The sequence below is a fragment of the Geothrix limicola genome (assembly GCF_030268085.1).
GTDB classification, from domain to species: Bacteria; Acidobacteriota; Holophagae; order Holophagales; family Holophagaceae; genus Geothrix; species Geothrix limicola.
Genome location: NZ_BSDE01000005.1, coordinates 168028 through 225698 on the forward strand (window position 1 = coordinate 168028; position 57671 = coordinate 225698).

Genomic DNA, 57671 nt, shown 5'->3' on the forward strand with positions numbered 1-57671 from the left:
GGATGACGAGAACGGCATGTTGAATCCCCTGGGGATCAACTGTCTGCGTTCCTTCCCGGCCGCGGGTCGCGTGGTCTGGGGCGCCCGCACGCTGCGTGGCGACGACCAGCTGGCGGACGAATACAAGTACATCCCCGTGCGCCGCCTGGCCCTCTACATCGAGGAAAGCCTCTACCGCGGCACCAAGTGGGTGGTCTTCGAACCCAACGATGAGCCGCTGTGGGCCCAGATCCGGCTGAACGTCGGCAGCTTCATGAACAACCTCTTCCGCCAGGGCGCCTTCCAGGGCCAGTCCCCGCGTGATGCCTACTTCGTGAAGTGCGACAAGGAGAGCACCACCCAGAACGACATCGACCTGGGAATCGTGAACATCATCGTCGGCTTCGCCCCCCTGAAACCCGCGGAATTCGTCGTGATCCAGCTCCAGCAGATCGCTGGCCAGATCACGGTTTAGGAGATCCCCATGGCTCAATTCAGTGTCAACGCGCAACGCTTCGATCCCTACAAGAACTTCAAGTTCCGGGTGAAGTGGGACGGACGCTACGTGGCCGGCATCAGCAAGGTGGGCGGCCTCAAGCGCACCACCGAGGTGGTGAAGCACCGCGAAGGCGGCGACCCCAGCACCACGCGGAAATCACCGGGCCGCACCGAATTCGACGCCGTCACGCTGGACCGCGGCGTGACCCACGACGTCGAGTTCGAGCGCTGGGCCAACAAGGTGTGGCACCTTGGCGGCGGACTCGGGGCCGAAGTGTCCCTGAAGGATTTCCGCAAGGACATCATCATCGAGGTCTACAACGAGGCCGGCCAGCTGGTCATCGCCTACAAGCTGTACCGCTGCTGGGTCTCGGAATACCAGGCCCTGCCCGACCTCGACGCCAACGCCAACGCCGTCGCCATCCAGCACATCAAGCTGGAAAACGAAGGCTGGGAGCGCGATGTGGACGTGACCGAACCCACCGAGCCCAGCTTCGCCGAACCGCCCGTCGGGTAGATCCCATGTCGATGCTCACCGCTTCGGAACTGCTCCACGCCTGGGAGCGGGGCCAACACGCGACCCATCCGGAACGGGCGATCCTGCTGCTCGAAGTCGCCTCGGCCGCACCCGCCCCGGGAGACCTGCCCGTCGGCCAGCGGGATGGCCTTCTGCTGGCCCTGCGGGAGCGGCTCTTCGGCCGAAGCATGCTGTGCGTGGCCTCCTGTCCGAACTGCGGTGAAAGGTTGGAATGGTCCATGGACACCCGCCAATTCAAGCCGTTCGAACCCTCCCCGGCCGAGCTGCTGCTCGAACGGGAGGGGTATCGCATCCGCTTCCGGGTTCCAGCCGGATCCGACCTCGTGGCCTGCGCCGCTGATTCCGATCTCGGCACCGCAGAGCGCCGGCTGCTGGAGCACTGTGTCCTGGAGGCCCAACACAACGGCGAAGCCGTCAGCGTCCACGGGCTTCCCGAAGACCTGATCCTGGCATTGACCACGACGATGGCCGAGGTCGATCCCTGCGCGGATCTGCAGGTGCAGGCGAGTTGCCCCGTGTGCCTGCAGGAGTGCCCGTCCACTTTCGACATCGTGTCGTTCCTGTGGACCGAACTGCAGGATTGGGCCATCCGCGCCCTGCAGGAAGTCCATATCCTCGCCACCGCCTATGGCTGGTCCGAACGGGAGATCCTCGACCTGAGCCCCTGGCGCCGGGGCCTCTATCTCCAGATGGTGGGACGATGACGCCATTCCTCGAGCGCCTCGCCGCCCGAAGCCTCGGGGCCATGCCGGTGCTGCAGCCGCGACGCGCCTCGCGCTTCGAGGCGACGGATACCTCCGGGGCCCCGGAAGTGGTCGCGGAAACCGAATCCAGTTCCCCCGTCCGGGCCGCGGAAGCGCCGGCGCCTTCCCAGGTGTTCGTCCCGGCCACCGCGACCTCCCGCGCGCCCGAAGCCGCGGGGCCCCCACCGCCCCGGCGCGAACCGTCACAGGACTTGGGGACACCCGCCAAGCCCGCGTTGACGCATGAGGTCTTCACTCCGGAGATCGAACGCCCTCGCGAGAAGGCGCCGCTGCTGGCGGCACCTGAACCCGTTTTCCGGCTCCATGAGGTGCAGGTGCCCGCCTCGCCCGCCAGCCTCCCCCCGAGCCCACTCCTGCCCTTCAGTCAGGCCCGCGAAGCACAACCGCTCCTCGCCGCGTCGCCGCACCACCCGGCCTTTGCGGAACCGCTTCCCGCCCAGAGGCGCGAACCCAAGGCAGCCCTGCCGCCGCCGAGCCCCGAGCGCCGCGAGGACATCCACATCAGCATCGGTCGCATCGAGATCCGGGCCCTGCCCACCAAGGCCCCGCAGGCGCCCAGGCGGACGGCGGAAAGCCCTGCCTCCACCCTCGACGCCTACCTCCAGCAGCGCAGCCACCGGAGAACGCCGTGAGCAATTCGCTGGCCATCGCCGCAGTCACCGCCACGTTGCGGAACCTGCTGGACACCAAGATCAACGCCAGCGTGGCGGACGATCCGTCGACGGATCCCGGACTCGCGGGAACCGGTGTCACCACCAAGGCCCTCGACAAGGCGCGGACCGGCAGCGGCAACCAGGTGAACCTCTTCCTGTACCAGACGGCAGTCAACGCGGCCTGGCAGAACATGGATCTGCCGCAGCAGACGCGGCCCAACGAACAGGGAAGGCCCCCTCTGGCCCTGGTTCTGCATTACCTCGTCACCGCCTACGGGGCGGGCGAGGACGATCAGATGGGCCACCGCCTGCTGGGGCGCTCCATGAGCGTCCTCTACGATCACGCCCTGCTCGGGCCCTCGGAAATCCAGGCCGCCCTCGCGGGCAACGACCTGGCCCACCAGGTGGAGCGCGTCCGCATCAGCCCCCTGGCCCTTTCGGTGGAGGAGATCTCCAAACTCTGGACGGTCTTCCAGACCCCCTACCGCATTTCCGCCGCCTACCAGGTCTCGGCGGTGCTCATCGATAGCAACGCGCCCACCAAGGCGGCGCTGCCGGTGCTGAAGCGGGGGCAGGACAACCGGGGCGTGGCCAGCCAGACGAGCCTCGATTCGCCCTATCCGAACCTCACCAGCCTCGGCCTTCCCGCCAACCAGCCCAGCGTCCGGTTGGGCCAGACCGTGCAGCTGCTGGGGGCCAAGCTCGGCGGCACGGCCCAGGGCATCCTGCTCCAGCACTCCCGATGGGAGGCCCCCATCGAGGTGCCGGCCGCCGGAACCCCGACGGACACCGAGATCGACGTCGTGATCCCGCCCACACCGGCGGCCTGGCCAGCGGGACTGTACCTCGCGTCCGCCCTGGTCCAGCGCCCCTCGGAAACCACCCGGCGCACCACCAACCAACTGCCGCTGATGGTGGCCCCCGTCATCACGTCGGCCCTGCCTCTCAGCACCGCCGTGGGCGCCACGCTCTCCCTCAGTTGCAGTCCCGACGTGCTGCCCGCCCAGCGGGTCTCCCTCTTCGTTGGTGACCGGGAGGTTCCGGCCCAGCCCCATCCCGCGCAGACCTCCAGCCTCGACTTCGCGCTGCCCGCGGACCTCTCCGGCACCTACTTCCTCCGCCTTCGCGTGGATGGCATCGACAGCCAGCTGGTGCAGGACTACACGGCGGCGAATCCGGCCTTCGATCCGCTGCAGAAGGTGACCCTCTCATGAGCGATCTTGAGCACAACCTTGAGCAATGGCTCACGGGCAACGAAGCCCACCTGAGCGCCTCCCTGAGCTGGCTGCGCCTGCGTTTCACCCGCCTGGTCCAGCACGCCGAAAACGGCGGGAACGCTCCCCTGGGGTCCGCGACGTCGGAACCCGCCAAGGCACCCTGGTGGAAGTTCGAAAGTGGGAAGCCAGCTCGCGAAGCGATCCTCCCGGCGCTCCTGAAGGAGGATCCCGACCAGCTTCAGAAACGGGTCTCGCAGGCGGCCCAGGCCGCCGTCGCCGCCGCCGAGACCATGGACCCGCCGCCGGCCCTGTCCATGCTGGCCCAGCGCTTCGGCCTTTCCCACTTCGAGCAGCAGGTGCTGCTGCTCTGCTCGGCCATGGAGCTGGATCCGCACACGGCCTCCCTTTGCGCCTACGTCCACGGGGACCCCGCCAAGACCTTCCCCACCTTCGCCCTCGCCCTGTCGCTCTTCGAGAACCCCAGCTGGGATGCCCTCTCGCCCCAGCGCCCCCTGCGCTACTGGAAGTTCCTGGAGATCCACCAGCCGGGCGCCCTTCCCCTCACCGCCAGCGCCCTCCGCCTGGATGAGCGGATGCTCAACCTCGTGAAGGGTCTGAATCATCTGGACGACCGCCTGGCGTTGTATCTCCAGCCTCTGGAGGGATCCGAGGCTGAGCTCCCACCTTCCCAGCAGGCCAGCGTCGACCGGATCCTGAACCATGTGGGGCCGTCCGGGTCCGCCTCATCTTCCAAATCCTCGCCCAGCCTGGTGCAGCTCCCCGGCCCCCACGGGCCCAGCAAACAGCAGGTCGCCGCCCGCGTGGCCGCGACCCTCGGCCTGCACCTGCACCGGCTGCCCGTGGAGGCGATCCCGGCCCAGCCCGGCGACCTCGACACCTTCCTCCGATTGTGGCAACGCGAGCTTCGCCTGCTGCCCGTGGGCCTCTACGTAGATGCCAACGGCACTGGAGGTACAGGCGGCGCGAACCTCGCGGCCTTCCTCCAGCAGGACCTCGGCCTCTGTTTCGTGGACACGCGGGAGTCCCTGCAGGTTCCCGGAAGCGCCGTCGTCGAAGTCGCCAAGCCCTCGCACGCCGAGCAGCGGGCCGCCTGGTCCCAGGCCCTCGGAGATCGGGCCGGTGAAAGCCCCACCCTGCTCGGGGGCCAGTTCAACCTAGGCTTGCAGGACATCCGCAACATCGTCTCCGGTGTGACGGCGGATGCCTCCGGAACCCTGCACGAGAAGCTCTGGGATGCCTGCATCCAGGCCAACCGGCCCCAGCTCGACGCCCTGGCCCAGCGGCTCCACCCCATCGCCACCTGGGAGGATCTCATCCTTCCCGCCAACGAGCTGGGCCTGCTGCGCCAGATCGCGGGCCAGGTCTCCCAGCGCATGGCCGTCTTCGAAGAGGGTGGCTTCGGCGAGCGCATGAACCGCGGCTTCGGCATCTCGGCGCTCTTCGCGGGCGAAAGCGGCACGGGCAAGACCATGGCCGCCGAGGTCATCGCCAACGCGCTGCGCCTGAACCTCTACCGCATCGATCTCTCCGCCGTGGTGAGCAAGTACATCGGCGAAACCGAAAAGAACCTGCGGAAGCTCTTCGATGCGGCGGAGGACGGTGGCGCCATCCTCTTCTTCGACGAGGCCGATGCCCTCTTCGGCAAGCGCAGCGAGGTCAAGGATAGCCACGACCGCTACGCCAACATCGAGATCAACTACCTGCTGCAAAGGATGGAGTCCTTCCAGGGCCTGGCCATCCTCGCCACCAACATGAAGGGCTCCCTCGACACGGCCTTCATGCGCCGCCTGCGCTTCGTCGTGAACTTCCCCCACCCCGGCGCCGCCGAGCGGCGGCAGATCTGGGAGAAGGTCTTCCCGTCCAAGACGCCGACCCAGGCCCTCGATTTCCAGCGCCTGGCGCGGCTCAACATCTCCGGCGGGAACATCCACACCATCGCCTTGAACGCCGCCTTCCTGGCCGCTTCCGCCCGGAAACCCGTGGGCATGGAGCACGTGCTGGAGGCGGCTCGCGCCGAATTCCAGAAACTGGAAAGGCCCATGAACGAGGCGGATTTCCGCGTGTCCGTGCCCGTACTCGCACCGGTCAAGGGAGGCGCATGAGCCTCCACCTCCACATCGACCGCCTGGTGCTGGAAGGCACCGAACTCACACCGAGGGATGGCGCGCGCCTTCAGGCCGCTCTCGGGATGGAGCTCAAGGCGCTCCTGGAGACGCGAGCGCTTCACCCCGTACTCGCTCAGGGGGCCGCGCTGCCGAGCCTCCAAACCTCGCCGATGGCTCTGCCCGCGGCCGCGAATCCCGGACACTTCGGCAAACTCATCGCCCGCAACCTGGCGGGAACCCTCACCCGACAGGGGCGCCCATGAGAGGCGCCCTCCCTCAGGCCCGGTTCGCCCCTCGCCGCTTCGCCACGAGGGCGGGGAGGGCGGAGCCATGAACGGGAAAACCGTGCTGGGCGCGCCGCCCGGGAAGGTCCTGTCGAAACGCCCGCCGATGGGATCCCTGCTTCAACGGCAGTGTGCCTGTGGCACTCACCAGCCAGGGGGCGGCGAATGCATGGAATGCGCGAGGAAGAAGCGGGTCCAGCGTAAGGGGAACGACGCGCTTCGCGGCGCCCCGGCCTGGCCGCTCGTGCAGCGCGCCCTCGCGGGACCCAGCCAGCCCCTGGATTCCGCCACGCGGGCGTTCATGGGACCGCGCTTCGGGCACGACTTCAGCAAGGTCCGGGTGCACACGGATGCCCCCGCGGCGGAATCCGCCCAGGCCCTTCGGGCGAAGGCCTACACCGTGGGTCCGCAGATCGTCTTCGGCCCGGGCCAGTACCAGCCCACCACACCTGCGGGGCGCCAGCTGCTCGCCCATGAACTGGCGCACACGATCCAGCAAGGCGATCAAGCCGCCGCGCCCAGCATGGCCACGGAAGTCAGCCAGCCCGACGATCCCCTGGAGGTCGAAGCCGACCGTGCGGCCGCGCGGGCCCTGGCCTCGCCCCAGGGGGCCCCTTCAGGTGTTCAACCCCCGGTGATCCAGCGGCCAGGGGCCGTCGCCCTCAAGGTGCAGCGCTCAGTCACGGATGAAGCCCTCGGGGCCCACGCCGATCAACGCGAATCCGCGGCCCGGGGTGATGCAGCCGTGGAAGGCAGAAGCGGCGCGGCGATCCCGCAGAATGCCGATCCGGCCGCAGCTCCCGGAAGCGCCCAGGCCCCGGGCACCACGCCCGGAGCATCCTCCGTCACCACCTTTCCCATCTGCTTCGCGCCCAGTGTGTTCTTCAACCCCGTGGTCGCGGCGGGCTTCGGACTGCTCGCCGAGAAGCTCATCGAAAAGGACTACTGCTCGAAGATGGGCTGCAAGGCCGGTGAGAATTATTTCGATCCTTCGCTGGGCGGCCCCGATCCGCGGTACGCGGCCTTCATCATCCGCAACAATCCCGGCCTCAGCCGCACCCATCGCGCGATCCTGCGCGCCTCGCCCATGCGCCGCCCCGATATCCTCACCCATACGCCGTCCCGCCAGGACTATTACGAGATCAAGCCCGACTCGATCTACGGAACCATCTCGGGGCTCGAGAAGCTGATCGAAATCGGCGCGATCATGAGCGTATTCTCCCTGCCCTACGTCGCCGGAACCACGTACACCCCCTCGCCCAAGATCCCGCTCGTCGGATTTTCCGTGGGGGGCGTGCCGGTGGAGGCGTTCCTGAGCGTGAAGCGGGGCCGCGCGGGACTGGTGCAGTACGAGGTGTGCCTGCGGACCAACTGGGCCCTGGTCGCTTTGGCCGCGGCCATCGCCGCGCTGATCATTATCCTGATCATCCTCATCGGCGAAGAAGGCGGCATCCCCCTTCCCATTCCCGACCCCGGTGATCCGGATCGCGTGCCCGCGCCCCTGCCATCGCCCAATCCGGTACCCTCCCCCATCCCACCCCGCACACCCTCGCCCGTGCCCGCGGTGGTGGGGGGAGCCGGCGGATCGGCCGGAAAGGAAAACCCCGCCCCCGGTGCATCCTCAGGGGGTCCCTCGGCCACGCCCGGAACGGCAAGTTCGGGACCGAGTGCCACCCAGGTCACGCCCCGGCCCTACACGGGAACCATCGATGGATCCTTCCATTTCAACTACGTCTCCGGACTGCCGCCCACGCCGGCGCCGGGGACCACCTATCCCGTCACGATCTCCTTCCAGAGCCATGGCAAGTCCTGCGTCGCCGTGGTGCCCTTCATGGTGGACGCCGTCGCCGCCGGCATGGTGGATCTCCACAGCACCAACGCGTCGCCCTTGGATGTGGCGCCTGAAGGAGATCAGCCGCCCCTGATCATCCGCCCCAACAATCCTGCGCGCCTTCCGTTGGCGCGGTTGGGAGGGACGAGACCATGAATGGGACCACGCTCCAGTCCTCAGCCCAGCCTGCGAAGAAGGTGTCCCAGACCTTCCTTCCGGGCCGGCTGCTTCAGCGCCAGTGTGACTGCGGCACCCACTCGCCGGGTGGGGGCGCCTGCGAAGCCTGCCAAAAGAAGAAGCTCCAGCGGAGTCCCGAACGCGGGTCCAGCGGCACGACCGCCGCGCCGGGTCTCGTCCACGACGTGCTCAGCCGCCCGGGACAGCCCCTGGATCCCGCGACTCGCGCCTTCATGGAACCCCGGTTCGGCCAGGACTTCAGCCGCGTGCGCGTCCACGCCGACGCCGGGGCCGCCGCCTCGGCCCGCGAGGTGGGCGCCCGGGCGTATACGGTCGGGCGGCACATCGTGTTCGGCCCGGGCGGTTTTTCTCCCGCGAGTCCCGGCGGGCGCGAACTCCTCGCCCACGAACTCACCCATGTCGTCCAGCAGGGTCCGGGGCGCGACCTCGAGGCCGGCGCGGAACTGAGCGTGGATCCATCCCCTGCGGCGGAACAGGAGGCGCAGGCGGTTTCGGCGCGGATCATGAGCCCGGAGGCGGCCTCGCCTGCGGCGGTACGGCCTTCGCCGGCCGGCATCCAGCGGATGCCCCTCGCCCTGCAGCGCAGCCTGGGCGATGGCGAATGCACCAGCAAGGGCGTGCCCTGCGCCACCGGGGATGCCTGCGCCAAGCCCGACAAAGAACCCGCCGCGGCCCTGGGGCAGAGCACCGCGTGGACCCTCACGGTCAACATCGACACGGAGGCGAGCTCCTGGGAGAACGCCCTGAGGACCACCTCGTTCGGCCACGCCTTCGTGCACTTTTCTGAGAATTCCGGCCGCGAGTTCAGCTACGGTTTCTACCCCGCCGGCGCGGTGCCCAACGAGAACGTCCGGAGCGTGCCCGGCTGTGTCCACCACCCGGACACGACCCACGACCGCTGCACCGATCGGAAGGTGACCTATTCACTGACCCAGCCCCAGTACACCGCCGCCCTGACCGTGGCTCAGAATCAGTGTCGCAGCCCGCGAAACTACGGCCAGACCTTCACCTGCGCCACCTTCGCCACCGAGGTCGCCCAGGCCGCGGGCCAATCCATCCCTTCGGCCCGCAGCGAGCCGACCACCGTGTTCTACCAGGAGGTTCCGGGCGTCGACAACCCGAACACCCTGCAGGACAACGTGGACGCCGAAGTGGAGAAGGATCCGAAGAAGAAGGGCTTCTGGAACAGCGCCACGCCTCCACCCCTGCGCCTGCAGCCCGTGGAGCCGATCGCCCTCGACGGGGATCCCAACGCGCCCGTGTTCAAGCTCGACTGGCTGCCGGTGGATGGCGCCACCCTGCGCTGGCGCCTCTACGACAGCCAGGACAGGCACTACCTGATGCGCGGCGCAGAGGGCGATCAGGACGCGCTGGACTTCCTGGATTTCACCGCCAACAAGAGCGCCATCATCGGCCGCAAGACGCGCGACCTGCTCAAGCAGCGAGGGGTCAGCGCGGGAAGGGTCCAATGCTCGGTGCGCTTCCCCGTGAAGGGCTGGACCGACCAGGTCCTCACCCTGCCCGTGAGCTTCGTATGACCCCCCGTTTCCTTCTCCGATCCGAGTTCTCCGAGGCCACGCCATGACCGCATCCCCGATCTCTCCCCGACTCGTGAAGGGCGGCCTCGTGCTGGTGGATCCCACCACCGGCTCGGTGCTGCGCATCATCTCGCTGCAGTACAACCCCGACTCCCTGTCGCGCACCCTGCAGGTGCAGGGCATGAGCGAGGGCTCGGACCGCAGTGAAGCCCTGCGCCTCAAGGGGCCGCCGGTGGAGACCCTCAAGGTCGAAGCCGAAATCGACGCCACGGACCAGCTGGAGTTCCCCGATCAGAACGGCAGCACCGTCCAGACGGGCATCTTCCCGCAACTGGCCGCGCTGGAAACGCTCATCTATCCCACGAGCCAGAGCCTGCTCAGCAACTACGCCCTGTCCCAGGCCGGCACCCTGGAGATCGCGCCCATGGAGATGCCCCTCACGCTCTTCGTGTGGAGCGCCCAGCGCATCCTGCCCGTGCGGATCACCGAATTCAGCATCACCGAGGAGGCCTTCGATCCGGCCCTGAACCCCATCCGCGCCAAGGTGAGCCTGGGCATGCGCGTGCTGAGCGTCACCGATCTGGGCTTCGAGCACAAGGGCGGCAGCCTCTACATGGTCTACCAGCAGCAGAAGGAACAACTCGCCTCCACGAGCCCGGGCGGCGCGCTCGGCGGGCTCGGCATCTCGGGGATCCCCGCATGAACGCCTTCCTCTTCACGCCCTCCAGCCGCTACAACGGCCTGCCCACCACCACCCTGGAGACCGCGGACCATCGGATGGTCCCCTACCTGGTGCGGCGCTTCCTGCCCGCGCCGGAACGCTTCGCGCTGCTGGGTGAGCACGTCGTCACGCAGGGCGAGCGCCTCGACAACGTCACGGAGCAGTATTTCGGCGATTCCCTGGCCTTCTGGCGCATCTGCGATGCGAACCGCGCCATGCGGCCCGAGGAGCTGCTGGAGCGCCTCGGCCGCCGCCTCCGGATCACGCTGCCCGAAGGCATTCCCGGGACACCCCATGCTTAAGGGCGTCCACCTCACGCTGATGATCGGTCCCGTGGTGCCGGTGCCGGTGCCCGAAGCCGTCTTGAACGCGCTCCAGAGCGTGCAGGTGAACATCGGTGGAGACAGCAAGACGCCCAGCGGTTTCGAACTGAAGTTCAGCCTCAGCAACAAGGGCCCGCTGCAGACGCTCTTCCTGCTAACCGGGGGTTCGCTTCCCCCGATCATGCGCGTGATCCTCGTCGTCACGTTGAACGGCCTGCCCGAGGTGCTGATCGATGGCGTCATCACCCAGCAGAAGACCCAGCCGGGTCAGGATCCGGGCCAGTCGGTGCTCACCCTCACGGGTGTGGATCTTACGGCGGTCATGGGTCTCATCGACCTGGATGGCGTGCCCTACCCCGCCATGCCTCCGGAGGCCCGCGTGGCCCTGATTCTGGCCAAGTACGCCTGGCTGGGCATCGTGCCCATGGTCATCCCCAGCCTGCTCAGCGACGTGCCCATCCCCACCCAGGAGATCCCCCGGCAGCAGGGGCATGACCTCGATTACATCAATGATCTGGCAGACAAGGCGGGCTACGTCTTCTACCTGAATCCGGGCCCCGTGCCCGGCATGAGCACCGCGTACTGGGGTCCCGAGATCCGGGTGGGCGTGCCCCAGCCGGCCCTGAACCTGGACATGGATGCCGCGCGGAACGTGGAGACCCTCAGCTTCACCTTCGACGCGGACCACAAGGCCATGCCCATCGTCTACGTCCAGAATCCCGAGACCAAGATCCCCATCCCCATTCCCATTCCCGACATCTCGCCCCTCAGCCCGCCGCTGGGCCTCTTCCCGCCCATTCCCAAGCAGTTCCCCCAGCTCAAGGACACGGCGAAACTCTCGCCCGTGCAGGCCATCCTCACGGGCCTCGTGGTGGCCGCGCGCTCCTCGGACGCCGTCACCGGCACGGGCACCCTGGACGTGCTGCGTTACGGGCGCCTGCTGAAGGCCCGGCAACTGGTGGGCGTGCGCGGCGTGGGGCCCGCCTATGACGGCCTCTACTACGTGAAGAGCGTCACCCACACCATCAAGGTCGGCGAATACAAGCAGAACTTCACCCTCGTCCGGAATGGCCTGGTCTCGACCTTCCAGCAGGTGCCCGCATGATCCAGAAATACTTCGGAAAGTACCGGGGCACGGTCCTCCAGAACATCGACCCGATGCAGATCGGCCGCATCCAGGTGGTGGTGCCCGACGTCTCGGGCCTGCTGCCCAGCAGCTGGGCCATGCCCTGCTTCCCCATCACGGGCAAGCAGATGGGCGCCTATTGGGTGCCCCAGATCGGATCGGGCGTGTGGGTGGAATTCGAGCAGGGCAATCCCGACTATCCCATCTGGGTGGGCGGCTTCTACGGGATCGCCGCGGAGGTGCCGGCCCTGGCCCTGGCGGGCAATCCCGCCAGCCCGAGCATCGTGCTGCAGACCAGCCTGCAGAACTGCCTCGTCATCAGCGACCTGCCCGGCCCCACGGGCGGAATCATGCTCAAGAGCACCACCGGCGCCACGCTGATCGTGAACGACACGGGGATCTACATCCAGAACGGCAAGGGCGCCAGCCTCACCCTGGTGGGCCCCACCACGGATATCAACACCAGCGCCTTGACCGTCATCTAGGGGATCTCACGATGCCTGGAACCCTTCTCCATGTCGGTGCCACGGTGCTCTGCTCCCACGGAGGGCAGGCCCAGCCCACGGTGCCCAATCCGCGCGTGACGGTGAGCGGCATGCCCACGGTCACCCTGCCCAATCCCTTCGTGGTGGCGGGCTGCGCCCTGCCGCCGCCCACCGCGGGCAACGGGCCCTGCGTCACGGCCCAGTGGCTCACGGGCGCCACGCGCATCACCTCCGGCGGCATGCCCCTGCTGCTCCTGGACAGCCAGGCCATCTGCGCCCCCACGGGCACACCCCTCCTGATCACCTCCACCCAGACCCGCGCCACGGGCATGTGAGGCCGCCATGGACATCGACTTCCCCTTCCATTTCGACGTCCGCGGCCGCACGGCCAGCACGGGCCCCGACGATCACATCCGCGACATGATCGAAGAGCTGCTCTTCACGAATCCTGGCGAGCGGGTGAACCGCCCCGACTTCGGCAGCGGTCTGATGCAGATGGTCTTCGCGCCCAACAGCCCCGAACTGGCGGCCACCCTCCAGTTCACGGTGAAGGCTGCCCTCAGCCGCTGGCTGGGCGATCTCATCGACATCCAATCCCTGGATGTCCTCGCCCAGGATTCCACGCTGCAGGTCACCTTGTCCTACCGCGTGAAACGAACGGGGGACCTGCGCTCCGAGACCTTCATCCAAGGAGGCGCCGTATGAACCAGACCCTGGTCTGCCTGGACGAGGACCGCCGCCGCACCCTTCACGAGCAGGGCTGGAACGGCCTCGACTACGTGGAGGTCACGGACGATCCGCCCTCCCTGTGTGTGCACTTCTTCGGCCCGATCCCCGATGGCCTCACGGCCGCGAACCTGCGCATCACCGGCGGCCGCCGCGTGCGCGACCTGAAGATCCTGTCGGTGCAGGTGAATCACGCGGATGATCCCGAACTGGATGACTGCCTGAACCTGACCTTGGATCAGAAGGGCGACTTCTCGACGTACACGCTCTGCCTCGTGAGCCTGCCTCCCGTTCTCACCCTGGAGGCCAGCGCGGCGGCGGCCACGGCCTTTCCCGGCTTCGATCCCCGCTACCTCTGCGTGGACTTCCGCTTCCGCCAGGACTGCCCCTCGGACCTGGACTGCAAGGATGAGCGCGTCTGCCCGCCGGACCTGCCCCCCGAACCGGATCTGAACTACCTGGCCAAGGATTACGAAAGCTTCCGCCAACTGATCCTCGATCGCCTGAACCTGCTCATGCCCGACTGGCAGGAGCGGCACGTGCCGGACCTGGGCATCACCCTCGTGGAGTTGCTCGCCTACACCGGCGACTACCTGAGCTACTACCAGGACGCCGTGGGCACCGAGGCCTACCTGGGCACGGCCCGGCAGCGGATCTCCGTGCGCCGCCACGGGCGGCTGGTGGACTACCGCCTGCACGAAGGCTGCAACGCCCGCGCCTGGGTCTGTGTGAGCACCAACACCGACGTGACCGTGGACCCCGCGCAGCTTTTTTTCATCACCAAGGTGGAGGGCCTCGTCCTTTCTGAAGGCAAGCTCCTCGCGCCCACAGATCTGCAGGATGCGGCCCTGAGCGCCTATGAGGCCTTCGAACCCCTGGTGGATCCTTCCGTCACGTCGCTTGCCTTCTGGGCGACCCATGACGAGATCCCCTTCTACACCTGGGGCGACGAGCTCTGCTGCCTGCCCAAGGGGAGCACCGAAGCGACCCTTCTCGATGAGATCTCCATCACCAGCACCGATGGCGCCGTGAGCACCTCGCGTGCCTTGCACCTGCAGGTGGGCGACGACCTCCTCCTGGAAGAAGTGCTGGGCCCCGACACCGGCAACCCCGCGGATGCCGATCCCACCCACCGCTGCGTGGTGCGCCTCACCCGAGTCGTCCAGGACGTGGATCCCGTCTACGGGCGCATGGTGCTGAACATCGCCTGGTCGCCGCAGGATGCCCTGCCCTTCCCGCTCTGCCTGTCCTCCCGGCTCCCGGCCCCGGACTGCGGCCCCCTCGCGAATGTCAGCGTGGCCCGCGGCAACGTGGTGCTCGTGGATCACGGCCTCAGCCTGCCCACCGAAACCCTGGGCGTCGTGCCCACGGACGAGGTGGTGGGCGCCTGCGCCTGCGAAGGCGCCGTGGTGGACGTCACCGAACGGGCAGGCGCTTTCGAGCCCACCCTGCAGCGTTCGCCCCTCACCTATGCGGAGCCGCTCCCACCTTCAGTCTGCGCCAGTCCCCTGCTGCTGCAGGATCCCCGCGAGGCCCTGCCCCAGGTGCGCCTGTTCAGCGTGCCCTCCATGAAGCCCGAGGAGGCCGCCCTGCTGGGCCCCGAGGTGCTGGACGACCCCACGACCCTCGTGCGCCAGATGCAGAACAGCCACGATCTCACCGCTCAGGCCGTGAAGGCCATGCTGTCGCTGCAGACCCGCCAGCTCATCGAGGCCCTGGCTCCGGACGCACCTCTGGACGCCGATCTGCTGGCCTCGCTGCAGACGGACCTCCATCGCCTCATCCGCCCCTGGTGGCCCCGCTACGATCTCATCGAAAGCGAGGGAGACGACGCGGCCTTCGTCGTGGAGGAGGACGATCAGGGCATTGCCCACCTGCGTTTCGGTGACGGCGAGCTGGGCCTGCAGCCCGTGGCCGGTGCCACCTTCAAGGCCCGCTATCGCCTGGGCAACGGGCCCGATGGCAACGTGGGCGCCGAAGCCATCCGGTTCGCCGGGCTGCGCCAGGGCCTGCTCGACGGCGTGACGCTGAAGCCGCGCAATCCCCTGCCCGCCCAGGGCGGAACCCCGCAGGAAACCACGGCCCAGGCCAAGCTGCTGGCCCCCACGGCCTTCCTCGAACAGATCATGCGCGCCATCACGGCCGCCGACTACGCCACCCTCGCCGAGCGCCAACCCGCGCTCCAGGGCGCCGATGCGAAGCTGGCCTGGATGGGCAGCTGGTACGAGGCCCGGGTGGCCGTGGATCCCCTCGGCACCGAAACGCCGGATCCCGCCTTCCTCGAAGACGTCGAAGGCGCCCTGCACCCCTACCGGCGGATGGGCCACGACCTCGAAGTCGTCGCCGCGGAATACGTGCCCTTGGACATCGAACTCACGGTGTGCGTCCGGCCCGACTACCTTCGCGGCCATGTGGAGGCCGCCCTGCTGCAGATCTTCAGCGACCGGGCCCTGCCCGACGGCAGCCTGGGCTTCTTCCACCCGGATCGGCTCGGCTTCGGAGACGGCGTCTACCTCAGCCAGCTCGTGGCCGCGGCCCAGGCGGCGCCGGGCGTGCAGCACGTGGAGGTGACGCGGCTGGAGCGCCTCTACGAAGGCCCCAACGGCGAGATCGAAAAGGGCCTGCTTCCCCTGGGCACGGGCCAGATCGCCCAGGTGGACAACGATCCGGACTTCCCCGAGCACGGGCAGTTCCATCTGGTGATGCGAGGTGGACGATGAGCAACTGCGGATGCGCGCCCGGTCAGCCCTGTGGCTGCTGCCAGGGCACCCAGGTCCTCACGCCGAGGACGATCTCCAACCGCCCAGGCCTGCCAGCCCTCACCTACCGCGTGGGCACGCAGGGCACCTTCCTGGAAACCATGAAGGCCCGCCTCAGTTCGGCGGACTATCCCGCCCTGGCTGGCCTTCGCACCCGCGAGGCCTCGGATCCCGCCATCGCCCTGCTGGACGCCTGGGCCTGCGTGGGCGATGTGCTGACCTTCTACCAGGAACGGATCGCCAACGAAGGCTACGTGCGCACCGCCACGGAGCGCCGCTCGGTGCTCGAACTGGCGAACCTGGTGGGCTATCGGCTCCGGCCCGGCGTCGCGGCGTCGGTCTACTTCGCCTACACCCTGGAGAACAAATCCCTGCCTGTGGTGGTTCCCGCGGGGTCGAAGGCCCAGAGCATTCCCGATCCCGGCGAGACCGCCCAGACCTTCGAAACCTCTGAAGATCTCGAAGCCCGCGTGGAATGGAACCTCCTGAAGCCCCGTCCCACCCGGCCCCAGCGCATCGACTACAACTATTCGGAAAAGGCCCTGACGACGGACACGGTCTACTTCGACGGCACGGCCACCAAGCTGAATCCGGGCGACGGCCTGCTCTTCGATTTCAACGGCACGCGGCTGCTCCGGCACGTGAAGACGGTGAAGGCCGACTACACGGCCCAGCGCACCCAGGTGATCCTCCAGGAAACCGCCCAGCCCTTGGCCGCCGCGGCCCACGCTGCCACTGCGTTCGGCACCGCGTTCAGCACCACCCACATGATGAGCAGCACCAAGGGAGACGGTGATGGCCAAGGCGTCATCCCCCTCGACGCCCTGTCCTTCCTCGCCCCCAGCCTGTCCGTGCCCGCCACACCTCAGCTGGCCAGCGCCGCCAACCTGGCGCGATCCGTGTCCCAGGTGTTCAATGCCAGCGCGGACGTCCACCCCCAGCTCCTGTCCCAGTTCTACCCCCTGGCGGCCGCCTACTTCTACCAGGCCTGGGCCGTGTCGTTCCTGGACTACGCCTACTCGCCGCTCACGGCCGTCTACGCCATGCGCGTCATCGCGAATCCCTTCGGCTACACCGCCAACAAGACGCCCAATTTCGGTTCTGACAACAAGGTCACCAGCCAGTCCGATTGGTCCCCCTCCGGCGAGGGCGCCGACCTGCTCTTCCTCGACACCTTCTACGGCAGCATCAGCAACGGAAGCCCCGTGGCCATCCAGGCTCCCGATGGCACGTACACCTATTCCGACGTGGGCACCCATACGGAGGTGGCGAGGTCGGCCTACGGTCTCAACGGCAAGAGCTCTAGGCTCGATCTGACGCCCTCCTCCTGGCCGGGCTACACCGGAACCACCATCGACAACCTCCGGAAGACCCTGGTCTACGCGGGCGCCGAACGGCTCGGCCTCGCCCAGGAACCCATTCCCGACGATGTCAAAGGCTCCCAGATCACGCTCGACGACCTGTACTCGGATTTCAAGGCGGGCCGCTGGATCATCGTGACCGGCGAGCGCACGGACGTGCGGATCAACGCCAGCCAGACCCTTCCAGGCCTCGTGGGGACGGAGCTCGCCATGATCGCGGGCGTCCTGCAGGACGTGGATCTCACCCTGGCTGGCGACACGGTGCATACCACCCTGACGCTGGCCAAGCCCCTCGCCTACACCTACAAGCGCAGCACCGTGGGCCTCTACGGCAACGTCGTGAAGGCCACCCACGGTGAAACCCGCAACGAGGTGCTCGGCGGCGGCAACGCGGGCCCCCTGCAGACCTTCGTGCTCAAGCAGCCCCCGCTCACTTACGTTTCGGCGCCCAGCGTGGACGGCATCGCCAGCACCCTGCAGGTGCGCGTGAACGAGGTGCTCTGGCACGAGGCCAGGGGCCTGGCGGGCCTCGGCCCCAGGGACCGCGCCTACCTCACCCGCACGGACAACGAAGGCAAGACCTCGGTCGTCTTCGGCACGGGCGATCAGGGCCTGCGCCCACCCACGGGCCTCGAAAACATCGCAGCCGTCTACCGCAACGGCATCGGCAAATCCGGGAACGTCAAGGCCGGGCAGATCTCGCTGCTGGCCTCCAAACCCCTCGGCGTGAAGGCCGTCGTGAATCCGCTGCGCGCCTCCGGCGGCGCGGACAAGGACACCCGCGATCAGGCCCGGTGGCGGGCGCCCCTGGCCACCCTTTCGCTGGACCGCCTCGTGTCCGTCCAGGACTACGCCGACTTCGCCATGACCTTCGGCGGCATCGGTAAAGCCAGCGCCACGAGGCTCACGGACGGCGTCCGCCAGCTCGTGGAGATCACCATCGCGGGCGTGGACGACATCCCCATCGACCAGAGCTCGGATCTCTACGCCAACATCCAGAAGGCCTTCCGGACCTACGGCGATCCCTATCAGCCCATCCGCGTGGATGTCCGCGAGCTGCGCCTGCTGGTGATCAATGCGGGCGTGAAGGTGCTTCCGGACTACCTCTGGGTGAACGTGAAGCCCAAGATCCAGGCCGCCCTCCTGGACGCCTTCGGCTTCGAACGCCGGGATCTGGCCCAGCCCGTCTACCTCAGCGAGGTCATCCAGACCATCCAGGGCGTGGTGGGTGTGGCCTACGTGGACGTGGACGCGCTGGACAGCGTGCCCGAAGGCGTGACCGCCGACGACCTCGCCCAGCTCAGCACCCAGCTCCAGGCCGCGGACCAGCCCCACGCGAGGATCCCCGCCCGCGAGGCCTGGGTCGATCCCACCCAGACCGATCCGGCCAAGCGCATCCGGGCGGCCCAGCTCACGATCCTGAGCCCCGCCGTGCCCGACACCCTGAACCTGAAGGAGCTGACATGAGCCCCCTGTACGAGCTGCTGCCGGTCATCCATCAGCGGCGGGACGCCGAGCAGGGCTACCCTCTGAAGCAGCTGATGGCGGTCCTCGACGAGCAGGTGGGCGTGGTCCGGCAGGACATCGCCCAGCTGTACGCCAACTGGTTCATCGAGACCTGCCAGGACTGGGCCGTGCCCTACCTGGGCGATCTGGTGGGCTACGAGCCCGTGCACGAGGCGGGCGAGCCCGGCCCCGTGGATACGCGCGAGGGCCGGCTCCGGAACCGCTTCCTCATTCCGCGCCGGGCCGTGGCCAACGCCGTCCGCGACCGGCGGCGGAAGGGCACCCTCGCCATCCTGGAGGATCTCTCCCGAGACGTGGCGGACTGGCCGGCCCGGGCCGTGGAGTTCTACAAGCTGCTGGCCTGGAACCAGCACCTGAACCATCAGCGGCTTTGGCGCGGCGGCACCGCCGACCTGCGCCGGGGCGAAGTCCTGGATCTCGTGGATGGCCCCTTCGACCGGCTGGCCCACACCGTGGACGTGCGGCGCATCGATTCCGGACATGGGATCGGACGGTTCAACATCCCCAGCGTGGGGCTCTACGTCTGGCGGCTGGGCTCGTACCCGGTCACGGAAACGCCCGCCTACTGCCTGGAGGAGGTGGGCTCTCAGTGCTACCTCTTCAGCGTGCTGGGCAACGACACCCCGCTGTTCAACAAGCCCCAGCCCGAACCGAGTCCCACCCACATCGCGGACGAGCTGAACCTGCCCGTGCCCATCCGGAGGCGGGCCTTCGAAAGCCCCGTGCTCGTCGATGGCAAGCTCGACCACGTCGAAGCCTCCACGGCCTACTACGCGCCTTCCGCCGAGGATACGAAGAGCCTCGCCATCTGGGCGCCGGACTGGCCCAAGAAGGGCGCGCCCCAACCCCTGCCCGCCCCTCTGATCGTGCCGGCGGACCTCACGGACTGGACCTATCGCACCGTCAAAGGCACGGTGGCCGTGGATCCTGTGCTCGGCCGCATCGTCTTCCCCACGGGGCAGCTGCCCAAGCGGGGCGTGCGCGTCTCGTACCGCTACGGGTTCAGCGCCGACATGGGCGGCGGCGAGTACCGACGCACCCTTCGGAACCCGCTGGGACACAAGCTCTACCGGGTGGGCGCCAACGAGGACTACACCACCCTGCTGGCGGCCCTCGGCGCCTGGATGGCCGAGCGGGCGGACCAGCCCACCGCCGTGGTGGAGGTCCAGGAAAGTGGCGTCTACACCGAAAGCCTCAACCTCGACCTGCGGGCGGGCGAAAGCCTCCAGATCCGCGGGGCTTCCGGCACCAGGCCCGTGCTGCGCCTGCTGGACCTCCAGGCGGACATGCCCGATGCCTTCAGCGTCACCGGGGCCCGGGGCAGCCGCTTCAGCCTGGACGGCTTCATCGTCACGGGACGCGGGCTGAGGATCTACGGACCCGATCCCTCGACGCCCATTCCCGCGGCAGACGCCGCCAAGCCAACGGATCCGGGTGATCTCTGCGAAGTGGCCCTCCGCCACTGCACCCTGGTGCCCGGGTGGGGCCTGCAGTGCGACTGCGACCCCAAACACCCCAACGAGGCCAGCCTCGAGCTGGACAACACCCAGGCCTGCATCCGCATCGAGCACTGCATCCTCGGCAGCATCTACGTGGTGGCCGACGAGGTGAAGCTGGATCCCGTCTCCATCCACATCCGCGACAGCATCGTCGACGCCACCAGCGACGACCGCGTGGCGCTGGGATCCGCCACCCTTCCGGCGGCCTACGCGCGGGTGAGCTTCATCCGCAGCACGGTCTTCGGCCAGGTCCAGACCCACGCCATCGAACTCGCCGAGAACAGCCTCTTCACGTCCACCGTGAGGGTGGCGCGGCGCCAGGTGGGATGCATGCGCTTCTGCCACGTGCCCAGCGGTTCGCGCACGCCCCGCCGCTACCATTGCCAGCCCGACCTCGCCATCCAGGCCCTGGGGAAGAACCCGCCGCCTGCGGATGTGGCCCTGGCCCGGGAACAGATGGCACCGCGCTTCATGAGCCGCCGCTACGGGCAGCCGGCCTACGGGCAGCTCGCCGAGGGCTGCGCGCAGGAGCTCCGCCGCGGCGCCGACGACGAATCCGAAATGGGCGCCTTCCATGACCTCTTCCAGCCTCAGCGGGCCGCCAACCTGCGTGTGCGTCTCGACGAATTCACTCCCGCCGGCATGGAAGCCGGAATCCTCTTCGCCAACTGACCCCCTTTGCCAACCGATAAGGAGCATCCATGAAAGGCGATTTTTCGCGCGTGACCTTCGACCCCACCGAGCACTACACCCGTGTGCTGCTTCAGCAGGGGCGGGTGAGCCTGGATGCGGATTTCAACGAGCAGGCCGCCATCCTCCTACACCGGCTCCAGGTGATGACCGCGGACCTGGTGGGGGAAGGCGCCGGGCCGACCAACAACCTCGGCTTCACCATCAGCGCCTCCGCCACCTCCGGGGACTTCGGCATCGGCAAGGGGCGGTACTACGTGAACGGCATCCTCGTGGAAAACGACGCCGACTGCTCCTTCCTCGCCCAGCCGGATTATCCCGTGCCCACGGCCAAGCTCCTGACCGGCGTGACGGGCAACTTCCTCGCCTACCTCGATGTCTGGGAGCGCCACGTCACCGCGCTGGAAGAGCCCGAGATCCGCGAAGTGGCCCTGGGCGGCCCGGACACGGCCACCCGCGCGGAAGTGGTCTGGCAGGTGAAGCTGTATCCCCTGCCGGGAGTGGCCACGAACACGGGGAAGAACGCGGCCAGCACGGCGCTCCCGAGCCTTCAACCCGATGCGATGAAGGTGCTGTTCACGAAGGCGGCCTCCCAGGACACGACGGCGAAGGCGGGCAGCCCGGCGGCCTTCGCGCTGTCCCAGGACCTTCCCATCCCGCTGAGTTACGCGACGCTGCGTGCCCGCGCGAAGCAGAACCCGCCGGACACGGATCCCTGCGCCATCCCGCCCGCCAGCAGCTACCGCGGGCTTGAGAACCAGCTCTACCGTGTGGAGGTCCACAACGGCGGCCAGCTCAGCGACAAGCCCACCTTCAAGTGGTCCCGCGAAAACGGCTCGGTGACCTTCCCCATCCTGAAGATCACCGCCGACACCACCAACGCCACCACCACCCTCAGCCTCGCCAACCTGGGCCGGGACCAGAAGCTGGGCCTCGCCGTGGGCGACTGGGTGGAGATCGTGGATGACACCTACGTCCTGCAGAATCTTGCGGAACCTCTGCTCCAGGTGACCAGTATCTCCCTCGACGATCTGTCGGTGACCGTCAGCGGGTTGCGCGCCACGGCCAACCGCGGGGATGATCCCACCCAGCATCCCCTGCTGCGGCGCTGGGACCAGCCGGGCAGCGCCACGGACCTCACCAACGGCGCGGTGCCCATCACCCTGGGTTCGGCCACGGTGGACACGGATTGGATCGGCCTCGAGGATGGCGTGCAGATCCTCTTCGAAGCCCTGGCCCAGACCAACGGCCTCGCCTTCTTCCGCACGGGCGACTACTGGCTGATCCCCGCCCGGGTCGCCACCGGCGACGTGGAATGGCCCCAGTCCGCCGGAACCGCGAGCGCCCTGCCCCCGCGAGGCGTCGAGCACCAGTACGCCGCCCTGGCCCGGATTTCTGTCGCATCAGGCACCGTCAGCGTCACCAAGGACCTGCGACGCTCCTTCGACGTCATTTCCAAGCCCATGCCCTGAGCAGCGCCGATCTTATGGCCTAACCTTCGCCCAACCTTCCATTGATCCCGCCGATGGAATCGAAGTACCTTGTATCCGTTTCAGCAGGCTGGAATCCGGTACAGGAGATCCACCGATGGACCTTGAGCACGCGCAGAGTGAGGCTGACGTTCCCGCGCCCAGCACGCGGAAGCGGATGATCCTGATGATCCTCGCCGTTGGCCTGTTCCTGGGGCTGCTGGTCGGGTTCAACGTCTTCAAGGGCATCATGATCGGCCGGTCCATGGCCGGCGGGGGCGAGCCGCCCCAGGTGGTGAGCGCGGCGCCGGCCAAGGAGGAGGCCTGGCAGCCCGCACTCCGGGCCGTGGGCACGATCCGGGCGCGGCAGGGCGCGGACCTGGCCTTCGAGGTCGCGGGCGTGGTGGTGAGCATCGATGCGAAGGCCGGCTCCGAGGTGCGCGCCGGCCAGCCCCTGGTGAGCCTGAACGATGACACCGAAGCGGGCCAGCTGCGCCAGCTCCAGGCCGCGGCCGCCCTGGCCAAGGCCACCCTGCGCCGCGCGAAGGAGCAGTTCGAGGCCAAGACCATCAGCCCCGCGGATTTCGAATCGGCCGAGGCGGATTTCAAGGCCAAGGAGGCCGCCGTCCAGGCCCAGACCGCCGTGGTGGCCAAGAAGCACCTGGTGGCACCCTTCGCGGGCCGCGTGGGTATCGTGAACACGAGCCCCGGCGCCTACCTCAATCCCGGCACGCCGGTCCTCACCTTGCAGCAGCTGGATCAGGTCTACCTGGACTTCTTCCTGCCCCAGCGCGACGTGGTGAACGTGCGCCTGGGGCAGCGGGTGGATGCGAGCCTGGATGCCTTTCCGGGCCGCACCTTCAGCGGCAAGGTAAGCGCGGTGAACCCCAAGGTGGAGGGGAACACGCGCAACGTCCAGGTGGAGGCCACCTTCGCCAACCCGGGGCGGCTGCTCGTTCCCGGCATGTTCGTCAACGCAACCCTCGACGTCGGCACGCGACAGATGCACCTCACCCTGCCCCAGGCCGCCGTGACCTACAACCCGTACGGCGCCATCGTCTTCGTCGTGAAGGGCGACAAGGCCTCGGGATCCAAGGCCCAGCAAGTCTTCGTCACCACGGGCGAGAGCCGCGGCGACCAGGTGGCCATCCTGAAGGGCCTGAAGGCGGGCGACCTCGTCGTCACCAGCGGCTCCCTGAAACTGCGGAATGGTACGCCCGTCGTGGTGGACAACAAGGTGCAGCCCGCCAACGACCCAGCCCCCACACCCCAGGAACAATGAGGCTTCGCCCATGACCTTCACGGACGTCTTCATCCGGAAGCCTGTGGTGGCCACGGTGGTGAGCCTGTTCCTCCTCGTGCTGGGCCTGCGCTCCATCTTCAACCTGCCCGTGAACCAGTACCCCCGCACCGAGCACGCGGTGGTCACCATCACGACCGCCTACTACGGCGCGGATGCGGATACGGTGGGCGGCTTCATCACCCAGCCCCTGGAATCCTCCATCGCCCAGGCCCAGGGCATCGACTACCTCTCGTCCTCCAGCCAGAACAGCCAATCCACCATCACCGCCACGTTGCGCCTGAACTACAGCGCGAACAAGGCCCTCACCGAGATCACCACGCGCGTGAATGCCGTGAAGAACCAGCTGCCGCCCCAGGCCCAGCAGCCGGTGATCACCGTGCAGATGAGCGACAACACCGACGCCATGTACATGGGCTTCTACAGCGACGTGCTGCCCACCAACAACATCACGGACTACCTCGAACGGGTGGTGAAGCCGCGGCTGGATTCCGTGCCCGGCGTGCAGACCGCCGAGATCCTCGGGGCCCGGCAGTTCGCCCTGCGAGCCTGGCTGGATCCCCGCCGCATGGCCGCCCACGGCATCACAGCCTCCGATGTCACCCAGGCCCTGCAGAACAACAATTTCCTTTCGGCCGTGGGTTCCACCAAGGGCCAGATGGTGACCGTGGACCTCACGGCCTCCACGGGCCTGCACACCGTCGAGGAATTCAAGCGGTTGGCCATCCGCCAGAGCGGAGGCGCCATCGTTCGACTGGAGGACGTGGCCACGGTGGAACTGGGCGCCGACGACTACTCCTTCAACGTCTCCTTCAACGGCCGCCAGTCCGTGTTCATCGGCATCAAGGTGGCCCCCGAGGCCAACATCCTCGAGGTGGCCAAGCGGGTGCGTGAGAGCTTCCCCGAGATCGAAAAGCAGCTGCCCACGGGGCTCACGGGCGAGATCGTCTACGACGCCACCAACTTCATCAATACCTCCATCAGCGAGGTGGTGAAGACGCTGCTGGAAGCCCTCGTCATCGTCACCGTGGTGATCTTCCTCTTCCTCGGCACCTTCCGCGCCGTGGCCGTGCCCGTTATCGCCATGCCGCTATCCCTGGTGGGTACCTTCTTCGTGATGCTGGCCCTGGGCTACTCCATCAACCTGCTCACCCTGTTGGCGCTGGTGCTGGCCATCGGCCTGGTGGTGGACGACGCCATCATCGTCGTGGAGAACGCGGACCGGCACATGCGCGAAGGCAAGTCGCCCATCCAGGCCTCCATCCAGGCGGCCCGCGAGCTGGGCGGGCCCATCCTCGCCATGACCGTGGTGCTCGTCGCCGTCTACGTGCCCATCGGCTTCCAGGGCGGCCTCACGGGCAGCCTCTTCACGGAATTCGCCTTCACGCTGGCGGGTGCCGTGGCCGTGTCCGGCGTGGTGGCGCTCACCCTCTCGCCCATGATGTGCGGACGCTTCTTCAAGAAGGAACAGGACAGCGGGGCCTTCGTGAAGTTCATCGACGGCCAGTTCGAGTGGTTCCACGCGCACTACCAGCGGATCCTCGCGAGCACCCTCCGCACCCACTGGGTGACCGTCGTCCTCGGCCTGCTGCTGCTGGGCGGGACGGTCTTCCTCTTCCGCACGTCCAAATCCGAACTGGCGCCCCAGGAGGACCAGGGCTTCATCATGTGCCAGATCCAGGGCCCGCCCACCGCCACCGTGCAGCAGATGCAGACCTACGCCGACCAGATCTTCCAGGGGGCCAGCAAGCTTCCGGAATTCGAGCACATGTTCCAGTTCACCAGCGCCGGATCCGCCTTCGCCGGCCTCATCCTCGTGCCCTGGGACCGCCGCCACCGCAGCGCGGAAGAGGTGATGGCCGAACTCCAGAAGACCTGGGGTTCCGTGGCCGGGGCCCGCGTCGCCATCTTCCAGCCGCCCTCCCTGCCCGGCGCCTTCGGCCTGCCCGTGGAATTCGTCATCAAGACCACGGAACCATTTCCCCGCCTCGATCTGGTAGCCCAGTCCGTGGTGGACAAGGCCCGGACCAGCGGCATGTTCTTCTTCGTCGATTCGGATCTGAAGATCGACAAGCCCCAGAGCACCGTCGTACTGGACCGCGACATGGTCACCACCCTCGGCCTCACCCAGCAGGACGTGGGCGATGCCCTCGGCGGGGCCCTCGGCGGCGGCTACGTGAACTACTTCTCCATCGCGGGCCGCTCCTACCGCGTGATCCCCCAGGTGCTGCAGGTGGACCGCCTGAATCCCGACCAGGTGCTGAACTACTACTTCAAGGCCCCGGACGGCACCGTCCTGCCCGCCTCCACCGTGGCCACGCTCAAGCACGAGGTGGTGCCCCAGTCCATCAAGCGCTTCCAGCAGCTGAACGCCGCCACCGTATCGGGCGTCTTCGGCCCCTCCTTCTCCCAGGCCGAGGTGCTGGACTTCTTCCGGAAGACCCTGCGGGAGGTCGCCCCCGCGGGCTATGAGTTCGACTTTTCCGGCGTGTCGCGCCAGTTCGTGCAGGAATCCGGCGGCTTCTTCGTGACTCTGGGATTCGCCATCCTCATCGTGTTCCTGGCCCTGGCGGCCCAGTTCAACAGCATGCGCGACCCGCTCATCATCCTCGTGTCCGTGCCCATGGCCCTCTTCGGCGCCATGATCTTCATCAACCTCGGCCTGGCCACCCTGAACATCTACACGCAGGTGGGGCTGGTGACCCTCATGGGCCTCATCAGCAAGCACGGCATCCTCATTGTGCAGTTCGCCAACGAGCTGCAGCTCAGCGGCAAATCCAAGCTAGAGGCCGTCACCGAAGCCGCCGCCATCCGCCTGCGGCCCATCCTCATGACGACGGCCGCCATGGTGCTCGGCGTCTTCCCGCTGGTGATCGCCGGCGGGGCCGGCGCCGCCGGGCGGCGGGCCATGGGCCTCGTCATCTTCTCCGGGCTGTCCATCGGCACCCTGTTCACCCTCTTCGTCGTGCCCGCCTTCTACCTCGTGCTGGCCTCGGATCGCCGCCTTCACTCTGATGCCCGCCCTGATGCCCATCAGGACGCCCCCTCCGAGGCCTGAACGGAAAACGAGCCTGTCTGAACAGCCGTCCCCGTGCAAAATGGGACAGGTTCAGAGGTGAGCATGTTCGAAGTCGAGGTTGAATGACGCCCATCGCGAGGATTCCCGTCCAGATGGTCAGCGGGGAGGAGCGCCGGGAGGCTTCGGATGCGCTCGCCATCGAAGAACCCCTTGAGATCCGCCTGAATCACGTGGGCCCCGAAGGGTCTGAGCAGCGCGTCCTGTCCATCACCATGCGCACGCCGGGCCACGACGACGAGCTGGCGGCGGGCTTCCTCTTCACCGAAGGCATCCTCCGCGGGGCCGAGGATCTGCGCGAGGTCCGCCCGCACCGCCCGGACGCGCCCGCGCCAGGCCGGACCAACGTCGTGCAGGTCTCCCTTCACGATCACGTGACCGTCGACCTGCAACGCCTGGAACGGAATTTCTACACCACCTCCAGCTGCGGCATCTGCGGCAAGGCCTCCATCGAGGCCCTGCGGGCCCAGAGCCCCTTTCCGCCCGCCCTGCCGGGCCATCCGCCCTACCTGTCCTCGAGCCTCCTCCACCGGCTGCCCCAGCGCCTGCGCGCAGCGCAGGACGGCTTCGAAGCCACGGGCGGGCTGCACGCCGCAGCCCTCTTCGACGCCTCCGGGGAACGGCTGCTGCTGCGCGAAGACGTCGGCCGCCACAACGCCGTGGACAAGGTTCTCGGCCGGGCCCTGCTGGACGGCCTGCTGCCCCTGCGCGCCCACGTGCTCCTCGTCAGCGGGCGGGCCAGCTTCGAACTCGTCCAGAAGGCCTCCATGGCCGGCCTGCCCTGCCTCGCCGCCGTGGGCGCGCCCTCCAGCCTCGCCGTGGAGCTTGCCCAGGAGGCGGGCATGACCCTCGTGGGCTTCCTGAGGGAAGGCCGGTTCAACGTCTACAGCGGAGACTGGCGTGTCGTCTAGCTCGGGCAATCCGAAATCCAGCCACCCCGAGCTGACGCCCTTGGAGACGGCCCCTCCCCGAGTCGAGGCGCCGCCTTCCGTCTCCGGCGGGCTTCCGTCCGTGCTCTCGGCCACCAGGCACGCCCTGGCCGAGATGGGGCCCCTGCGCGGCACGAAGGAGCTGCTGAAGGTGAACCAGCGCGACGGCTTCGACTGTCCGGGCTGCGCCTGGCCCGATCCCGACGACCGCCGCGACCTGGTGGAATTCTGCGAGAACGGCGCCAAGGCCGTCGCCGAGGAGGCCACGACGAAGCGTGTAACGCCCGACTTCTTCGCGCGCCATGCCGTCGCGGAACTGGCCCAGTGGTCCGATTTCGAGATCGGGAAGGCGGGCCGCCTGACCCACCCCATGCTGCTGCGCGAAGGCGCCACCCACTACGCGCCGGTCACATGGGAAGAGGCCTTCGACATCCTCGCCGAGGAGCTTCGCGCCCTGCCCTCGCCGGATGAGGCCGTGTTCTACACCTCGGGCCGCGCGAGCAACGAGGCCGCCTTCGCCTACCAGCTCTTCGTCCGGATGTTCGGAACGAACAACCTGCCGGACTGCTCGAACATGTGCCACGAATCCAGCGGCGTGGCGCTGAAGGAGACCCTGGGCGTCGGCAAGGGCTCCGTGAGCCTGGAGGATTTCCAGCACGCCGACTGCATCCTCATCCTCGGCCAGAACCCCGGCACCAACCACCCCCGCATGCTCGCCACCCTCCAGGCCGCGGCCCAGCGAGGCGCCCGGATCATCAGCCTCAACCCGCTGCTGGAGACTGGCCTCAAGTCCTTCGCCCACCCCCAAAAATTCTGGACCTGGATGGGCCGCGGCACGCCCATCGCCACCCTCCATCTGCCGGTGAAAGTGAACGGCGACATCGCCGCCCTGAAGGGGCTCATGAAGCTGATGCTCGAAGCGGAAGACCGCGCCCCCGGCACCGTCTTCGACTTGGCCTTCATCGCCGAACACACCCGCGGCTTCGAAGCCTTCGTCGAGGCGCTCCGGGCAACTCGCTGGGAAGAGATCCTCGAAGCCTCGGGCCTCGAGCGGGAGCGCCTCGCGGCGGCGGCGGACCTCCTCATCGGATCCAAGGCCACCATCGCCTGCTGGGCCATGGGACTCACCCAGCAGACCAGCGCCGTGGGCTGCATCCAGGAGGTGGTGAATCTGCTAATGCTCGGGGGGCACCTGGGCCGCAAGGGCGCGGGCGTCTGCCCCGTGCGCGGCCACAGCAACGTGCAGGGCGACCGCACCATGGGCATCCACGAGAAGCCGGGCGAGGCCTTCCTCGACGCGCTCCAACGCACCTTCCGCTTCGACCCGCCGCGCCACCATGGCCACGACACCGTTCAGGCCATCCGCGCCATGCACGAGGGCCGTGTCGGCGTCTTCTTCGCGCTGGGCGGCAACTTCCTGTCCGCGGCGCCGGACACGGCCTACACCGCCGAGGCCCTCCGCCGCACGCGGCTCACGGCCCACGTCTCCACCAAGCTCAACCGCTCCCACCTCGTCACGGGAAGGCGGGCCCTCATCCTGCCCTGCCTGGGGCGCACCGAGGCGGATCACCAGGCCAGCGGCCCCCAGATCGTCAGCGTAGAGAATTCCATGGGCGTGATCTCGCCCTCCAGGGGCAACCTCGCGCCGGGTTCCGAGCATCTGCGCAGCGAGGTGGCCATCGTCGCGGGGCTGGCGGAAGCCGTGCTGGTGCGGGATCCAGCAGCCCCGACCGTCGACTGGAAGGCCTGGACGGCGAACTATGACCTGATCCGCGATCACATCGCGCAGGTGGTCCCGGGGTTCGAGGGCTACAACCGGCGCCTGCGCGAGGGTGGCTTCCACCTGCCCCATGCCGTGCGGGATCAACGCCATTTCGATACGCCCAGCGGCAAGGCCGAGTTCACCTGCCACGCCATCCCGCACCTGACGCTGCCCGAAGGCGGGTTGATCCTGATGACCCTGCGCAGCCACGACCAGTTCAACACGACGATCTACGGCCTGGAGGACCGCTACCGCGGCGTCACCAAGGGGCGGCGCGTCATCTTCCTCAACGAGGCCGATCTGGCGCGCCGCGACCTCCTGCCGGGCCAGCGCGTGGACATCACCAGCCATTTCCAGGGCGAGACGCGCCGGGCCGAAGGCTTTTTCACCGTGCCCTACGAGATCCCCCAGGGCTGCGCCGCCGCCTACTTCCCCGAGGCCAACGTGCTGGTGCCCATCGGCCACGTCACGGGCCGGAGCCACACCCCGGCCTACAAGAGCATACTCATCACACTCTCGCCCCACTGAGGGCCCATGCCCACGTTCATCACCCTCGGCCGCCTGCCCGACTCGCCCGGTTCCATCCCCCGCGCCGCCCAGCTCGCGGGCTTGGCGCCTTCGGACGCGGCGCGCCTGCTCACGGGCACCTTCCCGCGCATCCTCCTGCGTGCCGCCGCGGAGCCCGAGGCCCTCGTTTCGGCCTTCACGGCGGAGGGCTTCGTGGCCTGGGCCTCGGATCTCGCCGAGGTGCCCACGGACGCCCAGCGCATCCTCGTGCGCAGCCTCGCCTGGACCGAGGATGGATTCGTCGCACAGGATGCCCAGGGAGCCGAGCATGCCTGCCCCTTCGACGCTGTATGTCTGCTCCAGCGCGGGGCCCGCGTCCAGAGCACCCTGGAGGTCGAGAAGACGACGACGCGCAAGTTCGCCCTGGGCCGCGCGGTCATGAGCGGCGGCCTGATGCTGACCAAGCAGGTGACGCAGACGACGGAGCGCGCCACCCAGGCCAAGGAGCCCTTCCTGCTCATCCAGCGCGGGGATGGCGGCCCGGACCTGATGATCTACGAGCACCGCATGAGCTACCAGTGCCTGGGCGCGCAGATGGCCCAGGCCACCCTGGCCAACCTCGGCCTGCTGGCGGCGCGCTTCCAGAGCCTCGGCCCCCAGGCCCCCCTGGATGATCGCGTGGGCCGCCCGGGTTTCGTGGCGGGCCTGCCGCTCATGGCGGTGGATCCCGTGGATCTGGGCCTGCACCTCGTCTCCGAGGCCCGGCGCCGGGGCTGCTGAGGCGCTACCTGGGCTTCAGCACCAGCACGCCGAGGGGCGGCAACGTGAGTGCCAGGGACCAGGAATGCCCCATCCAGGGAAGATCCTCGGCCCTCAGGTCCCGGTCTCCGTTGCCGACGTTGCCACCGCCGTAGCATTCCGCATCCGAATTGAAGAGCTCCTCGAAACCACTCCGCCAGGGCACGCCGATGCGGTAGCCATGGCGGGGCACCGGCGTGAGGTTGGCCACCACGATGAGGGCTTCCCCATCGCCGTGGCGGAGGAAGGACAGCACCGACTGCTGCGCGTCGTGGCAGTCGATCCACTCGAAGCCCTGCCACTCGAACTCGTGCTGATGAAGGGCCGAATGGCCGTGGTAGAGGGCGTTCAGATCCCGCACCATCCGCTGCAGGCCCCGGTGGAAGGGATAGTCCAGCACGTACCAGTCCAGGACGCCATTGCTGTTCCATTCCAGCCCCTGGCCGAATTCCATGCCCATGAAGAGCAGCTTCTTGCCCGGGTGGGTGAACTGGTAGGCGTAGAGGGCGCGCAGGTTCGCGAAGCGCTGCCACTCGTCGCCGGGCATCTTGTTCAGCATGGAGCCCTTGCCGTGCACCACCTCGTCGTGGCTGAAGGGCAGGATGAAGTTCTCGGTGAAGGCGTAGAGCATGCTGAAGGTCAGCAGGTCCTGGTGGTAGCTGCGGTGCACGGGTTCGTGCCCCATGTAGCGCAGCGTGTCGTTCATCCAGCCCATGTTCCATTTGAGGTCGAAGCCGAGGCCGCCCACATAGGTGGGCCGGCTCACCTGGGGCCACGAGGTGGATTCCTCGGCGACCATGAGGATGCCCGGACACTGTTCGTGGAGGATCCGGTTCATGTCCTGCAGGAACGCGATGGCCTGCAGGTTCTCCCGCCCGCCGTACTGGTTCGGAAGCCACGCGCCCTCCTGGCGGGAATAGTCGAGGTAGAGCATGGAGGCCACGGCATCCACGCGCAGGCCATCCACATGGAATTCCTCCAGCCAGAAGAGCGCGCTGGAAAGCAGGAAGTTCTTCACCTCGTTGCGCCCGAAGTTGAAGATCAGGGTGGACCAGTCCTGATGCTCTCCTAAGCGCGGATCCTCGTGCTCGTAGAGGGCCGTACCGTCGAAGCGCGCGAGGCCGTGGCCGTCCTTGGGGAAGTGGGCCGGCACCCAGTCCATGAGGACGCCGATGCCGTGGCGGTGGCAGTGGTCCACGAAGTAGCGGAAATCGTCGGGCGAGCCGAAGCGGCGCGTCGGCGCGTAGTAGCCGGTGGCCTGGTAGCCCCAGGAGGGGTCGTAGGGATACTCCGTGATGGGCATCAGTTCGATGTGGCTGAACCCCATGTCGCGGACATAGTCCACCAGGCGGTGGGCCAATTCACGGTAGTTGAGGAAGCCACCATCGGCTTCCCGCTGCCAGGAACCCGGGTGCACTTCGTAGATGGACATGGGCGCGTGCTGCCAGTCCCGGTGGGCGCGCTGGCGCATCCATTCCCCGTCTCCCCAGGCATGCCTGGACCGCTCCGGCACGATGGCCGCCGTGCTCGGGCGCAGCTCGAAGCATTGCCCGTAGGGGTCCGTCTTGAGGAAGACCTGGCCCGTCTCGCGGTTGCGGATCTCGAACTTGTAGAGCAGCCCGGGCAGCAGGTCCGGAATGAAGAGCTCCCACACGCCGTGGCCGGGGTGGACGCGCATGGGGTGGCAGCGGCCGTCCCAGCGGTTGAAATCCCCCACCACGCTCACCCGCTCGGCATTGGGGGCCCACACCGCGAACAGCACGCCCGCCACGCCTTCGACCTCATGCTCGCGCGCCCCCAGCATCCGGTGGGCGCGCAGGTGGCTGCCCTCGCTGAACAGGTGCAGGTCGAACTCCGGGATCTGGGGCGGATAGGTGTAGGGATCATGGGCCACGGTCTCGCGACGCTCGCCATCCACCCAGATCAGGCGGTGGTGCTCGGGAAGGCGCTGGCCATTGCCCCGCCATTCGAAGAGGCCGCTGTCGCCCACGCGTACGAGGGGATCCAGGTTTTCGAAAAGCAGCACCTCGCGCGCATGGGGTATGAAGGCCCGCACCACGGTCTCCGTGCCTGCCCCGTGGCGGCCGAGGATGGAGAAGGGGTCGTGGTGGCGCGCCTCGACGAGCCTGGACACCCCGGGATCCTCGGGGAGGCAAGCCCTCATGGCACCAGCCGAGAACGAGGCTCATCAGTCACGGGACGGGGCCTCCGCCAGCACCACCGTGAGCCCCGTGGAGCGGCCTTCCTGCATGACGTGGAAGTGCGTTTCGTTCTGGATGTGCTTGACGAATTCCAGGTAGGGCCGCGCCTGGAGCGCCTGGTTCACCGGATGCCGGAAGACGCGGATCCCGCTCGGACTCGGATGGGGTTCCGTGTACTCCCGGCAGGGCCGCGGAGGCATCAGCGCCGCCAGAAAGCGGTCCTCGAATTCGAACCGGTCCTTCACTTCGAACTTCTCGATCTCCATCGCGCGCTTGAACACCACGGCCTGCATGGGACCACCCCACTGGATCGGATCTCGGTTCCTGGTGTCTTCCGTGTCTCGGACGTACCGTGCTAGAAACGCTCAAACCAAAGCGGAGGGGCTGCTCGGAGCCCGCGCGCAAGGCGTGGCGCAGGGGCAGGGGTCGCCACAGGGAGTCCGCCTCACGGCATCGTCCCGCGCCTTGGACCGATGGTGGCGGATCGGCCGATCCACCGGACCGGCGCCCAACCCGAGGGATCCGGAGAAGACCTTGTGATGGGATCGCACGGGGGTCTTGACCGGCCCACCCCTGGGCACCTTCGATCCGCGCGCTTTCTCCTTCGTGGCGGTGCCAGTGCGGATGCCGCGGGTCGGATCGGACACGGGACTGAGCGTCGCGGAATGGTCCAGAAGCATGGCTTCCGCCAGATCCTGCGCGTCGAAATAGGTCACACCGCGGTACTCCCACTCCCAGATGTCCGAGCAGTACCAGACCGAGAAGAATTCCTCGCCAATCCGGCAACGCCCGCCGCTGGGGGTTCTGGAAGTCAGGTCCAGAATGGTCTCTTCCAAGGTCATAGCTGCCCCCTATCTGAGACTGGTCGAGACCCCCAATGTGGTTCGCCTTCGGGATCCCGCAAGGTGAAAATTCACCTGTGAGTCCTGAACTTTTCAACCCCTCGAAGCACCGCGCGCAAGATTGTCTCGAACACGCACTGGCACTGGATCTACGGCCATTGGTTCATCCTGCAACCGACACTCGTTTCTAGTTCCTCCTGGTTCGATCGATCTAGTCGATCGACGCCGGGTGTCACACGGAAATCCCGCGTGCCAGGAACAGGTCAGCGGGCCCCCTCCCCGCAGCGCACTCGCAACTCGTGGCGCCAGAGCATCAGGCCCGCCCCCGCAGCCGAAAACACCGAGTAGTCCAGAGGCGACTTGAGGCCCTGGGACAACGCCATGGCCATGCCAAAAAGGCTGAGCAGTCCGGCGCTGCCCAGGGCCGCCTCCCGCGGGCGGAAGCCCGTGACAAGGGCCAAACCAAGGGAGGTCTCCGCCAGGGTCGCAGCCCAGGCGAGCATGGGGTGAAGCGCCTTCGGCAAGAAGGCATTCACCTCCCCCGTGTATTCGATGAACTGGGCGAAGCGATCCAGGCTCAGATGCCCCTGCCAGAGGCCGAAGCGGGAGGCGACGGCCGATAGAAAGGCCGCGCCCAGGGCCAGGCGCGCCGCGCGGGCGCACCAGCGGTCGAGCCGTTCAGGCGCCGGCATCTCAGCACCCCGCCAGGGTCGGGTGGGGTGCAACCCCTTCGGTCGCGCACCAGTCCAGGTAGTCCTGCCGGGAGGCCCGGGCATCGGCCACGCGGACCAGGCGGCCCTCCGCATCGTAGTACTCGTTGCGGCCGTTCACTTCGATGTGCACGATGCAGGGTTCGTCCCCGATGGCCTCCCAGCTGTCCTCGTTGCCCGCCGGTTCGTGGACATACATGCCGGGCCCGATGATCTCGCCCGTATCGAGACGCCGGGTGCCCGAGAGGTTGAAGGCGTGCACCTCGCCCGTGTGCCGGTGGCGAGGGATCACCGTGCCCGGCTCCAGGCGCAGCAGGAGCTGCCACCCGCTGAGGTCAGGAAAATAGGTGATGGGTTTGAAGGAGAGACCCGGTGCCAGCGGAATCCAGGCGATCCGGGCGGTATCGACGGGAAGGACGGAGGAGGCGGTGGTCATGGTGGCTCCTGGGAAGGTGGGGAGAAAACGTCCCAGGAGCATGGTCGGGCCCACATGGTCTATCGAAAAGATCCATTTATGATTTTCTAGATAGACCACCCTGTCAGGCTGGCGTCCCCTTCAGGCCCGCCCAGAGATGGAAGGAGGCCATGCTGCGGTGAGGAGCGTAGGGGGCCATGAGCCGCGCCACCTCCCTGGGGCCGGGGCGGGCCTCCAGCTTCAGGCCCCGTTCCAGCGCGGTGGCCAGGGCGGAATCGCCCACGGGCACGCAGTCCGGCAGGCCCAGCCCGCGCATGAGCACGTAGTGGCTCGTCCAGGGTCCGATGCCCTTTTCGGCGCACAACCGCGCATCGGCCTCGGCGAAATCCCAGGTGGCAAGGTCGTCCAGGGGCAGCCTTCCCGAGGCCACGGCGCCGCTGAGCGCGATGAGGCAGGCCGCCTTGGCCCGCGAGACCTGCATGGCGCCGAGTTCGTCGGGATCGGCCATGGCCAGATCCTGCGGACGGGGATGGGCCACGAGGCCGCCGACCTCGACCCCATAGCGGCTCAGGACGCGCTGGCGCAGCCGGAAGGCCAGGGCCAGGTTGATCTGCTGGCCGAGGATGGCCCAGACGAGGGCCTCGAAGGGCGTGGCCGTGAGCAGCACCCGCAGGCCCGGCCGCGCCTTCACGAGAGGCGCGAAGAGCTTGTCGCGGCGCACCTTCACCTCGAAGGCGGAGGGATCCAGGTGCAGTCCGAGGAGGCGCCGCACCGTGGCCTCGGGCGCCGCGCCGCCGCCCGTCACCGAAGCGACGGCCTGGGAACCATCCAGGCGCACCGACAGCACCCGCGCGTGCCCGTCGATCCACAGGGCCTTGCGCAGGAGGCTTCCCGCCACGCGCTCCGAAGGGCTCGCCGGATCACGCCCGTGGAAGGCCAGCGTGTCCGCCGAGCGGTAATCCTTCGGCAGGTTGAGTTCAAGATCGCTCATGAAGGAGCCCCCTTCCAGCATTGGCCACAGGAGGCGGCTTGCCTAGGGTTCCGCATCGGCTTCATGCGGTGAGAAAGTCCCGCAGCAGGGGCAGCAGCGTGTCGGGCTCCTCCACGTGGGCGAAGGATCCGCTGCGCTCCAGCATGACGAAGCGGGCCTGCGGCGCGCAGCGTTTGAAGTCCATCTGCAGCTTGGGATAGAGGGCGCGGTCGTAGCGCCCCGCCAGGATGAGGGTGGGCATGGCGAGCTCTTTGAGCCGGGGCCTGAAATCCGGCAGCCGCGCCACTTCGCCGCCGATGATCCAGTCGATGTCGGCGCCGCAGAAGCGGAAGTAGAGGTCCATGTCCCGCGGGTTCACCTCCTCCGAAAGATCCGGCGGCGCGGCCCTGGAGGCGTCGAAGAAGCGGATGAGGGGCCGGTGCACCGCGAAGCAGGCGCGCATGCGTGGATCAGAAGACGGCACGCCTTCGGCCTTCAGTTCGAGGATGCGCTCCCACACCTCCGGGAACTGGAACTCGATCTCGCGGGCGATGTTCGCGTGGTTGAGCTGCCACATCTCGGGGCTGTGCAGGGTGTTGGCCAGCACGAGACGCGCGACGCGCGTGGGGTGCGCGAGCGCGTGGGCCTGAGCCAGCAGACCGCCGTAGGAGAAGCCGTAGACGTTCCATCGCTCGAAGCCCAGAGCCTCTCTCAGGCCCTCCAGATCCGCCACGTCGCTTTCGAAGGTGACCTTTCCATCCACCGGCGGCTCGGAGCGGCCGCGGCCGGCGTAGTCCACGTAGATGAGCTCGAACTGGTCCGCCAGCGGCGAGAAGGCGGGGTGCATGAGGAAGTGCGAATCGGCCGGGCCGCCCGTGAGGAGGACGAGGGGTTCGCCCCGTCCTTCGCGTTCGACCCAGAGACGCTTGCCGCGCACCTCGACGAATTGACCGGGGGGATGGTGGATCATGCTTGCTCCTGAAAAGAGTCGGGCCTGCAGCGCTTGCAAGGCCGGGAACCCGCGGCCAGAGCCGCGGCGACATGGGAAAAGAAACGGACGTTCCGCCGCGCAGGCCGGCCCGGACAACTGGGCCGGCAGGCGACGCCCGTCGTGACGACGGCGTAGACGAAGCGGCCATCGGCCGTGGCATCACGGGTGGTGACGGCCCGCCAGGCCGCCTCCTCATCGAATGGGGACATGGGATCTCCTTCGGAGCGGGGCTCCGGCATGCGTGGAATCAATTACGCTCAGGCCGTCCGGGCTTCGGCGCGGGCCCGCTCGAAGCCGAGCATGGCCTGCTTGCGCGGCGCGCCCCAGTGGTACTGGCCCACGGCGCCCGTGGCCTGGATGACGCGGTGGCAGGGGATGAGCCAGGCGATGGGGTTCTGGCCGATGGCCGTGCCCACGGCGCGCGAAGCACCCGGGGCTTCGGCGAGGCGGGCCAGATCCTGGTAAGCGACGGCCCTTCCTTCGGGAATGCGCAGCAGGGCCTCCCAGGTGCGCAGCTGGAAGGGCGTGCCCTTCAGCACCAGGCTCAGGGGCTGATCCAGGTGCCCCCGCATGCGCGCATTGAGCGCCTCAGCGTAGGCCCGGATGCGCGCGGGCGAGGCCTCCAGCCGCGCCCCCGGCCAGCGGGCGCGCAGCTCCTCGAAGGCGCCTTCGGGACCGCCTTCCTGCAGGAAGGAGAGGCCGCAAAGGCCGCGGTCACCCTGGCCGTCCCCCGCCGAAAAGAGGGCCGCAAACAGCGCAGGCCCGAAGGGCGTGTCCTCCACGCCCCAGTGCAGGGACAGGCCTTCGGCCCGCGCCTTGTACTCGCCGGGCGTCATGCGCTCCAGCGACAGGAAGAGGTCGTGCAGACGGCCCGGGCCCGACAGGCCCACGGCGTGGCTCACGTCCAGCAGGCTGCGGGATTCCGCCAGCAGGCCCTTCGCCTCTTCCAGCGTGAGGAACTGGAGGAAGCGCTTGGGGCTCACCCCCGCCCAGCGCTGGAAGAGGCGCTGGAAATGGAACTCGCTGAGGCCCACCTCCGCCGCCACCTCCGACAGACCCGGCTGCTCCCCGGCGCGATCGGTCAGATAACGAATGGCCTGTTCCACCCGGCTGTAGTCGCTCTTGGGCATGGCACCCTCCCTTCACGAAGATGGGGCCGGAAGCTCCAGTCTCCCACCCGATTGTTGCGGCGATCGCGTGACGAGGCAGGAGGCCCGATCCAGAGGCCGCGCAAGAGACCCGTTGACCCCGGCCCCGCGCCTGAGTAGCCTCACTCGTCTGCAGGGTTGTTTTGACAGGGAACCTCGATCGAATGGCTTTCGTGCCCGCTGGGCGGCTCTCCTGAAGGAGCTTTCATGAGCAACGACAACCGCCCTTCCCGCCGGATCGAGGCACGAATCCAAGCCCGGATGCAGGCCTGATCGGAGTCCGGCCCATGCACCCGCCCCTTCCCGATCCCATCGCCTTCAGCCGGCACTGGCTCGCCGCGTGGAACGCCCACGATGTCGAAGCCGTGCTCGAACACTTCGAGGAAGACGTCGTGTTCACGTCGCCCGTGGCCACCCAGCTTCTGGGCGGAAGCGACGGCGTCATCCGCGGGAAGGCGGCCCTGCGCGATTACTGGACCCGCGCCCTGGCGCGCATTCCCGATCTGCATTTCGAACTCCTCGGAGTCTACGCGGGCGTCCACAGCCTCGTGCTCCACTACCGCAACCAGAAGGGCGGGCTCGTCTGCGAAGTCCTCCACTTCCACGCAGGCCGCGTGAAGGAGGGCCACGGCACCTACCTCGGCACCGATCCCAACCTGGCCGGCGCCACGCGATGAAGCCCAACACCACTCGCCACGGATCCTGCACGGTTCGCCACTAATCCTTCAAGGCCCTCGGAGCGCGGCGGTATGCTAGCCCTCCCATTCAAGGAGATCACCATGCATCCCTCACGCATCGCGTTGGTCCTTCTGCTCACCGGAGGCTTGGCCTCCGCCCAGGCGCCGGCCCCCAAGGCCGCGATGGACAAGGCCCCGAGCACGGGCCAGGTGCTGGACCGCCAGCTCGCCAACCTCGAGCGCGAATTCGTGCCCGCCGCCGAGGCCATGCCCGAGGCCACCTTCGCCTTCACGCCCGGCAGCGGTGGGTTCAAGGGCGAGTTCAAGACCGTGAAGACCTTCGCCGAGCAGGTGCGCCACGTCGCCTCGGCCAACTACATGTTCGCCGCCGGCATCCTCGGCGAAAAAGCCCCGGCGGATCTGGGCGGCGAGAACGGCCCCGAGGCCCTCAAGACCAAGGCCGAGATCGTCAAGTATCTGAAGGACTCCTTCGCCTACGCCCACAAGGCCCTGGCGGGCATCACCGATGCCAACGCCACCACCTCGATTCCCTCGCCCTGGGGCAAGGGCACGGCCACGCGCCTGGGACTCGCCACGCTCACCGTCAGCCACGGCTTCGATCACTACGGCCAGATGGCCGTCTATCTCCGCATGAACGGGATCATTCCTCCCGCCAGCCGCCAGTAGCCCCATGCCGAACCTCCGCCGCATCGCCTCCCTCGCCCTGGCCGCCACGGCCCTGCCGTGTCTGCAGGCCCAAGTCCCCGTGAGAGATGCGGCGGAGCTGCAGAAGCAGCTCGACCGCCTCCAGACGGTGGGCAGCGTGCTCTACATCGCCGCCCATCCCGATGACGAGAACACCGCCGTGCTCGCCACCCTCTCCAAGGGGCGCAACCTGCGCACGGCCTACCTCTCCATGACCCGCGGCGGCGGCGGCCAGAACCTCATCGGCCCCGAGCTGGGCGACGGCCTCGCCGCCATCCGCACCCAGGAGCTGCTGGCCGCGCGACGCATCGATGGTGCCGAACAGTTCTTCACCTCCGCCGTGGATTTCGGATTCTCCAAGACCGCCGAGGAATCGTTGCGGATCTGGAATCACGACAAGGTGCTGGGCGACGTCGTGCGCACCATCCGCACCTTCCGGCCCGACGTGATCCTCACGCGCTTCCCGCCCGATGAGCGCGCGGGCCACGGCCACCACACGGCCTCCGCCATGCTCGCCATCGAAGCCTTCAAGGCCGCGGCCGATCCCACCCGCTATCCCGAACAGCTCAAGCAGGGCCTCCACCCCTGGCAGGCCACGCGGCTGCTGTGGAACCACTTCCGCTTCAGCGACGACGCGCCCAAGCCAGCCCCCGGCAGCCTCACGCTGGACGTGGGCCAGTACGACCCGCTGCTTGGCCGCTCCTATGGCGAACTCGCCGCCGAGAGCCGCAGCCAGCACCGCAGCCAGGGCTTCGGCGTGCTCGCCCAGCGCGGATCCCGCGAGGAGGACTTCGAGCTGCTGGCGGGCAGCCCCGCCAAGGCCGACCTCTTCGAGGGCATCGACACCACCTGGTCCCGCTTCCCGGGCACCCAGCAGGTGGCCACGCTGCTGCGCGAGGCGCGCCGTAGCTTCCGCGCCGAGCAGCCCGCCGCCAGCCTGCCCGCCCTTGGGCGGGCGCTGAGCGCCCTCCGCGCCCTGCCCCTGGCCTCCGAACCACTCGTGCAGCTCAAGGTCACCGAACTCGAGGACCTGATGCGTTCCGCCGCGGGCCTGTGGGTGGAGGCCATCGCCGACCGGCAGCGCGTGGCGCCCGAAGATGCGCTGACCATCCACACCGCCGTGCTGGCGCGCGGAGGCGCCCCCCTCAGGCTGGAATCCCTCAGCCTCGAAGCCGTCACACCCCAAGGCGTCCGCACCCTCGACACGCACCCGCAAGGCCAACCTCTCACGGACAACGATCCGAAGAAGGAAACCTTCAACCTGAAAATCCCCGCGGAGACGCCCCTGACCCAGCCGCACTGGCTGGGCGGGCCCGGCGCCGAGGCCTGGTCGGGCCTGCCCGAATCCCCCGCGCCCTTCCGCCTCCGCGCCCGCCTCACCCTGCCCGAAGGCCCCTTCGAGGTGGTGGTGCCCGTGCGCTACCGATTCCGGGACCCGGTCCGCGGCGAACGTTACCAGCCCCTGGCCGTGGTGCCCCCCGTGTTCGTCCAGATCGCGGAAGGCGTTCAGATCTTCGAAACCCCTGGCGCAAGAACCCTGCACCTGAAGGTGGTCGCCGGGGCTTCGTCCGCCTCGGGACGCCTGCGCCTGCGGGTGCCCGCCGCCTGGAAGGTCGAGCCCGCTGAATGCGCCTTTACGCTCAACCATGCGGGCGAAGAACGGGAATGCACCTTCCAGATCACCCCGCCTTCCGCGGCCGCCACGGGAGAGCTGCACGCCGACGTGGATACGGGCGCCGGATTCCAGCCCGCCCGCGCCCTCCTGAAGGTGGACCACCCGCACATCCCCCTGCAGACCCTGCTGCCCGAAGCGAAGGCCCGCCTGGAACGCTTCGATCTGCGGCACAACGGGCACCGCATCGGCTACGTCATGGGCGCCGGCGACGAGATCCCCCAGGCCCTGCGCCGCATCGGCTACCAGGTGGAACTGATCACCGACGAGGCCCTGGCCCAGGAGGACCTGGCGCGCTTCGACGCCATCGTGCTGGGGATCCGCGCCTACAACACCCGACCCGCCCTGCAGACGCTCAAGGACCGCCTCCACGCCTACGTGGCCGCGGGCGGCACCGAGGTGGTGCTCTACACCGTGAACACGGGCTTTCCCGGCATCAACGCCGCCATGGTGACCGACACCATCGGGCCTTATCCCTTCAAGGTGGGCCGGAAGCGCGTTACCGATGAGACAGCCACTGTCCATGTGCTTCAGCCTGATCATCCGGTCTTCCACTGGCCCAACGAACTCACGTCCCGGGATTTCGACGGCTGGATCCAGGAGCGTAGCCTCTACCACGCCGAAGGCTGGGACAGCCACTACACGCCCCTGCTTGGCATGGCCGATCCCGGCGAGGCCGAGGATCGCGGCGCCCTCATCGTCGCCAAACACGGCAAGGGCCAGTACGTCTACACCGGCATCTCCTTCTTCCGTCAGTTGCCCGATGGCGTGCCCGGCGCCACGCGCCTCTTCGCGAACCTGCTGGCCCTGGGACACGCCCATGACTGACGAAAAGGAAGGCATCCCGCCGATGCTGGGTTCATGGAAGAAGCTCTATGCCCTCGTGCTGGGCGAGCTGCTGCTCTGCATCCTGCTGTTCAAGGCCTTCTCCTGGGCCTTCTCGTGAGCCGCCTCGACTGGTTCGTCCTCTGCGGCGCCCTCCTCTTCGTCGTGCTCTGGGGCCTCTACAAGGGGCGCGGTGCCCAGACCGGCGACAGCTACATCGGCGGTGGCCGCGACCACCGCTGGTGGCTCATCGGCCTGTCCATCATGGCCACCCAGGCCAGCGCCATCACCTTCCTCTCCACGCCCGGCCTGGCCTACGTGGACGGCATGCGCTTCGTGCAGTTCTACTTCGGCATGCCGCTCGCCGCGGTGGTGCTGTCCGTCACCATCATCCCCCTCTACCACCGGCTGAAGGTCTCGACGGCCTACGAGATCCTCGAGGCCCGCTTCGATTTGAAGACGCGCCTGCTCGCGGCCATCCTCTTCCTCTTCCAGCGGGGACTCGCGGTGGGCCTCACCATCTTCGCCCCGGCCCTCGTGCTGTCGGTGCTGCTGGGCTGGAGCCTGCACGCCAACATCCTCCTGGTGGGCACCCTCGTCATGGTCTACACCGTGACCGGCGGCACCAAGGCCGTGGCCTGGGCCCACACGTCCCAGATGGTGATCATCGCCTGCGGCATGCTGCTGGCGGGCTTCATGACCGCCCACCGCCTGCCCGCCCACGTGACCTTCGGCGACGCGCTGCACGTGGCCGGGGGCCTGGGACGGCTCAACGTCATCGATACGCACTTCGACCCCAACAACCGCTACAACCTGTGGTCGGGGCTCATCGGCGGCTTCTTCCTCATGCTGTCCTACTTCGGCACGGACCAGTCCCAGGTGCAACGCTACCTGGCGGGCAGCTCGGTCACCCAAAGCCGCCTGGGCCTGCTGCTGAACAGCATGATCAAGGTGCCCATGCAGTTCCTCATCCTGCTGCTGGGCGCCCTCGTCTTCGTGTTCTACCAGTTCCACACGCCGCCCCTCTTCTTCAACCCGGGCCCCGTGAAGCAGGTGATGGCGGGCCCTGACGCCGCCGCCTACCGGGCCCTCGAAGCCGATTTCGCCAAGGCCCGTGCAGACCAAAGCCTCAAGGCCGAAGCCTACGTCCAGGCTCGCCACGGCGGCGATGCGGCCCTCACGGCCGCCACCAAGCTGCAGCTCCAACAGGCCCAGGCCGACAGCGAAACGGTGCGCCGGAAGGGTGTGGCCCTCATCGAAAAGGCCAACCCCGGCACCAACCCCAGCGACACGAACTACATCTTCCTCGCCTACGTGCTGAGCAGCCTACCCGTGGGCCTGGTCGGCCTCGTCATCGCCGCCGTCTTCTCGGGCTCCATGTCATCGATGTCCGGCGAGATCAGCGCCCTGGGCGCCACCACCGTGGTGGACCTGTGGCGACGCCTCATCGGCGGCAGCCAGGGCCAGCGGGAAGTCTGGGTGGGCCGCATCGCCACCTTCGCCTGGGGCTGCTTCGCCATGGCCTTCGCCGAGTACGCAGCCCGCCTGGGCTCGCTGATCGAGGCCGTGAACATCCTCGGCTCGCTCTTCTACGGCACCATCCTCGGCATCTTCATCACGGCCTTCTACGTCAAGCGCGTCCAGGGCGGCGCCGCCTTCTGGGCCGCGATCGTGGCCGAAGCCGGGGTACTCGCCTGCTTCAAGTTCACGAGCATCTCCTTCCTCTGGTACAACCTCATCGGTTGCGTGGCCGTCGTGGCCCTGGCCTGGATCTTCAGCCTGACCCAACCCGCCAGCGCGACCTTGGCGCCTACGGAATCCTGACAACAAGGAAAAGGCTGAAACCGCGAATGACACGAATGGGCGCGAATAGAGAAGAAGCCGGGCTGTCAGCGACGACGCCAACAAGGGGCTGTCCTTCATTCGCGTCATTCGCGGTTTCAATCTTTTTGGATGATTGGCCTCAGTGCGGATTCGCGGCCATGGCGCGGGGATCCGAGGCAGCGTTCAGGAGGTGGGTGGCCACGTAGGGCGGGACGAACTCCAGCACCTCGGGGGTTGAAAGCTAGCGTCCCACCTGGGCCGGCAGGCCCGTGCCCAGGAAGGGTACCGGCCTTTGGCCCCCATCCAAGAAAAAAGCCGGGACTTGTCTTGCGGCCCGTTCGGCCTCGGCCTTCGAGGCGTACTCGCCGAGGAAGAGCTGATGCGAGGTTCTGCCGCTTCGCATCCGGATTGGCGCAATGAACAAATCCGGACTCTTCCCAGGGAAGGCTTCCACGGCGCGTTTCAGCGTGGCGGGGAAGTCAGCGATCTCCAGGCGGATGGTCCAGTGACCCGGGGCCATGGCCTGGATGCGCTTTCGGCCGAGGGCCACGGCGCGGGGCAGATCGACTTGGCGCAGGGCCTCCAGCCGATCGGCCTGCTCGTCTTCAGGGTGCCTGACCGCGGCTGGTGAAGTGATGGGCGCAGCGGGTGCCGCTTGGACCGCCGGCACCACGACCACCGGGGCCCGCGGCGCCGGGATGGGCATGGGTGCCGAGGCGGGCTCGGCATGAGGCTGGAGTTCCGCTGAGGGAAAGGGCACGACGGGTGGCAGCGGGATCGCGGTCCCCGCGAGCGAAGGGGGAGGCGGTGGCGGCGGCGCGAGTTCATCCTCGCCAAGGGGGGCTGGGATCGGCCGGTCCGCGGTCACCGCAGGCGGAGTCAGGGGGGCTGGCTGAAGGGATTGCCCGACCTGGGTAGCTCGCTCGACCGGGCGGGGCGCGGTATCCACGCCGCGCGCCGAAAACCCGCCGCCCCAGGTGAAGCCGAACAGGGCCGAGCCCTGGAACTCCTTCAGGTCCCTGCGCGTGAGGGTGAAGAGGTAGCGGCCTTCCAGGCCCCAGATGAGATGCAGCCCGGGCCGGTGGTAGAAGCCGAGGGAGGTGTGTGCCGCCAGGGCCCGGTCCGTGCCCAGAAGCAGGCTCGTGGCGTCGAGGTTGGGGATGCTCAGATCGCCGAGGCCCAGACCGAAGTAGGGCCAGAACCGGCTGGCGGAACCGCCGGAAAGGCCCATGAGCAGGGTCGCGGAAAACTCAGCATGGGTGAGGTCCCGGGTCGGATCAAAGTCGCTCTTGGGGTGGGCGATGAACCCCTCGAAACTGAGCCCGAAGCGCTGCTGATCGAACACCAGGCCTGCCTGGCCACCGAGGCTGGGCGCGTTCCGCACGTGTTCCTGGGGATCGAAGGACACCGTCCCCGCGCGGATCCCCATCCACTGGAAACCCTGCTCGCTGCCTTGGGCCGACAAGCTTGACGTTAGGGCCGTCCACAGGGCCATCTGCATGAGTCTCACGCCGTCCTCCATGACTGGGTGGGTGCCCCGGCCCGGCACGAGGCCGTCCGTTATGCCGCGCCATCGGGCCTTTTCAGGGCTCAACGATTCGCCAGAGCCTGTCCAGTATGGGAGGCAACGCATGTCTCCACAAGGTTCGGGGGGCCTTCCACCACGAGGGCACCACCACCCTCGCCGCCCTCGGGCCCCAGGTCGATGACCCAGTCGCTGGCCCGGATGACCTCTAGATCGTGCTCCACCACCACCACGAGATGGCCCCGGCCGGCGAGGACCCGCAGCGCACCCAGGAGGCGGTCCACGTCCTCGAAGCCCAGGCCGCGGGTGGGTTCATCCAGCAGGATGGCGGCGCGCCCTTGCACGCCTCCGGCAAGCAGGCCCGCCAACCTCAGGCGCTGCCGCTCCCCTTCGGACAGCGCCGAGCCTTCCTGCCCGAGTGTCAGGTACCCCAGGCCCACCTCGCAGAGGGCCTCCAGCGGCGCTACCAGCGCCCTGTCTGAAGCGAAGGCCCGGGCGGATTCCGCCACGGTGGCCTCCAGCGCCTCGGCGATGCTCCGGCCCTCCAGCAGGCATTCCAGCACCTCGGGACGGAAGCGCCGTCCCTGACAGACCTCGCACCCGACGGTGACATCGGGCAGCAGATCCATGGCCACCCGCAGCACGCCCCGCCCTTCGCAGGCCTCGCAACGGCCCCCGGGCGCGGCGGTCGAGAAATGCTTCGCGGAAAGCTTCAGTGCCTTGGCCCGCGGCGTGGCCGCGAAGCGCTTGCGCAGGGCCTCGCCGAGACCCGCCAGCGTGAGCACCGTGCTGCCTCCCGAAAAGCCCATGGCGTCTTGATCCGCCGCGATCACCGCATCGAAGGCCACGGGCAGGTCCAACCCTTCGCAGCCCACGGGCCCGCGTCCCTGGAGATGGTGACGCAGGGAAGGCGCCAGCACCTCCAGGACCAGGCTCGATTTCCCGCTGCCCGATACACCCGTGACGGCCACCAGCACCCCGATGGGGAAGGCGACGTCCATCCCCCGCAGGTTGTGGAGGCGGGCGCCCCGCACCCGGAGGCGCGGCCAATCCGAAGGCCCGGCGGGCTTCTCGGCGCGCTGTCCGGAACGCCGGAGCTGGGCCCCCGTGCGCGAATCGGCCCGCGCCCTGAGCGCGTCCGGCGGGCCCGCCGCCACGAGCCTTCCACCTTCGGGCCCGGCCCCGGGGCCCAGCTCGATCACCTGATCCGCCGAGGCGATGAGAGAGGCCTCGTGTTCCACCAGCACCACCGCATTGCCCGCATCCGCCAGGCCACGCAGCACGCCCCCCAGGCGGCGGATGTCGCGCGCATGAAGGCCCTGGCTGGGCTCGTCCAGCACGTAGGTCACCCCCACGAGGCCGCCGCCCAGGGCCGCCGCAAGCCGCACCCGCTGGGCCTCCCCACCGGAGAGACTGGCCATCTCGCGCCGCAGCGACAGGTAGCCGAGGCCGGCCTCCACCAGGGCCTGGAGCCGCTTGACGAGGTCGCCTCGCAACCCTTCCGTGAGCGCCCGAAGCCGATCCGACAGTCCCTGTCCAACCAGGCTTTCGACCCACGCGAGGACCTGATGCAGCGGCATTTCAGCCAGTTCGGGATAACGGAGGCCGCCGAACCGCACGGCGCGGGAAACGGCCTTCAGTCGCTCTCCTCCACAGTCCCCGCAGGGTTGATCCGAAAGGAGCGCCGCCAGCTCCTCGCCCTTGGGGTCCGCGTGGATCCGCTCGTATTCGCGGTCCACCAGGTTCGCGAAGCCCTCCCAGGTCGTCTTCAGCTGATGCACGCCTTCGGACCGGCCGCGCTTGTAGTGCCAGCTCACCTCATGCACGGTGTCGCCCGTGCCGAACATGGCCAGCCGCTTCGCCTCTGGCGGCAGGTCGTTCCAGGGTGCGTCGGCGCTCATCCCCGCCGTGGCCGCGGCCTGCTTCCAGGTGGCCAGGAACTGGCCGTCCGCCTCGCCCAGGTAGGCGCCGAAGCGGGTGCCATCCATGGCCCCGGCCTGCAGCGCCCGGCTCGGATGGCTCACGAGCCGTTCGGGATCGCAGCGCTGGAGGAAACCCAGGCCGCGACAGGTGGGGCAGGCGCCCCGCTCCGAGTGGGGTGAGAAATCCGACGCCCACAGGGCGGGCAAGGAATGTCCGCAGACGCAACGCTCGCCTTGGGTCAGCGCCCCGCAGGCGGGACAGGGCCGCTCGCCCGCCCGCGCGAAGAGCAGGCGCAGCAGCTCGTCCAGCTCGGTAACCGTGCCCACGGTGGAGCGCGGATTCCGGCGCCCCGCGCGCTGGGGCACGGCGATGCTGGCCTGCAGGCCCCGCGCGGCATCCAGTTCGGCGCCGCCCTTCCTGGGGAGGAGGCGCCGCGCCCAGGGGGACACGAGATCCGCGAAACGGTTCTGGGCCTCGGCCAGCAGCGTGTCGAAGACCAGCGAGGACTTGCCGCTGCCCGAAGGCCCCGTCACCACCGTCAGGCCCGTGGCGGGGATGGAAAGGTCGAGGTGTTGCAGGTTGTGGGTGCGCACGCCCTGCAGCTCGATGGGCGGATTCTCGGCACGGACGAAATCGGCGGAGGGAAGCGCCGGGGTTTCGCGCAGGGCCGCCCCGGTAAGGGATTCGGCGCAGGCCGCGATGGCGTCCGGGGTCCCACAGGCCACCAACCGTCCGCCTTCGGGGCCGCTGCCGGGGCCGAGGTCCAGCACCTGGTCCGCGTGGCGCACCACGTCGAGATCGTGATCCGCTACCAGCAGCGTGTGGCCCGCCTCCAGCAGGCGGTCCCAGGCCTTCAGCAGCACGGCCACATCCGCGGCATGCAGGCCCGTGGTGGGCTCGTCCAGCGCGATGAGGGCCGGGCCGCGGCCGGCCTTGGCCAGTTCCGTCGCCAGCTTGATGCGCTGGGCCTCGCCGCCCGACAGGGTCGTGGCGGGCTGGCCGAGAGGCAGGTAGCCCAGGCCCACGTCCAGCAGGGCCTTCAGGATGCGGCGAAGTTTCGGATGGTCCGCAAACAGCTCCGCCGCCTCGCCGAGGCTACCCTCCAGCAGGTCGGCGATGCTGCGGTCCCGCACCTTCACCTCCAGCACCTCGGGGTGGAAGCGCCGGCCGCCGCAGGCCTCGCAGACCAGATCCACGCTGCCCAGGTACCGCATGCCCACTTCCTGCACGCCGGCGCCCTCGCAGGCCTCGCAGCGCCCGCCCGCGGTGTTGAAGGAGAAGTGCCCCTTGCCGAAGCCGCGCCGCTTGGCCTCGGGCGAGGCCGCGAAGAGATCGCGGATGAGATCGAAGGCGCCCGTGTACGTCGCCGCGTTGGAGCGGGGCGTGCGCCCGATGGGGTCGGCGTCCACGGTGACCACGCGCTGGAAGGGTGCATCCTGCTCCCGAACGCGCGACACCACCTCGTCCAGCAGCGAGGTCTTGCCGGCGCCAGACAAGCCGCACACCACGTTCAGGCCTCTTAGCTGGAGTTCCACGCTGAGGTTCTGCAGGTTGTTCCGCCGCAGATTGTCCAGCTTCAGGGTGTCCGAGGCGACGCTGGGTTTCCGCGGAACCGGATGTGCGTCGTCTGCCAGCCAGCGCTGGGTGGGCGTGGGCGCATCTCCCGCCTGTTGGGCCAGGAAGGTCGCCGGGGGGCCGCTCCACAGCAGGTGGCCGCCCTCACGGCCCGGTCCCGGTCCCAGGTCGATGAGCCAGTCGGCGGCGCGGACGATGCGCGCGTCGTGTTCCACCACCACCACGGTCTGGCCCTGGTCCCGCAGGCGCTTCAGCACCCGGATCAGGCGGCCCACCTCGTGGGGATGCAGACCCGCCGAGGGCTCGTCCAGCACCACCACGAGCCCCCGCAGGTCACCGAGGGCGAGGCCCAGCAGACGCAGGCGTTGCGCCTCGCCGCGGGAGAGGCTCGGGGCGGCCCGGTCTAGGTTGAGGTAACCCAGGCCCAGCTCGATCATCAGCTCGCAGCGGGCCAGCAGATCCTGGCGGATGGGTTCGAGGATGGCGGCTTCGCGAGGCTCAGGCCTGAGCGAGGCCAGCCATTCGCGCAGCTGCCCGGCGGTGAGGGCCGCCAGGTCGGCGATGCGCCGATCGCGCCAGGTGACGGCGCGAGCCTCGGGGCGCAGGCGCGTGCCCTGGCAATCCCCACAGGTGGAGCTGCGCACGAAGCGAAGGATCGAATCGTTCCGCTTGCCGCGCAGGATCTCTTCCATCACCGGCACGAGGCCCCGGTAGAAGCCGTCGGGACGGGGCCGCGCCGTGATGCCCGTCCACTTCAGGCGCGATTCGAGGGGATGCTTGCCGTAGGGTACCTTTAGACGTTCCGAGCCGTAGAGCACCACGTGGCGGACCTCGTCCGTCAACTCCCGCCAGGGGATGTCCACGGAGCCGCCGTGGGCACGCAGCACCTCGTCGAGCACCTGCAGGGTCACCTGCGAATACATGAGGTAGCCGTTGGGCGTGCTCACCCGCAGGGCGCCTTCGCGGAGCGATTTGCCCGCGTCCGCCACCAGCAGGTCCAGATCCAGGAGATCCTCCACACCCAGACCCTGGCAGCGCGGGCAGGCCCCCTCCTCGCCGTTGAAGGAGAAGAGCCCCCGCGACAGGCGGACACCTTCGGGTGCGGTGCCCAGCCGCGCGAAGAGCAGGCGCAGCAGGTCCCAGCCCTCGGTGAGGGTGCCCACGGTCGAACGCGGGTTGGACAGGCTGGCGCGCTGTCCCACGGCCACGGCCGGGCCCAGGCCCTCGATGCTGCGCAGGGCCGGGCGGGCCAGGCCGCCGACGAACTGGCGCGCGAAGGCGGGCAGGGTCTCCAGGAAGCGGCGCTGCCCCTCGCGAAACAGCGTGTCAAAGGCCAGAGAGGACTTGCCCGAACCGGAAACGCCGGTGATCACCGTGAGGCTGCGGCGGGGGATCCGCACGTCGAAGCCGCGGAGGTTGTGCGCCTCAGCCCCTTGAATGACGATGTCCAGATCTTTGCGTTCGGCCAAGGGCGCGCACCTTCCCATCTTGGATTCTAACGATGGAAGCCCTCCCAGACCTCCCGTCGGCCCGAAAGGGAAAAGAACACCGAACCTTTCGAATCCCCCCTGCGTTATTGATTAGAGGCATCCCTGCCCACCCCTGAAAGACCGAATGGATTTCCCCCACCTGCTGGCCCTGGTCCGACGCGGCGACGAGCTCGCCTGGGAGGCCTTCGTCCGGCAGTTCCAGTCCCGGGTCTTCGGCCTGGCCTACCACTACACGGCCCAGGCGGAGGACGCCCGCGACCTCACGCAGGACGTGTTCGTGCGCATCTACCAGAACCTCGCCCTGGTGCCCGACGCGGAAGGCTGCCTGCCCTGGATCATCCGCATCACCCGCAACGCCTGTATCGACCACCTGCGGCGCCGGAAGGCCCGGCCGCCCCTCTGGGACCTGCCCGCCGACGAGATGTTCGACCTCCGCTCCTCCGACCAGAACCCCGAAGAAGCCCATCTGGAGGCCGTCCGCAAGGGCATGGTGCACCGCGCCCTGCAGGAGCTGACGGACCTCAACCGGGAGATCATCCTGCTCAAGGAGATCCAGGGCCTGAGCCTTGAGGAGATCGCCGCCATCCTGGAGGTGCCCGTGGGCACCGTGAAATCCCGCTCCAACCGGGCCCGCCTCGAACTGGCCCAGAAGCTCAGCGCCGCGGGCCTTTGCAGCGCGGACGTGGGGGGTTGAGATGAATGATTTCCACGAAAATCCGAACCCGCACATCGCTCCGCCCCTGGGCCCTGAGGCCGCCCTGGACCTGACCCGGTCCATCCTCGCCCGCACCTCGGGGTCGCCCTGCCAGCGTCTGCAGGACCTGGCCTGCGCCTTCGTCGATGGCGAGCTGGAGGCCGACCAGAGCACGCTCGTGCGCGCCCACCTGGATCACTGCGACGCCTGCGCCGCCCTCGTGAAGACCCTGACCCAGACGCAGGCGGTGCTGCCGAACCTGGTCGAGCTCGATCCGGGTCCCTGGTTCACCCAGCGCGTGCTGCGGGCCACCGTGCACCTGCCGCCCCGCCCCGCCTTCGACCTGGGCCGCGCCTGGAAACAGCTCATGCACCGCCCCCGCATCGCCCTGGAAGCGGCCTACCTGGGCGCGGCGGCCAGCCTGATGGGCGTCTACCTGCCCTTGCCCCTGCCCCACCTCGCCGCCAAGGTACCGGCCCTGGTGCAGCCCCTCACGCAGCCCTTGGGAGCTTCCGCCCAGCGCATCGCGGGCCAGGTCGTCCAGGCGGAGCAGCGCACCACGGCCTCCCTCGAAGCCTTTCCGCTCAGGCCGCGGAATGCCCGGAGCCTCTGGCAGCGCCTGAGTGCTCGGTTCAAAACCAAGATCCAGTCCTTCCGGAAGGCCGAGCCCAGGGCCCCAAAAAACAGCGCCGAGGGAAAAAAGGCACCCCCGGCGAACCCCTGAGCCGCCCCTGCGTCTTTTCTTCTAGGCAGCCGAACACACACATCCCTTTCATTCCTGGAGCCAGCCATGTCCCCCCAGCCTGACCTCGAAGCCCACCTCGCCCCCCAGGTCGACCCACCGGCCAACCCTGGGCCGAAAGCCGCGCCCTACCTGCTTCCGCCCGCGGCCCGCCCGGAGTATTTCCGCGATTCCCGCTACAAATCGCCCATCCTCGCCGCCGTGCTTTCGGGCATGCCGGGCCTGGGCCAGGTCTTCCTGGGCTACACGCGCCTGGGCTTCATGCACGCCGGCACCGCGGCCGTGCTCGTCTGCCTGATGTCTTCGAACCGCCTGGGGATGCTCGAACCGGCCGTGGGCATCTTCCTGGCCTTCTTCTGGCTCTACAACATGGTGGACGCCTACCGCCGCGCCCTGCTGCTGAACGAAGCCATCAGCCGCATGGAGACACCCGAACTGCCCGATGGTTTCGGCGCCGTGTCCTTCGGCGGCCGCTTGGCCGTCGGCATCGGCCTCATCTTCGTGGGCCTGCTCACGCTGCTGAACCTGCGCTTCAACATCTCGCTGGCCTGGCTGGACCAGTGGTGGCCCGCGGGCCTGGTGCTGCTGGGCCTCTACCTCGTGGTCCGCGCCGTCAGGGACCGCCAGGCCAAAGCGGAACCCGGCCAGGAGTAGGGGCGGCTTCGCGCAGAACAACGCGACCAGCGTGCGAACGGCGGCTTCGGCCGCCGTTCCCGCGTTTGAGCGAGGTCGAACCAAAAGCCGGGCTGGGCAGCCAGGTTGATCTCGACTCAAAGCCTCTGTTAGGCTGGCCGCTTTCCGGGAGGACCATGCGCTGTCTGTCTTGCTGTTGATGCTCTGGAGCCATGAGGCTCCATGGATGAATCCGGCAGCATACGGGGCGATCATGGGCAGGGAAGACCAGCGAAGATTCGGATCCGGGCGCGCCGCCCTCGGCGGAGCCCTAAAAACCTCAGTTCCGCCTGTTGAACCCGCGTCCACACCTTGAAACGTTCACACTCATCCGATGCTCAGCCCACGGAGATGACCATGTCCCAGGCACCCCCCCCGCAGCCCATGAGGCCGAACGGCGGACCTTCCAACGGGTTCACCGCCCTGGTGGCGGCCATCGTGGCCAGCGATCTGGCGGAACCGCGCACGCGCCACATCGACGCGGGCTCGCTGCCCAACCGGGAGGTGGTCATCGAGCTCGTGAAGAAGCTCCGCGAGCTGCTGTTCCCGGGCTATTTCGGCAAGCAGAACCTGAGCACCCAGACGCTCGAATACTACGTGGGCGAGCTGCTCGGCGAGATCCGCGGCCTGCTCTTCGAACAGGTGCGCAACGTCATCCGCCACCAGGCCATGCGTCACGGACGCCCCTGCCCCGAAGTGGACCCGGCCGCCGAAGCGATCGTCCAGACCTTCCTGGAGACGATCCCCACCCTGCGGGCCATTCTCGCCACGGACGTGCAGGCCGCCTTCGACGGCGATCCCGCGGCGGGCGACACCGACGAGGTGATCTTCTCCTACCCGGGCATCTTCGCCATCACGGTCCACCGCATCGCCCATGAGCTGTTCAAGCTCAAGGTGCCGCTGATCCCCCGCATGATGAGCGAATACGCCCACGCCCGCACGGGCGTCGACATCCACCCGGGCGCCACCATCGGCGAATTCTTCTTCATCGACCACGGCACCGGCGTCGTCATCGGCGAGACGACGACCATCGGCCGCTACGTGAAGGTCTACCAGGGCGTCACCCTGGGCGCCATGTCCACCCGGGGCGGCCAGTCGCTCAAGGGTGTGAAACGGCATCCGACCCTGAAGGATGGTGTGACGGTCTACTCCGGCGCCTCCATCCTCGGCGGCGATACGGTGATCGGCGAGGAGGCCATCATCAGCAGCAATGTGTTCGTCACCCAGTCCGTGCCGCCCCAGACCCGCGTGAACGTCAAGAATCCCGAGCTGCAGTACCGCAACCGCCAGCCCCAGGAGTTCAAGCAGGAGCTGCCGGACGACTGGATGATCTGACATGAACGAAGGGGGACCGCCCGGACGCCTCGCGCCCTCTCCATCTTTCGCAGGCTCCATTGGAGCCTACTCCCACGCCCTCCCGGGCGCGGAGCTGGAGCCTCCGTCCCCCCTCGTGCACCCCCACGTGGAGGCCGGGTCGAACCCCGCCTCCACGTCTGATCAAAGCTACCGCGTGCTGAAGGCCAGGAGCCGCTGGGCGGCTTCTTCGAGCAGGGGCTCCGTCTTGCAGAAGGCGAAGCGCACCATCCTCGACGCCGCCGGATCCGACAGGAAGCTCGACAGCGGCACTGTGGCCACCCCTGCCTCCTTCACGAGGCGGGTGGCGAAGGCCACGTCATCCTCGTGGCCCAGCTCTGAATAATCCGCCAGCACGTAGTAGGCGCCCTGGGGCGGCTGCAGCCTGAAGCCCGCGCGGACGAGGGCGCCGCAGAGCAGATCGCGGCGCCGACGGTAGGCCTCGGCCATGTCCGCGTAATACTGGCGCGGCAGCTCATCCATGGCCGTGGCGACGGCCTCCTGCAGGGGCGCGGGCGCGCCCACCGTGAGGAAGTCGTGCACCTTGCGGATGGCGGCCGTCAGCGGCGGCGGCGCGAGGATGGTGCCGATGCGCCAGCCCGTGATGGCGTAGGTTTTCGAGGCGCCGGAAATGGTGATGGTGCGCTCGCGCATGCCCGGCAGCGTCGCGATGGGGATGTGGCTTCCCTCGTAGACGATGTGCTCGTAGATCTCGTCGGTGATGGCCAGCACGTCGTGCTTCTGGCAGAGCGCGGCGATGCCCGCCAGCTCCTCGGCGTCGAAGACCTTGCCCGTGGGGTTGTTGGGCGTGTTCAGGATGATGGCGCGGGTGTTCGGCCCGAAGGCGCGGGCCAGGCGGTCGAGATCCAGGGGCTCGCCGATGGGCAGGGGCACGGTGATGGGGCGGGCCCCGCAGAGCACGGCGTCGGGGCCGTAGTTCTCGTACCAGGGCTCGAAGACCACCACCTCGTCACCGGGATCCACCAGGGCCAGCAGCACGGCGGCCATGGCTTCGGTGGCCCCGCAGGTCACGGTGATCTCGGTGTCGGGGTCGACGGACATGCCGTAGCAGGCCTGCATCTTGCGCGACAGGGCTTCCCGCAGGCGCTTGGAGCCCCAGGTGATGGCGTACTGGTTCACGTCGGCCCGGATGGCGGCGATGGCCGCCTCCTTGATCAGGTCCGGGGCAGGGAAGTTGGGGAAGCCCTGGGCCAGATTGAGGGCGCCGTGCTCGTTGGCGAGCCGCGTCATCCCGCGGATAACGGATTCGGTGAATCCATGAGTGCGTTGAGCGGTACGTTGGGCGGTAGGCATGCCTCGATTGTGGCGGCCCGGCCCTGCCACGCGCCAGGGGGCTTCTCCCGTTCCCGGGCGCGGAATGCGGGAGAATGAGAGCGTGCGCTACGACGAACCCCTCTTCCGACCGCCCAGCGAGGCCGACTCCTTCATCCTCCAGGCCACCCTGGGCTGCTCCTGGAATGCCTGCACCTACTGCGCGATGTACCGCGGCAAGCGGTACCAGGAGCGGCCTCTGGACGCCGTGCTGGCCGACATCGCAGAGGCTCGCGAACGCTTTGCGGAGGATGTGCGCCACGTCTTCGTGGCCGACGGTGATCCGCTGGGCATGGGCCTGGACCGCTGGGAGCCCATCCTCGGGGCCCTGGCCGAAGCCTTTCCCCGCCTGCGGCGCGTGAGCACGTACGCGACCGCGCGCAACCTGCTGGAGAAGACGCCGGAAGAACTCAAGCGCCTGCGGGAGCTGGGGCTCTCCCTGCTCTACATCGGCCCTGAATCCGGCGATGACGCCACCCTCAAGCGCATCGCCAAGGGCGCCGACGCCGCCGAGCACATCGAGGCCGCCCGCAAGGCGCGGGAGGCCGGCATGGAGCAGTCCCTCATCTTCCTGCTGGGCGTGGGTGGGCGGACGCGCAGCGAGATCCACGCCCGGGCCTCGGGCCGCCTGGCCACGGCTATGGATCCGCGCTTCCTCTCGACGCTCACGCTGACGGTCATCCCGGACACGCCCATCTCCCGGCTGGAGGATCAGGGCCGCTTCGAGCTTCCCGACGTCCACGAGCTGCTCATGGAACTGCGCTGGTTCGTGGAGGAGGCCCGCCCCAGCGGCGCCATCTTCCGCGCCAACCACGCCTCCAACTACCTGCCCATCGGCGGGCGGCTGCCGCGGGACCGGGATTCCATCCTCGCCGCCATCGATGCGGCCCTCGCGGGCCAGGTGCCCCTTCGGCCCGAGTGGGCGCGGGGGCTCTAATTCGTCACTGGATGAACCAGACGTGGATGATCTTGCCCCCTGCGATCTCGTAGATCGCCGTGATCGTGACGGGCGCGGGCCCCATGCCTTCGGCCAGGTCCTGATCGATGACGAAGGCCCCTTGGCAGATGCGATTCAGGACCTTCACCTTGAGTTCCGGGAACCGCGCGAACAGATCCCCATAGCCCTTGCGCAGGGCGGCCAGACCTTTTTCGGGGCCCACCTTCCCGTCCATGGTGCGGAATTCGATGCCCTCGCCGTAGCAGGCCACGAAGGCGTTCAGGTTGTGGGCGTTGTAGGCGTCCACCTGCTTCTGGACCAGGGTTTCCGGAGGCGCGTCAGCGGCGGGCGCAGCGAAGAGGACGCATGCCATGGCCAGGGCGAGCGGATGAATCACGTGTGCTCCCGCAAAAAGGCTGACCCGTCATTGGAACACGGTCGCAGGCGGGGATGCTTCCAGATCCACGAATTCGCACTTCACCTGATCAGGCGCATCAAGGGATGGAAAGAGGGCCCTGCTCAAGACGCAAGGCCCGGGTGATTCACAGCTGCACGGTGGAGGCTTCGCCATCCTCGTGAAGCAGCCGGTCCAGATCCTTCCAGGAGAAGGCGAAGCGGCCGTCCAGGCCCCAGTCGGAACCCCAGGAGTTGATGGCCCAGACCAGCTTCCGCTCCGCATCCACGCCCAGCAGCTCGAAGGCGTGGCCTCCACGAACGGCGCCCCCGAGCTTCACCAGCCCCTTGGCGTCGGGTTTGTCGAAGCCCTCGTACCAGTTCAGGCCCACCTCGACGGGGCCCAGGGTCGACAAGGTCTTGAGCACATCCTCCAGCCCGAAGCACCAGTGGTAGCCCTTCGTGAACCCGAGATCCTTGAGCGCCTTCATGGCCCCGAGCACGGTGGATCCCGTATCCTTCGGCGGCCAGGCGCCGACGATGGTGTCGTCGTGGCTGGCCTGGCTGTAGACCTTCCGGGCCAGGGCTTCTGAATAGCGAGCCCCGGGTTTTCGGTAGGGCTGGGTGCAGACGACACCTACCGCGCCGTTGCCGGTGCATGAACCCAGCTCGCCCTGGTTGAAAGCCTTCAGGGTCCGGGTCCAGATCCGGGTCTGGATGGTCGCCCCGGTGCGGAGCGGCACGCGGTAATCCCAGCTGCGGTCATCGAAATGGATGTGGCGCCCGAGGCGTCCACCCCGTTTCGAGGCGTGTTCCGGAATCAACGCGATACGGTGGGGGTGGGGCGCGTTCGCCATGGGGACCTCCTGGGCGGCTGGGTGGTGGCAGGCAGTGGCAACCCGCGCGCCAATCCCGGGCCAAGCCAGGAAGTGCCAAGCCTGGACCCGCGATGGATAAAACCAGCAAACCGTTCAAACGGTGGCTGATCGACCCGCCCCCAGTCTGGAATTCTGGCCAAATGCAACGTATGACGGCACTTCCCGGGCCCACCCACCCTGGGTCAAAGGGGACCCAAGCTCAGGCGGAAATCAGGCCATCTCGTGAGAAGGCCTTCGGCCGGGGAGCACGCCCCAGTCCGTGCTTTTTGAGCAACTTGCCAAGGCTCCGCCGTTCTTTGCCCGCAAGCCTGGCGGCCAGACTCACGTTCCCACCGGCCAGGTCCAGCAGCCGGGTGAGGTAGTTCCGCTCGAAGGCCTCGACGGCCCTGGCCTTGGCCCGATGGAAGGAGAGGTCGTCAGACGGCGCATCAACGGGGTCGGGAGCAGCGAGGCGCATGCCCTTCGGCGCCTCGACCCGCATCACCGGTCCTTC

General features: G+C 68.2%; 48 protein-coding genes and 1 pseudogene (2 of these 49 only partly in view). 34 read left to right on the forward strand and 15 right to left on the reverse strand.

Annotated features, from left to right (window positions below; all coding sequences use genetic code 11):
• From QSJ34_RS13405 to QSJ34_RS13520, 24 genes are all read left to right on the forward strand, one after another.
• Nucleotides 1-454, forward strand: the 3' end of a protein-coding gene (locus tag QSJ34_RS13405) for a phage tail sheath family protein (RefSeq protein WP_285576065.1). Its footprint begins 1142 nt before the window's first position; only the last 454 of its 1596 coding nucleotides appear in the window; its start codon lies beyond the left edge, outside the window; it ends in the stop codon at nucleotides 452-454.
• Between the two features lie 9 nt (nucleotides 455-463).
• Nucleotides 464-994, forward strand: coding sequence for a phage tail protein (locus QSJ34_RS13410; RefSeq protein ID WP_285576067.1), 531 nt, complete (start codon nucleotides 464-466; stop codon nucleotides 992-994).
• 5 nt (nucleotides 995-999) lie between these two features.
• Nucleotides 1000-1719, forward strand: a complete 720-nt coding sequence (locus QSJ34_RS13415) for a T4 family baseplate hub assembly chaperone (RefSeq protein WP_285576069.1) — start codon at nucleotides 1000-1002, stop codon at nucleotides 1717-1719.
• Entirely contained in the window at nucleotides 1716-2411 is a 696-nt protein-coding gene (locus tag QSJ34_RS13420; RefSeq protein WP_285576071.1) for a hypothetical protein, read from the forward strand. The genes QSJ34_RS13415 and QSJ34_RS13420 overlap by 4 nt, the downstream gene beginning before the upstream one ends.
• Nucleotides 2408-3646 carry a Pvc16 family protein gene (locus tag QSJ34_RS13425; RefSeq protein ID WP_285576073.1) on the forward strand — a complete coding sequence of 413 codons (1239 nt, stop codon included), beginning with the start codon at nucleotides 2408-2410 and terminating at the stop codon, nucleotides 3644-3646. The genes QSJ34_RS13420 and QSJ34_RS13425 overlap by 4 nt, the downstream gene beginning before the upstream one ends.
• A complete protein-coding gene (locus QSJ34_RS13430) occupies nucleotides 3643-5772 on the forward strand; it encodes an ATP-binding protein (protein ID WP_285576075.1) in 2130 nt (709 codons plus the stop codon). The genes QSJ34_RS13425 and QSJ34_RS13430 overlap by 4 nt, the downstream gene beginning before the upstream one ends.
• Entirely contained in the window at nucleotides 5769-6038 is a 270-nt protein-coding gene (locus QSJ34_RS13435) for a hypothetical protein (RefSeq protein ID WP_285576077.1), read from the forward strand. The genes QSJ34_RS13430 and QSJ34_RS13435 overlap by 4 nt, the downstream gene beginning before the upstream one ends.
• 67 nt (nucleotides 6039-6105) lie before the next feature.
• Nucleotides 6106-8046 (forward strand): eCIS core domain-containing protein, encoded by a 1941-nt coding sequence (locus QSJ34_RS13440; RefSeq protein ID WP_285576079.1) that lies wholly within the window; start codon nucleotides 6106-6108, stop codon nucleotides 8044-8046.
• Entirely contained in the window at nucleotides 8043-9626 is a 1584-nt protein-coding gene (locus QSJ34_RS13445; RefSeq protein WP_285576081.1) for an eCIS core domain-containing protein, read from the forward strand. Before QSJ34_RS13440 ends, QSJ34_RS13445 begins: the two co-directional genes overlap by 4 nt.
• 43 nt (nucleotides 9627-9669) lie before the next feature.
• Nucleotides 9670-10329: a hypothetical protein gene (locus QSJ34_RS13450; protein ID WP_285576083.1), complete on the forward strand. Its 660-nt coding sequence runs from the start codon at nucleotides 9670-9672 to the stop codon at nucleotides 10327-10329.
• Nucleotides 10326-10649: a hypothetical protein gene (locus QSJ34_RS13455; RefSeq protein WP_285576085.1), complete on the forward strand. Its 324-nt coding sequence runs from the start codon at nucleotides 10326-10328 to the stop codon at nucleotides 10647-10649. Before QSJ34_RS13450 ends, QSJ34_RS13455 begins: the two co-directional genes overlap by 4 nt.
• On the forward strand, nucleotides 10642-11775 hold the full coding sequence (locus tag QSJ34_RS13460; RefSeq protein ID WP_285576087.1) for a hypothetical protein: 1134 nt from the start codon (nucleotides 10642-10644) through the stop codon (nucleotides 11773-11775). Before QSJ34_RS13455 ends, QSJ34_RS13460 begins: the two co-directional genes overlap by 8 nt.
• Nucleotides 11772-12281 carry a phage baseplate assembly protein V gene (locus tag QSJ34_RS13465; RefSeq protein ID WP_285576089.1) on the forward strand — a complete coding sequence of 170 codons (510 nt, stop codon included), beginning with the start codon at nucleotides 11772-11774 and terminating at the stop codon, nucleotides 12279-12281. The genes QSJ34_RS13460 and QSJ34_RS13465 overlap by 4 nt, the downstream gene beginning before the upstream one ends.
• A gap of 11 nt (nucleotides 12282-12292) precedes the next feature.
• Nucleotides 12293-12616 (forward strand): hypothetical protein, encoded by a 324-nt coding sequence (locus tag QSJ34_RS13470; RefSeq protein WP_285576091.1) that lies wholly within the window; start codon nucleotides 12293-12295, stop codon nucleotides 12614-12616.
• Nucleotides 12617-12623: 7 nt separating this feature from the next.
• Nucleotides 12624-12986, forward strand: coding sequence for a GPW/gp25 family protein (locus tag QSJ34_RS13475; RefSeq protein WP_285576093.1), 363 nt, complete (start codon nucleotides 12624-12626; stop codon nucleotides 12984-12986).
• On the forward strand, nucleotides 12983-15727 hold the full coding sequence (locus QSJ34_RS13480) for a putative baseplate assembly protein (protein ID WP_285576095.1): 2745 nt from the start codon (nucleotides 12983-12985) through the stop codon (nucleotides 15725-15727). The genes QSJ34_RS13475 and QSJ34_RS13480 overlap by 4 nt, the downstream gene beginning before the upstream one ends.
• Nucleotides 15724-18594, forward strand: a complete 2871-nt coding sequence (locus QSJ34_RS13485; RefSeq protein WP_285576097.1) for a putative baseplate assembly protein — start codon at nucleotides 15724-15726, stop codon at nucleotides 18592-18594. Before QSJ34_RS13480 ends, QSJ34_RS13485 begins: the two co-directional genes overlap by 4 nt.
• Nucleotides 18591-20825, forward strand: coding sequence for a hypothetical protein (locus tag QSJ34_RS13490; protein WP_285576099.1), 2235 nt, complete (start codon nucleotides 18591-18593; stop codon nucleotides 20823-20825). The genes QSJ34_RS13485 and QSJ34_RS13490 overlap by 4 nt, the downstream gene beginning before the upstream one ends.
• Nucleotides 20826-20854: 29 nt before the next feature.
• Nucleotides 20855-22315, forward strand: coding sequence for a DUF6519 domain-containing protein (locus tag QSJ34_RS13495; protein ID WP_285576101.1), 1461 nt, complete (start codon nucleotides 20855-20857; stop codon nucleotides 22313-22315).
• A gap of 115 nt (nucleotides 22316-22430) precedes the next feature.
• Entirely contained in the window at nucleotides 22431-23594 is a 1164-nt protein-coding gene (locus QSJ34_RS13500) for an efflux RND transporter periplasmic adaptor subunit (RefSeq protein ID WP_285576103.1), read from the forward strand.
• A gap of 10 nt (nucleotides 23595-23604) precedes the next feature.
• Entirely contained in the window at nucleotides 23605-26670 is a 3066-nt protein-coding gene (locus QSJ34_RS13505) for an efflux RND transporter permease subunit (protein ID WP_285576104.1), read from the forward strand.
• 83 nt (nucleotides 26671-26753) lie between these two features.
• A complete protein-coding gene (gene fdhD, locus QSJ34_RS13510) occupies nucleotides 26754-27599 on the forward strand; it encodes a formate dehydrogenase accessory sulfurtransferase FdhD (RefSeq protein ID WP_285576106.1) in 846 nt (281 codons plus the stop codon).
• Nucleotides 27589-29907, forward strand: a complete 2319-nt coding sequence (locus tag QSJ34_RS13515) for an FdhF/YdeP family oxidoreductase (RefSeq protein WP_285576108.1) — start codon at nucleotides 27589-27591, stop codon at nucleotides 29905-29907. Before fdhD ends, QSJ34_RS13515 begins: the two co-directional genes overlap by 11 nt.
• A 6-nt stretch (nucleotides 29908-29913) precedes the next feature.
• On the forward strand, nucleotides 29914-30666 hold the full coding sequence (locus tag QSJ34_RS13520; protein ID WP_285576109.1) for a hypothetical protein: 753 nt from the start codon (nucleotides 29914-29916) through the stop codon (nucleotides 30664-30666).
• Nucleotides 30667-30670: 4 nt separating this feature from the next.
• On the opposite strand, the gene glgB is transcribed toward QSJ34_RS13520, so the two are convergent.
• The 9 genes and pseudogenes from glgB to QSJ34_RS13565 form a co-directional block, all read right to left on the reverse strand.
• Nucleotides 30671-32848 (reverse strand): 1,4-alpha-glucan branching protein GlgB, encoded by a 2178-nt coding sequence (gene glgB, locus QSJ34_RS13525; protein ID WP_420798857.1) that lies wholly within the window; start codon nucleotides 32846-32848, stop codon nucleotides 30671-30673.
• Between the two features lie 24 nt (nucleotides 32849-32872).
• Nucleotides 32873-33178: a hypothetical protein gene (locus tag QSJ34_RS13530; protein ID WP_285576113.1), complete on the reverse strand. Its 306-nt coding sequence runs from the start codon at nucleotides 33176-33178 to the stop codon at nucleotides 32873-32875.
• Nucleotides 33179-33250: 72 nt separating this feature from the next.
• Complete coding sequence (locus QSJ34_RS13535) at nucleotides 33251-33727, reverse strand: hypothetical protein (protein ID WP_285576115.1); 477 nt, start codon at nucleotides 33725-33727, stop codon at nucleotides 33251-33253.
• A 263-nt stretch (nucleotides 33728-33990) separates the two neighbouring features.
• A complete protein-coding gene (locus QSJ34_RS13540; protein ID WP_285576117.1) occupies nucleotides 33991-34419 on the reverse strand; it encodes a MauE/DoxX family redox-associated membrane protein in 429 nt (142 codons plus the stop codon).
• A gap of 1 nt (nucleotide 34420) precedes the next feature.
• Nucleotides 34421-34873 carry a cupin domain-containing protein gene (locus tag QSJ34_RS13545; RefSeq protein ID WP_285576119.1) on the reverse strand — a complete coding sequence of 151 codons (453 nt, stop codon included), beginning with the start codon at nucleotides 34871-34873 and terminating at the stop codon, nucleotides 34421-34423.
• Between the two features lie 103 nt (nucleotides 34874-34976).
• Nucleotides 34977-35843, reverse strand: coding sequence for a DNA-3-methyladenine glycosylase family protein (locus QSJ34_RS13550; protein WP_285576121.1), 867 nt, complete (start codon nucleotides 35841-35843; stop codon nucleotides 34977-34979).
• Between the two features lie 61 nt (nucleotides 35844-35904).
• Nucleotides 35905-36792: an alpha/beta fold hydrolase gene (locus QSJ34_RS13555; protein ID WP_285576123.1), complete on the reverse strand. Its 888-nt coding sequence runs from the start codon at nucleotides 36790-36792 to the stop codon at nucleotides 35905-35907.
• A 17-nt stretch (nucleotides 36793-36809) separates the two neighbouring features.
• Nucleotides 36810-37022 (reverse strand): annotated as a pseudogene (locus QSJ34_RS13560) (Ada metal-binding domain-containing protein); the annotation flags it as partial.
• A 48-nt stretch (nucleotides 37023-37070) separates the two neighbouring features.
• Complete coding sequence (locus QSJ34_RS13565) at nucleotides 37071-37943, reverse strand: bifunctional helix-turn-helix domain-containing protein/methylated-DNA--[protein]-cysteine S-methyltransferase (protein WP_285576126.1); 873 nt, start codon at nucleotides 37941-37943, stop codon at nucleotides 37071-37073.
• 305 nt (nucleotides 37944-38248) lie between these two features.
• On the opposite strand from QSJ34_RS13565, the gene QSJ34_RS13570 reads away from it, so the two are divergent.
• From QSJ34_RS13570 to QSJ34_RS13590, 5 genes are all read left to right on the forward strand, one after another.
• Nucleotides 38249-38638 carry a nuclear transport factor 2 family protein gene (locus QSJ34_RS13570; protein WP_285576128.1) on the forward strand — a complete coding sequence of 130 codons (390 nt, stop codon included), beginning with the start codon at nucleotides 38249-38251 and terminating at the stop codon, nucleotides 38636-38638.
• 102 nt (nucleotides 38639-38740) lie between these two features.
• Nucleotides 38741-39325: a DinB family protein gene (locus tag QSJ34_RS13575; RefSeq protein ID WP_285576130.1), complete on the forward strand. Its 585-nt coding sequence runs from the start codon at nucleotides 38741-38743 to the stop codon at nucleotides 39323-39325.
• 4 nt (nucleotides 39326-39329) lie between these two features.
• The gene (locus tag QSJ34_RS13580) at nucleotides 39330-41843 is read left to right on the forward strand and encodes a PIG-L family deacetylase (protein ID WP_285576132.1); all 2514 of its coding nucleotides are present in this window, start codon (nucleotides 39330-39332) and stop codon (nucleotides 41841-41843) included.
• Nucleotides 41836-41961, forward strand: a complete 126-nt coding sequence (locus QSJ34_RS13585) for a hypothetical protein (protein ID WP_285576134.1) — start codon at nucleotides 41836-41838, stop codon at nucleotides 41959-41961. The genes QSJ34_RS13580 and QSJ34_RS13585 overlap by 8 nt, the downstream gene beginning before the upstream one ends.
• Nucleotides 41958-43664: a sodium:solute symporter family protein gene (locus QSJ34_RS13590; RefSeq protein ID WP_285576136.1), complete on the forward strand. Its 1707-nt coding sequence runs from the start codon at nucleotides 41958-41960 to the stop codon at nucleotides 43662-43664. Before QSJ34_RS13585 ends, QSJ34_RS13590 begins: the two co-directional genes overlap by 4 nt.
• Nucleotides 43665-43905: 241 nt before the next feature.
• Here the strand turns inward: QSJ34_RS13590 and QSJ34_RS13595 are convergent, their stop codons facing one another.
• Both QSJ34_RS13595 and QSJ34_RS13600 read right to left on the reverse strand, forming a co-directional pair.
• A complete protein-coding gene (locus QSJ34_RS13595; RefSeq protein ID WP_285576138.1) occupies nucleotides 43906-45174 on the reverse strand; it encodes a hypothetical protein in 1269 nt (422 codons plus the stop codon).
• Nucleotides 45175-45254: 80 nt separating this feature from the next.
• A complete protein-coding gene (locus QSJ34_RS13600; RefSeq protein WP_285576140.1) occupies nucleotides 45255-50156 on the reverse strand; it encodes an excinuclease ABC subunit UvrA in 4902 nt (1633 codons plus the stop codon).
• A gap of 145 nt (nucleotides 50157-50301) precedes the next feature.
• On the opposite strand from QSJ34_RS13600, the gene QSJ34_RS13605 reads away from it, so the two are divergent.
• From QSJ34_RS13605 to QSJ34_RS13620, 4 genes are all read left to right on the forward strand, one after another.
• A complete protein-coding gene (locus QSJ34_RS13605; RefSeq protein WP_285576142.1) occupies nucleotides 50302-50871 on the forward strand; it encodes an RNA polymerase sigma factor in 570 nt (189 codons plus the stop codon).
• A 1-nt stretch (nucleotide 50872) separates the two neighbouring features.
• Complete coding sequence (locus QSJ34_RS13610; RefSeq protein ID WP_285576144.1) at nucleotides 50873-51595, forward strand: anti-sigma factor family protein; 723 nt, start codon at nucleotides 50873-50875, stop codon at nucleotides 51593-51595.
• A 66-nt stretch (nucleotides 51596-51661) separates the two neighbouring features.
• Nucleotides 51662-52267: a hypothetical protein gene (locus QSJ34_RS13615; protein ID WP_285576146.1), complete on the forward strand. Its 606-nt coding sequence runs from the start codon at nucleotides 51662-51664 to the stop codon at nucleotides 52265-52267.
• A 402-nt stretch (nucleotides 52268-52669) separates the two neighbouring features.
• Nucleotides 52670-53620, forward strand: a complete 951-nt coding sequence (locus tag QSJ34_RS13620) for a serine O-acetyltransferase (RefSeq protein WP_420798860.1) — start codon at nucleotides 52670-52672, stop codon at nucleotides 53618-53620.
• A 168-nt stretch (nucleotides 53621-53788) separates the two neighbouring features.
• Here the strand turns inward: QSJ34_RS13620 and QSJ34_RS13625 are convergent, their stop codons facing one another.
• Nucleotides 53789-54889, reverse strand: a complete 1101-nt coding sequence (locus QSJ34_RS13625) for a pyridoxal phosphate-dependent aminotransferase (RefSeq protein WP_285576150.1) — start codon at nucleotides 54887-54889, stop codon at nucleotides 53789-53791.
• A gap of 145 nt (nucleotides 54890-55034) precedes the next feature.
• Here QSJ34_RS13625 and QSJ34_RS13630 point away from each other — a divergent pair, with 145 nt between their 5' ends.
• Nucleotides 55035-55907 carry a B12-binding domain-containing radical SAM protein gene (locus tag QSJ34_RS13630; RefSeq protein WP_285576152.1) on the forward strand — a complete coding sequence of 291 codons (873 nt, stop codon included), beginning with the start codon at nucleotides 55035-55037 and terminating at the stop codon, nucleotides 55905-55907.
• A 4-nt stretch (nucleotides 55908-55911) separates the two neighbouring features.
• Here QSJ34_RS13630 and QSJ34_RS13635 read toward each other — a convergent pair whose 3' ends face one another.
• The 3 genes from QSJ34_RS13635 to QSJ34_RS13645 all read right to left on the reverse strand — a co-directional run.
• On the reverse strand, nucleotides 55912-56304 hold the full coding sequence (locus tag QSJ34_RS13635) for a nuclear transport factor 2 family protein (RefSeq protein WP_285576154.1): 393 nt from the start codon (nucleotides 56302-56304) through the stop codon (nucleotides 55912-55914).
• Between the two features lie 145 nt (nucleotides 56305-56449).
• Nucleotides 56450-57157: a C1 family peptidase gene (locus QSJ34_RS13640; RefSeq protein WP_285576156.1), complete on the reverse strand. Its 708-nt coding sequence runs from the start codon at nucleotides 57155-57157 to the stop codon at nucleotides 56450-56452.
• A gap of 220 nt (nucleotides 57158-57377) precedes the next feature.
• Nucleotides 57378-57671: the 3' end of a sigma 54-interacting transcriptional regulator gene (locus tag QSJ34_RS13645; RefSeq protein WP_285576158.1), read on the reverse strand. 696 nt of this gene lie beyond the right edge of the window; 294 of the gene's 990 nt are visible here — the last part of the coding sequence; its start codon lies beyond the right edge, outside the window; it ends in the stop codon at nucleotides 57378-57380.

Bases quoted from the DNA above. Each gene is read 5' to 3' on its own strand.
- QSJ34_RS13410 (WP_285576067.1), top strand. From the start codon at position 464: ATGGCTCAATTCAGTGTCAACGCGCAACGCTTCGATCCCTACAAGAAC.
- QSJ34_RS13415 (WP_285576069.1), top strand. From the start codon at position 1,000: ATGTCGATGCTCACCGCTTCGGAACTGCTCCACGCCTGGGAGCGGGGC.
- QSJ34_RS13420 (WP_285576071.1), top strand. From the start codon at position 1,716: ATGACGCCATTCCTCGAGCGCCTCGCCGCCCGAAGCCTCGGGGCCATG.
- QSJ34_RS13430 (WP_285576075.1), top strand. From the start codon at position 3,643: ATGAGCGATCTTGAGCACAACCTTGAGCAATGGCTCACGGGCAACGAA.
- QSJ34_RS13435 (WP_285576077.1), top strand. From the start codon at position 5,769: ATGAGCCTCCACCTCCACATCGACCGCCTGGTGCTGGAAGGCACCGAA.
- QSJ34_RS13440 (WP_285576079.1), top strand. From the start codon at position 6,106: ATGAACGGGAAAACCGTGCTGGGCGCGCCGCCCGGGAAGGTCCTGTCG.
- QSJ34_RS13445 (WP_285576081.1), top strand. From the start codon at position 8,043: ATGAATGGGACCACGCTCCAGTCCTCAGCCCAGCCTGCGAAGAAGGTG.
- QSJ34_RS13450 (WP_285576083.1), top strand. From the start codon at position 9,670: ATGACCGCATCCCCGATCTCTCCCCGACTCGTGAAGGGCGGCCTCGTG.
- QSJ34_RS13455 (WP_285576085.1), top strand. From the start codon at position 10,326: ATGAACGCCTTCCTCTTCACGCCCTCCAGCCGCTACAACGGCCTGCCC.
- QSJ34_RS13460 (WP_285576087.1), top strand. From the start codon at position 10,642: ATGCTTAAGGGCGTCCACCTCACGCTGATGATCGGTCCCGTGGTGCCG.
- QSJ34_RS13465 (WP_285576089.1), top strand. From the start codon at position 11,772: ATGATCCAGAAATACTTCGGAAAGTACCGGGGCACGGTCCTCCAGAAC.
- QSJ34_RS13470 (WP_285576091.1), top strand. From the start codon at position 12,293: ATGCCTGGAACCCTTCTCCATGTCGGTGCCACGGTGCTCTGCTCCCAC.
- QSJ34_RS13475 (WP_285576093.1), top strand. From the start codon at position 12,624: ATGGACATCGACTTCCCCTTCCATTTCGACGTCCGCGGCCGCACGGCC.
- QSJ34_RS13480 (WP_285576095.1), top strand. From the start codon at position 12,983: ATGAACCAGACCCTGGTCTGCCTGGACGAGGACCGCCGCCGCACCCTT.
- QSJ34_RS13485 (WP_285576097.1), top strand. From the start codon at position 15,724: ATGAGCAACTGCGGATGCGCGCCCGGTCAGCCCTGTGGCTGCTGCCAG.
- QSJ34_RS13490 (WP_285576099.1), top strand. From the start codon at position 18,591: ATGAGCCCCCTGTACGAGCTGCTGCCGGTCATCCATCAGCGGCGGGAC.
- QSJ34_RS13495 (WP_285576101.1), top strand. From the start codon at position 20,855: ATGAAAGGCGATTTTTCGCGCGTGACCTTCGACCCCACCGAGCACTAC.
- QSJ34_RS13500 (WP_285576103.1), top strand. From the start codon at position 22,431: ATGGACCTTGAGCACGCGCAGAGTGAGGCTGACGTTCCCGCGCCCAGC.
- QSJ34_RS13505 (WP_285576104.1), top strand. From the start codon at position 23,605: ATGACCTTCACGGACGTCTTCATCCGGAAGCCTGTGGTGGCCACGGTG.
- fdhD (WP_285576106.1), top strand. From the start codon at position 26,754: ATGACGCCCATCGCGAGGATTCCCGTCCAGATGGTCAGCGGGGAGGAG.
- QSJ34_RS13520 (WP_285576109.1), top strand. From the start codon at position 29,914: ATGCCCACGTTCATCACCCTCGGCCGCCTGCCCGACTCGCCCGGTTCC.
- glgB (WP_420798857.1), bottom strand. From the start codon at position 32,848: ATGAGGGCTTGCCTCCCCGAGGATCCCGGGGTGTCCAGGCTCGTCGAG.
- QSJ34_RS13530 (WP_285576113.1), bottom strand. From the start codon at position 33,178: ATGCAGGCCGTGGTGTTCAAGCGCGCGATGGAGATCGAGAAGTTCGAA.
- QSJ34_RS13535 (WP_285576115.1), bottom strand. From the start codon at position 33,727: ATGACCTTGGAAGAGACCATTCTGGACCTGACTTCCAGAACCCCCAGC.
- QSJ34_RS13540 (WP_285576117.1), bottom strand. From the start codon at position 34,419: ATGCCGGCGCCTGAACGGCTCGACCGCTGGTGCGCCCGCGCGGCGCGC.
- QSJ34_RS13545 (WP_285576119.1), bottom strand. From the start codon at position 34,873: ATGACCACCGCCTCCTCCGTCCTTCCCGTCGATACCGCCCGGATCGCC.
- QSJ34_RS13550 (WP_285576121.1), bottom strand. From the start codon at position 35,843: ATGAGCGATCTTGAACTCAACCTGCCGAAGGATTACCGCTCGGCGGAC.
- QSJ34_RS13555 (WP_285576123.1), bottom strand. From the start codon at position 36,792: ATGATCCACCATCCCCCCGGTCAATTCGTCGAGGTGCGCGGCAAGCGT.
- QSJ34_RS13565 (WP_285576126.1), bottom strand. From the start codon at position 37,943: ATGCCCAAGAGCGACTACAGCCGGGTGGAACAGGCCATTCGTTATCTG.
- QSJ34_RS13570 (WP_285576128.1), top strand. From the start codon at position 38,249: ATGCACCCGCCCCTTCCCGATCCCATCGCCTTCAGCCGGCACTGGCTC.
- QSJ34_RS13575 (WP_285576130.1), top strand. From the start codon at position 38,741: ATGCATCCCTCACGCATCGCGTTGGTCCTTCTGCTCACCGGAGGCTTG.
- QSJ34_RS13580 (WP_285576132.1), top strand. From the start codon at position 39,330: ATGCCGAACCTCCGCCGCATCGCCTCCCTCGCCCTGGCCGCCACGGCC.
- QSJ34_RS13585 (WP_285576134.1), top strand. From the start codon at position 41,836: ATGACTGACGAAAAGGAAGGCATCCCGCCGATGCTGGGTTCATGGAAG.
- QSJ34_RS13605 (WP_285576142.1), top strand. From the start codon at position 50,302: ATGGATTTCCCCCACCTGCTGGCCCTGGTCCGACGCGGCGACGAGCTC.
- QSJ34_RS13610 (WP_285576144.1), top strand. From the start codon at position 50,873: ATGAATGATTTCCACGAAAATCCGAACCCGCACATCGCTCCGCCCCTG.
- QSJ34_RS13615 (WP_285576146.1), top strand. From the start codon at position 51,662: ATGTCCCCCCAGCCTGACCTCGAAGCCCACCTCGCCCCCCAGGTCGAC.
- QSJ34_RS13620 (WP_420798860.1), top strand. From the start codon at position 52,670: ATGAGGCCGAACGGCGGACCTTCCAACGGGTTCACCGCCCTGGTGGCG.
- QSJ34_RS13625 (WP_285576150.1), bottom strand. From the start codon at position 54,889: ATGACGCGGCTCGCCAACGAGCACGGCGCCCTCAATCTGGCCCAGGGC.
- QSJ34_RS13640 (WP_285576156.1), bottom strand. From the start codon at position 57,157: ATGGCGAACGCGCCCCACCCCCACCGTATCGCGTTGATTCCGGAACAC.